49 protein-coding genes, 1 tRNA gene and 1 pseudogene are annotated in these 54,478 nt (G+C 31.1%); 27 read left to right on the forward strand and 24 right to left on the reverse strand.

The annotated features are described in order from the left end of the window. Positions 1-54: 54 nt before the first annotated feature. From ACVEGE_RS19330 to ACVEGE_RS19375, 10 genes are all read right to left on the reverse strand, one after another. Positions 55-222 (reverse strand): hypothetical protein, encoded by a 168-nt coding sequence (locus ACVEGE_RS19330; protein ID WP_458008604.1) that lies wholly within the window; start codon positions 220-222, stop codon positions 55-57. Beyond that, on the reverse strand, positions 213-1,106 hold the full coding sequence (locus ACVEGE_RS19335; RefSeq protein ID WP_192501064.1) for an IS1595 family transposase: 894 nt from the start codon (positions 1,104-1,106) through the stop codon (positions 213-215). Before ACVEGE_RS19335 ends, ACVEGE_RS19330 begins: the two co-directional genes overlap by 10 nt. A gap of 460 nt (positions 1,107-1,566) precedes the next feature. Beyond that, entirely contained in the window at positions 1,567-4,581 is a 3,015-nt protein-coding gene (locus ACVEGE_RS19340) for a glycoside hydrolase family 3 N-terminal domain-containing protein (protein ID WP_192501712.1), read from the reverse strand. A gap of 20 nt (positions 4,582-4,601) precedes the next feature. Next, on the reverse strand, positions 4,602-5,084 hold the full coding sequence (locus ACVEGE_RS19345) for an ABC transporter ATPase (protein ID WP_173856035.1): 483 nt from the start codon (positions 5,082-5,084) through the stop codon (positions 4,602-4,604). 29 nt (positions 5,085-5,113) lie between these two features. Continuing rightward, positions 5,114-5,722 carry a hypothetical protein gene (locus ACVEGE_RS19350; protein ID WP_192501711.1) on the reverse strand — a complete coding sequence of 203 codons (609 nt, stop codon included), beginning with the start codon at positions 5,720-5,722 and terminating at the stop codon, positions 5,114-5,116. Positions 5,723-5,724: 2 nt separating this feature from the next. Continuing rightward, complete coding sequence (locus ACVEGE_RS19355; protein WP_173853510.1) at positions 5,725-6,516, reverse strand: (Fe-S)-binding protein; 792 nt, start codon at positions 6,514-6,516, stop codon at positions 5,725-5,727. A 70-nt stretch (positions 6,517-6,586) separates the two neighbouring features. Next, on the reverse strand, positions 6,587-7,924 hold the full coding sequence (locus ACVEGE_RS19360) for a (Fe-S)-binding protein (protein ID WP_192501710.1): 1,338 nt from the start codon (positions 7,922-7,924) through the stop codon (positions 6,587-6,589). Between the two features lie 15 nt (positions 7,925-7,939). Beyond that, on the reverse strand, positions 7,940-8,896 hold the full coding sequence (locus tag ACVEGE_RS19365) for an MlaD family protein (RefSeq protein WP_173853512.1): 957 nt from the start codon (positions 8,894-8,896) through the stop codon (positions 7,940-7,942). A gap of 48 nt (positions 8,897-8,944) precedes the next feature. After that, positions 8,945-10,105: an N-acetylmuramoyl-L-alanine amidase family protein gene (locus ACVEGE_RS19370; RefSeq protein ID WP_225738174.1), complete on the reverse strand. Its 1,161-nt coding sequence runs from the start codon at positions 10,103-10,105 to the stop codon at positions 8,945-8,947. 76 nt (positions 10,106-10,181) lie between these two features. Then, positions 10,182-11,237 carry an N-acetylmuramoyl-L-alanine amidase family protein gene (locus tag ACVEGE_RS19375; protein WP_192501709.1) on the reverse strand — a complete coding sequence of 352 codons (1,056 nt, stop codon included), beginning with the start codon at positions 11,235-11,237 and terminating at the stop codon, positions 10,182-10,184. A 79-nt stretch (positions 11,238-11,316) separates the two neighbouring features. On the opposite strand from ACVEGE_RS19375, the gene ACVEGE_RS19380 reads away from it, so the two are divergent. Continuing rightward, the gene (locus ACVEGE_RS19380) at positions 11,317-14,064 is read left to right on the forward strand and encodes a putative LPS assembly protein LptD (RefSeq protein ID WP_192501708.1); all 2,748 of its coding nucleotides are present in this window, start codon (positions 11,317-11,319) and stop codon (positions 14,062-14,064) included. Between the two features lie 81 nt (positions 14,065-14,145). Continuing rightward, complete coding sequence (locus tag ACVEGE_RS19385) at positions 14,146-14,526, forward strand: RidA family protein (RefSeq protein ID WP_192501707.1); 381 nt, start codon at positions 14,146-14,148, stop codon at positions 14,524-14,526. On the opposite strand, the gene ACVEGE_RS19390 is transcribed toward ACVEGE_RS19385, so the two are convergent. From ACVEGE_RS19390 to ACVEGE_RS19410, 5 genes are all read right to left on the reverse strand, one after another. Further along, positions 14,507-14,881 (reverse strand): methylglyoxal synthase, encoded by a 375-nt coding sequence (locus tag ACVEGE_RS19390; protein WP_173853537.1) that lies wholly within the window; start codon positions 14,879-14,881, stop codon positions 14,507-14,509. The two genes, ACVEGE_RS19385 and ACVEGE_RS19390, sit on opposite strands and share 20 nt — an antisense overlap. An 8-nt stretch (positions 14,882-14,889) precedes the next feature. After that, positions 14,890-15,741 carry an N-acetylglucosamine kinase gene (locus tag ACVEGE_RS19395; protein ID WP_173853516.1) on the reverse strand — a complete coding sequence of 284 codons (852 nt, stop codon included), beginning with the start codon at positions 15,739-15,741 and terminating at the stop codon, positions 14,890-14,892. A gap of 134 nt (positions 15,742-15,875) precedes the next feature. Beyond that, positions 15,876-16,880 carry a type I glyceraldehyde-3-phosphate dehydrogenase gene (gap, locus tag ACVEGE_RS19400; protein ID WP_192501706.1) on the reverse strand — a complete coding sequence of 335 codons (1,005 nt, stop codon included), beginning with the start codon at positions 16,878-16,880 and terminating at the stop codon, positions 15,876-15,878. Between the two features lie 80 nt (positions 16,881-16,960). Further along, positions 16,961-17,947, reverse strand: a complete 987-nt coding sequence (gene pfkA / locus ACVEGE_RS19405; RefSeq protein ID WP_173853518.1) for a 6-phosphofructokinase — start codon at positions 17,945-17,947, stop codon at positions 16,961-16,963. A 362-nt stretch (positions 17,948-18,309) separates the two neighbouring features. Next, entirely contained in the window at positions 18,310-22,743 is a 4,434-nt protein-coding gene (locus ACVEGE_RS19410; protein ID WP_192501705.1) for a translocation/assembly module TamB domain-containing protein, read from the reverse strand. A 204-nt stretch (positions 22,744-22,947) separates the two neighbouring features. Here ACVEGE_RS19410 and tsaD point away from each other — a divergent pair, with 204 nt between their 5' ends. The 8 genes from tsaD to ACVEGE_RS19450 all read left to right on the forward strand — a co-directional run bounded on the left by tsaD (position 22,948) and on the right by ACVEGE_RS19450 (position 29,902). Beyond that, positions 22,948-23,970, forward strand: coding sequence for a tRNA (adenosine(37)-N6)-threonylcarbamoyltransferase complex transferase subunit TsaD (gene tsaD / locus ACVEGE_RS19415; protein ID WP_173856030.1), 1,023 nt, complete (start codon positions 22,948-22,950; stop codon positions 23,968-23,970). A 7-nt stretch (positions 23,971-23,977) separates the two neighbouring features. Next, entirely contained in the window at positions 23,978-24,685 is a 708-nt protein-coding gene (locus ACVEGE_RS19420; RefSeq protein WP_192501704.1) for a 16S rRNA (uracil(1498)-N(3))-methyltransferase, read from the forward strand. A 27-nt stretch (positions 24,686-24,712) separates the two neighbouring features. Continuing rightward, positions 24,713-25,351 (forward strand): DUF4159 domain-containing protein, encoded by a 639-nt coding sequence (locus tag ACVEGE_RS19425; protein WP_192501703.1) that lies wholly within the window; start codon positions 24,713-24,715, stop codon positions 25,349-25,351. 4 nt (positions 25,352-25,355) lie between these two features. Beyond that, positions 25,356-25,859: a TrmH family RNA methyltransferase gene (locus ACVEGE_RS19430; RefSeq protein WP_192501702.1), complete on the forward strand. Its 504-nt coding sequence runs from the start codon at positions 25,356-25,358 to the stop codon at positions 25,857-25,859. A gap of 161 nt (positions 25,860-26,020) precedes the next feature. Continuing rightward, the gene (locus tag ACVEGE_RS19435; protein WP_192501701.1) at positions 26,021-26,974 is read left to right on the forward strand and encodes a zinc metalloprotease; all 954 of its coding nucleotides are present in this window, start codon (positions 26,021-26,023) and stop codon (positions 26,972-26,974) included. 81 nt (positions 26,975-27,055) lie between these two features. Further along, on the forward strand, positions 27,056-28,147 hold the full coding sequence (locus tag ACVEGE_RS19440) for an AI-2E family transporter (protein WP_192501700.1): 1,092 nt from the start codon (positions 27,056-27,058) through the stop codon (positions 28,145-28,147). Positions 28,148-28,149: 2 nt separating this feature from the next. Beyond that, positions 28,150-29,331 carry a class I SAM-dependent methyltransferase gene (locus tag ACVEGE_RS19445; protein WP_192501699.1) on the forward strand — a complete coding sequence of 394 codons (1,182 nt, stop codon included), beginning with the start codon at positions 28,150-28,152 and terminating at the stop codon, positions 29,329-29,331. A 4-nt stretch (positions 29,332-29,335) separates the two neighbouring features. Beyond that, the gene (locus ACVEGE_RS19450; RefSeq protein WP_173853527.1) at positions 29,336-29,902 is read left to right on the forward strand and encodes a hypothetical protein; all 567 of its coding nucleotides are present in this window, start codon (positions 29,336-29,338) and stop codon (positions 29,900-29,902) included. A gap of 4 nt (positions 29,903-29,906) precedes the next feature. Here ACVEGE_RS19450 and ACVEGE_RS19455 read toward each other — a convergent pair whose 3' ends face one another. Both ACVEGE_RS19455 and ACVEGE_RS19460 read right to left on the reverse strand, forming a co-directional pair. Beyond that, on the reverse strand, positions 29,907-30,557 hold the full coding sequence (locus tag ACVEGE_RS19455) for a M15 family metallopeptidase (RefSeq protein ID WP_192501698.1): 651 nt from the start codon (positions 30,555-30,557) through the stop codon (positions 29,907-29,909). 19 nt (positions 30,558-30,576) lie between these two features. Then, a complete protein-coding gene (locus ACVEGE_RS19460; RefSeq protein WP_192501697.1) occupies positions 30,577-31,131 on the reverse strand; it encodes a nitroreductase family protein in 555 nt (184 codons plus the stop codon). A 348-nt stretch (positions 31,132-31,479) separates the two neighbouring features. On the opposite strand from ACVEGE_RS19460, the gene ACVEGE_RS19465 reads away from it, so the two are divergent. The 14 genes from ACVEGE_RS19465 (at position 31,480) to ACVEGE_RS19530 (ending at position 48,320) form a co-directional block, all read left to right on the forward strand. Further along, the gene (locus ACVEGE_RS19465) at positions 31,480-32,712 is read left to right on the forward strand and encodes a phage integrase SAM-like domain-containing protein (protein WP_192501696.1); all 1,233 of its coding nucleotides are present in this window, start codon (positions 31,480-31,482) and stop codon (positions 32,710-32,712) included. Positions 32,713-32,764: 52 nt separating this feature from the next. After that, the gene (locus ACVEGE_RS19470; protein WP_192501695.1) at positions 32,765-33,979 is read left to right on the forward strand and encodes a hypothetical protein; all 1,215 of its coding nucleotides are present in this window, start codon (positions 32,765-32,767) and stop codon (positions 33,977-33,979) included. Positions 33,980-34,079: 100 nt separating this feature from the next. Continuing rightward, the gene (locus tag ACVEGE_RS19475) at positions 34,080-34,367 is read left to right on the forward strand and encodes a helix-turn-helix domain-containing protein (protein ID WP_192501694.1); all 288 of its coding nucleotides are present in this window, start codon (positions 34,080-34,082) and stop codon (positions 34,365-34,367) included. Between the two features lie 3 nt (positions 34,368-34,370). After that, the gene (locus tag ACVEGE_RS19480; protein WP_192501693.1) at positions 34,371-34,655 is read left to right on the forward strand and encodes a helix-turn-helix domain-containing protein; all 285 of its coding nucleotides are present in this window, start codon (positions 34,371-34,373) and stop codon (positions 34,653-34,655) included. Positions 34,656-34,675: 20 nt separating this feature from the next. Further along, positions 34,676-36,928, forward strand: coding sequence for a DUF3987 domain-containing protein (locus ACVEGE_RS19485; RefSeq protein WP_192501692.1), 2,253 nt, complete (start codon positions 34,676-34,678; stop codon positions 36,926-36,928). A 108-nt stretch (positions 36,929-37,036) separates the two neighbouring features. Continuing rightward, positions 37,037-39,931 carry an SNF2-related protein gene (locus ACVEGE_RS19490; protein ID WP_192501691.1) on the forward strand — a complete coding sequence of 965 codons (2,895 nt, stop codon included), beginning with the start codon at positions 37,037-37,039 and terminating at the stop codon, positions 39,929-39,931. Between the two features lie 31 nt (positions 39,932-39,962). Next, complete coding sequence (locus tag ACVEGE_RS19495) at positions 39,963-41,609, forward strand: site-specific DNA-methyltransferase (protein WP_192501690.1); 1,647 nt, start codon at positions 39,963-39,965, stop codon at positions 41,607-41,609. Next, the gene (locus ACVEGE_RS19500) at positions 41,610-44,291 is read left to right on the forward strand and encodes a DEAD/DEAH box helicase (RefSeq protein WP_192501689.1); all 2,682 of its coding nucleotides are present in this window, start codon (positions 41,610-41,612) and stop codon (positions 44,289-44,291) included. It begins immediately after the preceding gene. 6 nt (positions 44,292-44,297) lie between these two features. Next, positions 44,298-44,825 carry a hypothetical protein gene (locus ACVEGE_RS19505; protein ID WP_192501688.1) on the forward strand — a complete coding sequence of 176 codons (528 nt, stop codon included), beginning with the start codon at positions 44,298-44,300 and terminating at the stop codon, positions 44,823-44,825. Between the two features lie 19 nt (positions 44,826-44,844). After that, entirely contained in the window at positions 44,845-45,081 is a 237-nt protein-coding gene (locus ACVEGE_RS19510) for a hypothetical protein (RefSeq protein WP_192501687.1), read from the forward strand. Position 45,082: 1 nt separating this feature from the next. Then, the gene (locus ACVEGE_RS19515; RefSeq protein ID WP_192501686.1) at positions 45,083-45,499 is read left to right on the forward strand and encodes a protein-export chaperone SecB; all 417 of its coding nucleotides are present in this window, start codon (positions 45,083-45,085) and stop codon (positions 45,497-45,499) included. A gap of 99 nt (positions 45,500-45,598) precedes the next feature. Then, positions 45,599-46,522 (forward strand): hypothetical protein, encoded by a 924-nt coding sequence (locus ACVEGE_RS19520; RefSeq protein WP_192501685.1) that lies wholly within the window; start codon positions 45,599-45,601, stop codon positions 46,520-46,522. Continuing rightward, a complete protein-coding gene (locus tag ACVEGE_RS19525) occupies positions 46,509-46,793 on the forward strand; it encodes a hypothetical protein (protein WP_192501684.1) in 285 nt (94 codons plus the stop codon). Before ACVEGE_RS19520 ends, ACVEGE_RS19525 begins: the two co-directional genes overlap by 14 nt. Positions 46,794-47,897: 1,104 nt before the next feature. After that, positions 47,898-48,320: a DUF6943 family protein gene (locus ACVEGE_RS19530; RefSeq protein WP_192501683.1), complete on the forward strand. Its 423-nt coding sequence runs from the start codon at positions 47,898-47,900 to the stop codon at positions 48,318-48,320. 161 nt (positions 48,321-48,481) lie between these two features. Here the strand turns inward: ACVEGE_RS19530 and ACVEGE_RS19535 are convergent, their stop codons facing one another. Next, the gene (locus tag ACVEGE_RS19535) at positions 48,482-49,261 is read right to left on the reverse strand and encodes a hypothetical protein (RefSeq protein WP_192501682.1); all 780 of its coding nucleotides are present in this window, start codon (positions 49,259-49,261) and stop codon (positions 48,482-48,484) included. A 110-nt stretch (positions 49,262-49,371) separates the two neighbouring features. Between ACVEGE_RS19535 and ACVEGE_RS19540 the strand changes: the two genes are divergently transcribed. Continuing rightward, a complete protein-coding gene (locus ACVEGE_RS19540; protein ID WP_192501681.1) occupies positions 49,372-49,839 on the forward strand; it encodes a thermonuclease family protein in 468 nt (155 codons plus the stop codon). 84 nt (positions 49,840-49,923) lie between these two features. Here ACVEGE_RS19540 and ACVEGE_RS19545 read toward each other — a convergent pair. Beyond that, positions 49,924-50,008 (reverse strand) — tRNA-Ser (locus ACVEGE_RS19545). A 288-nt stretch (positions 50,009-50,296) separates the two neighbouring features. Here ACVEGE_RS19545 and ACVEGE_RS19550 point away from each other — a divergent pair. Together ACVEGE_RS19550 and ACVEGE_RS19555 are read left to right on the forward strand one after the other, a co-directional pair. Next, entirely contained in the window at positions 50,297-50,659 is a 363-nt protein-coding gene (locus ACVEGE_RS19550; protein ID WP_225738173.1) for an ISAon1 family transposase N-terminal region protein, read from the forward strand. A 326-nt stretch (positions 50,660-50,985) separates the two neighbouring features. Continuing rightward, on the forward strand, positions 50,986-51,630 hold the full coding sequence (locus ACVEGE_RS19555) for an ISAon1 family transposase (RefSeq protein ID WP_458008655.1): 645 nt from the start codon (positions 50,986-50,988) through the stop codon (positions 51,628-51,630). Positions 51,631-51,759: 129 nt separating this feature from the next. Here the strand turns inward: ACVEGE_RS19555 and ACVEGE_RS19560 are convergent. The 5 genes and pseudogenes from ACVEGE_RS19560 to ACVEGE_RS19580 form a co-directional block, all read right to left on the reverse strand. Then, a pseudogene (locus ACVEGE_RS19560) lies at positions 51,760-52,710 on the reverse strand (IS256 family transposase); the annotation flags it as partial. A 36-nt stretch (positions 52,711-52,746) separates the two neighbouring features. Next, positions 52,747-53,379: an ISAon1 family transposase gene (locus tag ACVEGE_RS19565; protein WP_458008605.1), complete on the reverse strand. Its 633-nt coding sequence runs from the start codon at positions 53,377-53,379 to the stop codon at positions 52,747-52,749. 12 nt (positions 53,380-53,391) lie between these two features. Further along, the gene (locus tag ACVEGE_RS19570) at positions 53,392-53,667 is read right to left on the reverse strand and encodes a hypothetical protein (protein ID WP_458008606.1); all 276 of its coding nucleotides are present in this window, start codon (positions 53,665-53,667) and stop codon (positions 53,392-53,394) included. A 52-nt stretch (positions 53,668-53,719) separates the two neighbouring features. Beyond that, positions 53,720-54,073, reverse strand: a complete 354-nt coding sequence (locus ACVEGE_RS19575; RefSeq protein WP_173854557.1) for an ISAon1 family transposase N-terminal region protein — start codon at positions 54,071-54,073, stop codon at positions 53,720-53,722. A gap of 33 nt (positions 54,074-54,106) precedes the next feature. Then, positions 54,107-54,361 carry a transposase gene (locus ACVEGE_RS19580; protein ID WP_458008607.1) on the reverse strand — a complete coding sequence of 85 codons (255 nt, stop codon included), beginning with the start codon at positions 54,359-54,361 and terminating at the stop codon, positions 54,107-54,109. Between the last annotated feature and the right edge of the window lie 117 nt (positions 54,362-54,478).

Genomic DNA, 54,478 nt, shown 5'->3' on the forward strand with positions numbered 1-54,478 from the left:
ATGGAATTATTTATACTGTTTTAAAAAGATAAAAAATTATCACAACATTTAAAATTACCTTTCAGGTAGTGCTGGTACGGTTTTATTATCAACATTTAAATTTACAGAAATATACATTTCTGAAATCAGATATTTAGTGTCTGATTGATTTATTTTGGCATGGACGGCAATGGTTTTACTTTCAACAGAAAAAGATTTATTGAGGTCAGTAGTTACGAACATATAATTTTAGATTGATATATTTTTTCTGACTCGACCATTCTTACTATCAAATTGTTGAATATTGTGTCTTTGCTTTGAGAACGGTTAATTCGATAACAAAATTCATCAAGATACCTGTTTATATTAAAGTCACTTACCGATGAATATGTTGTTCTAATCCATGATTTTACTTGATGAATCATTGTGTGCAATGCCATAAAATTCATCCCTTTGTTGCTTTCTATTTGTGTGATATTATAATCTCCAAATAAAGGACGATAACCTTTCCATTTATCTGTGGTTATTTTTGCATTTTTATTAATGTGCTTTTCAAATATTGTCTCTAATTCTTTGGCTGAATAATTATCAATTTTCAAGGCATACATTCTTTTAATTTTTCCTTCATCTGTTAGTTCCACTGCTGTTACAACCTTTTTTTTCTTGCTATCATAACTCCTGCCTACTTTACCTTTTTCCTTTCCTCCAATAACGAATTCATCAACATGAACAGTTCCGTCCATTGGATGATTCTCACTAGATTTCATCGCTTCTCTAATTTTGTGCATAAATAAACGTGCTGTTTTTTCTGTAACTCCATAGCGAACTCCCATGTAACTGGCAGATAAACTTTTAGTGGTGGTTGACATCTCAAAACATATAAAAAAGGCTTTGCGTAAACCAAACTTAACCTTATGAAATAAAGTGTTTGCCGCCGCGGTTTCTGTATGGCTGCAGATATTACAAGTTCTGGAAAAATCTTTGCGGATTTGACTCTTTGTATGCTTACATTTTAAACAAATAAATCCTCGTTCCCATTTATAATTTGCTAAATATTCTTTGCAGTGTTCATCTGTTTTAAACCGTTCAGCGAACTCTAAAAGGTTTTGCCCTGTAAATAAATCCATGTTTCCCTTGTTTTATTGATCTCTAAGATATGAAATTATCTACTTACCTCAAAATATTTATTAGATTGATTTGTCTATTCAAAATCTACTTCTTGCTCCAATGAAATCGTTCCTAAATCTTTTCCATGAACGTTTGAGACTAAATGTATCTGACTGCGATAATACTTCAAAAAGCAAAATTACAATAGCTGCATAAGCAATTTTGTAATTTACTGTAACTTGCTTCTAAATTATAATATTAACATAGGGTAATAAAACCTGAGACCAAATTGGCAAGGGATAAACAACCTAGAAACATTAGAAATATAGGTTTATTTCCTTTTATCTATACTAATAACTACATCAAAATATTTATTATCCTGATAGTTTTTTTTTACAAGAAATTCTCCAGCAAATGAAAAACGAATATCTTATTAAAATATGCACAACGCAAACAAGAGACAATAACAATAGTAGTTAGTTAATACTGGATAGCCTCATAAATAATCTCTTGAATATCTTCTCTAATGTTTTCTCTAGAAAGTTTGTTTGGACCAGCATCAGGGTACGTTCTATTTGATAAAAACACATAAACAATTTCTGTTTCAGGATCGGCCCATGCCATTGTTCCCGTAAATCCAGTATGACCAAAACTAGTCATAGAGGCGCATCCACAAGTTGGACCGCTAGCTCCTAATTGTGGTTTATCAAATCCTACACCGCGTCTATTACCTTCGGCACAAAAATAGCAGGTATTAAAATCATCAAATGTTTTTTCAGAGAAATACTGACGCCCGCCGTAATTTCCTTTTTGTAGAAACAACTGCATCATTTTAGCAACGTCCATACTATTAGAGAATATTCCAGCATGGCCTCCTACTCCACCTTCCATGGCTGCTCCCATATCATGTACATAACCTTGTAATAATTGGTGGCGGTAATAAGTATCTATTTCAGTAGGCGCAATTCCATTTTTACTCTTTCTCTGTAACGGATTATACATCGTATAATTTGCACCAAGCGGTTTAAAAAAATTAGTTCTACTTAAAGAATCCAGCGATTCTCCAGTTAACTTTTCAAGGTATTCTTTTAAAATAATAAAAGTAAAATCACTATAACGGTATTTCTTTACAGGCATCAGCTTACTATCAGCAATTATTTTCATAATTGTATCGTGGTAATCATTTCGTAAAAAAAGATCATCCGCAACTTTAGTCGTGAAATTTTCTTCAGTTGTTTTTCGATAATACGCACTCAATGGATTTCCTTTACTATCAATTGTAGCTTTGTAAAACGGAACCCATGCTTTTAATCTTGCATAATGCGATAATAAATCTTTAAAAGGAATATCCTGCTTATCTGTACTTTTAAAAATAGGCAACATCTCGCCTAAAGTAGTTTCCATATTAATTTGCTTTTTATCGTACGCTAACATTGCATTTGGCAACGTAGATAAGATCTTAGTTAGAGAAGCAACATCATACATCGTAGTATCAGCAACCATTGGAGAAACTCCATAAGTAAAATTTCCAAACGCCTTTTGATAAATAACTTTCCCTTTTCTAGCAACTAAAATTTGCATCCCAGGGGTCATTTTTCCATCAATTGCTTTTTTTGCTACAGCTTCAATTTTATCAAGGATTTTTGGATTCATTCCCACATTCCCTGGAGCCGTAAAGCCTAAAATATTCAATTTGGTTGTAGCCAAACCATCGTTGGTTTTGAAATCCTCATTAATAGAAACAGGCAATTTTCCTTTGGCAGCAATAGCCCCAAAAACAAGTTCTGCAGTAACTTCTTGTGCAATAGTACTATTTTGATAAGAAACTACAAGTCCTTCAATTCCGCTAAAATCTTTTACATCTAATAACGCATAAGGATTTGCAAAAACCGCAACTATCGTTTTATTATTTTTAGCAATAAAATCTAATTTAGCGAGTTGATTGCCATCAAAGCGATAACTCTTCCATGGAGAATCTAATTTATGATACCCTACAATAACTGTAGTATATTGATTTAGTTTTGATTGTAAACTATCTAAATTGCTATCAGAAACCTCAGTTACTTCAGCATATTTTTTAAGTGTATTAACAAAACTAGTATTAGAAGCATCTCCTATTTTCACATAGGCAATTTTTTGCTTTTCTAAATTCTGAATTGGTAAAATACCTTCTTGGTTTTTTAAAACTGTTAGTGCATTTTCATACAATTCATATTGTAAAGCATCATTTTTAGCATCATTTAAATCAGCAACTAAATTATTAGTTTCAATAGGTTTAAATTTATTCAGACCAGCGAAATACTTGTACTTCAAAATTTTCTTCACAGAGTATTCTAATCTTTTTTCGGTAAATAAATTCTCTTCATAGGCTTTCGCCAAAGTTTGAATTCCTAACGGCACATCTTCTGGAAACAACAAAATATCATTTCCTGCGAGAAAAGCATCTAAGTCAATTTCGCCTGGTTTTTTATAATTGCTAGCAGCTTTCATATTCAAAGCATCTGTAAAAATTAACCCTTTAAAACCCAGCTCTTTTTTTAGAATATTAGTCACTACATTGTACGAAATCGAAGATGGATAATTAGATCTCGATTCTAAACTAGGTACATTTAAATGCGCCACCATTACAGAAGAAAGTCCGTGTTTGAACATTTCTCTATACGGATAAAACTCTACATCTTCCAGACGTTCTTTAGAGAAATTTACTGTAGGTAAGCCTTTATGAGAATCAGTTTCAGTGTCGCCATGACCTGGAAAATGTTTTCCTGTTGCGAAAATATTTTGATTTTGCAACCCTTTCATTAATGCAACAGCACGTTTTGCAACATTGTATTTATCTTCACCAAAAGAGCGAAAACCAATAATAGGATTCTTTGGGTTTGTATTAATATCTAAAACAGGACCAAAGTTAAATTGCAATCCCAAACGTTTGCTTTGTGCGCCCATCTGGTTTCCTAATTTTTCAATAAGTTTCATATCTTGAATAGCTCCCAAAGTCATATTCCAAGGATACGTATAAGTAGAATCCAGACGCATACTCAATCCCCACTCTGCATCATTACCTATAAACAAAGGGATTTTTGATTTGGATTGGTAGTTATTAGTTAAATTAGCTTGACGTACCGGACCTCCTTGAAAGAAAATTAACCCTCCTATTTTCTGGTTAGCAATTAAACTCTCTATGGCATAATTGTGTGGTGTTCCTTTATTAGAATATGCAGCAACCATAAAAAGTTGACCTAATTTTTCGTCAAAAGTCATGTTGTTGTAAACACTGTCAACCCAAATTTTTCTGTCTGAAAATAAATTGATAGGTTCTTGAATGGTAACATCATCAAGGGAATTATCGATAACAAAATCTTCCACAACAGGAGCAATTGTAGTAGGTGTGTGAATTAATTTAACAATAGCCTTATCTTTTTTCTGGGTAGCACAACTTGCTACAAAAAAAAATAAGACATACAGAAATAGAATTCTAATGTCTTTATTTTTCATTAAGTAAATTTTATAATATTTTAAAAAAAGCGACTGTGCCAGCTATCCATAGCAGGAACTTCCCAAGATTCGTTAAATTCTTGTACGTTATTGATTAAATTATTAAAAACAATTGTATTAGCTGTTACCGCTTTGTCTTTAACCATTTTTTTAAAATCAATTAGTGGCTTGTGTGCAATATGGTCGCCCAGTTTAAAGGTAACGTTCATTTTATCTAATAAATCAACGTTATATTTCTTTTCAAGGCTTTGAATAAATTCTACCGAAGAATCAATTGAACATCCCGTAGCTGCTTGAACATCTTGATTTACTGCTAAAATGATGAAGCGGTTGTATTTAAGTTGGTAAGATGATTCTAAACTTGTACCATGCGCTGCCCAATCTCCTAAAAATAGTTTCAAGTCTGATTCAATCTCTGAAAATTCAGCATCAGAAAACTTTCTATTCGATTGGTAAATCCAAATTCTGGACTCTTCCGGTAAATCTTCAAAAGGTACGTACATGTTGTATTATTTTTATAAGGAGTAGAAAATTATTTTTTTTCTAATCCTGTTATAATTTTAAAATATCTAAATTCTTTACTCTTTGGATCATAAAGTTCTATCTCAGTATAGCTCACTTTTACAAAATCCTTTTTCTTAAGCTCATTATTTGTAATTATAGCAGCACTTTCAAAATAATCTAACAAAATGAAATTATAATTTCTACCGTTATTATCTTTTATAAATAGCGAAATGAATTGTTCTGTTTTTATTTCGGTTACTTCACCTTCAATAAAAGAATCTGCTGTTTCTTCTTCAATAACTTCTTGTTCTTCGATTGTTTTTTCACCTAATTTCATAAGTGTTTCTGGGCAAGCTACTAGCATTTTAATAGCTACATTTTCTCCTAACTTACGCATCCCAGCTGTATCATCAAAACTTACTTTATCTTCAGCTTTAAATTCTGAAATATGATTAGTATAACTTTTAATAATACATAATCCTACTTGAGCTTGCAATTCTGCTTTACTCAATTTAGAATAATCTAATTTTTTAGCGGCTAAACATTCACAGCTTTCATTGCCTATTACTTGCAAAACATCTTGAGAATAAGAGATAGCATTCACAAATATAATAACTAAAAGGAAAAATCTCTTCATTGTTACAAATCTTGAGCATTAGCAATAAGTTCTGCAATATCCATTACTTTTACATCTCCCTCTTTTTCTTTATTTTTCACACCATCAGTCATCATTGTATTACAAAAAGGACAACCTGCTGCAATAATATCTGGTTTAACTTCAAGAGCATCTTCAGTTCTTAAAACATTTACTTCCTTGTCTCCTGGCTCAGCATCTTTAAACATTTGAGCACCACCAGCTCCACAACAAAGTCCGTTAGCTTTAGAACGTTTCATTTCAACTAATTCAACATCCAATTTCTCAATTAATTCTCTTGGAGCTTCGTATATTTTATTAGCACGACCTAAATAACACGGATCATGAAAAGTAATTCTCTTTCCTTTAAATTGACCACCTTCAATAGTTAATCGACCATCATCTAAAAGTGATTTTAAAAATTCAGTATGGTGAACTACTTCGTATTGGCCACCTAATTCAGGATATTCATTTTTTAATGTATTGAAACAATGTGGACAAGCAGTAACTATTTTTTTAGCCTCGTAAGCGTTCAAAACTTCAATGTTCATCATGGCTTGCATTTGGAATAAAAACTCATTACCCGCTCTTTTTGCTGGATCACCAGTACAACTTTCTTCAGTACCTAATACTGCAAAAGGAACGTTAGCACGGTTTAAAATTCGAACAAAAGCTTTAGTGATTTTTTTTGCTCTATCATCAAAACTTCCTGCACAACCTACCCAAAATAAAACCTCTGGTTGTTTTCCTTGAGCTAGCATTTCTGCCATTGTTGGTACTATTAAATTTTCTGACATTTGATAATTATTTTTTGGTTATTCAACTAACCAGTTATTGTAAAATTTGATAAAAAATTGAACTCTGAAATTAATTTTCGTCTTTCCAGTTCAAACGGTCTTGTTGGTTGTATTGCCATGGTGCTCCATTATTTTCGATATTGGTCATCATAGCATTTAATGGCATTGGCGCAGCACTTTGCTCCATTACAAGGTAACGACGCATGTCCATGATAATAGACAACGGACTAATATTTACAGGACATTCCTCTACACAAGCATTACATGATGTACATGCCCACAGCTCTTCAGGAGTTATATAATCGTTTAGTAAAGTCTTATTATCTGGAATAAAAATTCCTTTATTAGCATCAATATTTTTACCTACTTCTTCTAATCTATCACGAGTGTCCATCATAATCTTACGCGGAGAAAGTTTTTTTCCGGTTTGATTAGCAGGACATGACGATGTACAACGACCACATTCTGTACAAGTGTAAGCGTTTAATAATTGTACCCAATTTAAATCTTGAACATCACTAGCTCCAAACTTTGCAGGAACTTCTCCTTCAGCTGGTGCTGGCGCTGCTGCAAAAGGATCAGCATTAGGATCCATCATCATTTTCACCTCTTTAGTAACTGCTTCAAGGTTATCAAATTGTCCTAAAGGATTCAAATCAGCAAAATAAGTATTAGGGAAAGCTAATAAAATATGTAAGTGTTTAGAAAAATACAAATAATTCATGAAAACAAAAATCCCAATAATATGCAACCACCAGAAAGTTTCTGTTAAAAGCATAACCGTTTCATTTGACATTCCGTTGAATATAGGCTCAAGAAATTGACTTATAGGAAACGATCCTGCTTGTATAAAATGAGAAAAACCACCTGGAACGTTTTGTAAATGCAAATCAGATGCGTTCATTAATAAAAATAAAGACATCAAAACAACCTCAAAATATAAAATATAATTAGCATCGTTTTTAGGATACCCTTTCATTTCAGGATTCATAAAACGTTTCAACTTAATTACGTTTCTTCTAATCCAGAAAACGGTAACTGCAACTAATACTAAAAAAGCCAATATTTCAAATGTAGCAATCAAAACATTATATGTCGTACCTAAAAAGGCAAATATTCTATGTGTACCAAATAAACCATCAATGATGATTTCTAGTAATTCGATATTAATAATTACAAAACCTAAATAAACAACAATGTGTAATATTCCTGCAATAGGACGTTTAACCATTTTTGACTGCCCTAGAGCAATCATAGCCATGTTTTTCCAACGTTCGCTAGGGTTATCTTTTCGATCAATGTCGATTCCAAGGTTTACGTTTCTGTATATTTTTCTAATATTGTTAAAAAAATATCCAAATCCAATAACCAATAAAATGGCAAATAATATATTATCTAAATAGCTCATAAATGGGGGTTTGTTTTATTTAATTGAATCGTTAACAGTTGCTCCTTTATACGGTTTGTTCTTTTTTCCAAAAAGAGAAACGTTAATGTAACGTGTAGGATAAAGGCGTACATCTTGTAATAGGAGTTCTAATTCTTTAGTAGATTTTGATAAATTATTATAGAGACCATCGTCTTTAAGTAATTTTCCCATTGTACCTTGACCTGATTCTAAATTTTTCATAATTCCATCAACTTTCGCTAAAGTGTTATTCAAGTTTTGAACTGTTTTACCCAAATCAGCTTTATTAAGAGAGTCTGATATACTAGAAAAGTCTTTACTTATTTTATCAAAATTAGATACAACACCTTTAATTTGTGATTTATTATCATCTAATATACCATTCAAACTCATAGAAGCTCTATGAAATTGTGACATAGTCAGACTTAAATCAGCTAAAGTTTTTCTTAAATCTTCTTGTGCTTTTTTATCTAAAATATTATTTACACCAGTAATCAATTGATCGGCATTAGCCATAACTTTTTCTAACTTTACTTGAATAGGGGCAAGTTTTTCACCTAAAGAATCAGTCAGTCCTTGTTTAACATCACCTAATAAATAGCTACCATCTTTAGCAGGATTTTTATCGGTTAAATTTGGGTTAATCGCAATTTGCTTACCATTTATAAGACCAGGCTCATATATAGTTGCTGTACTAGATTGCGAAATAGGAAAATCAGATTTAATTTGCATTTCAACAATTATCTTTCCTGTATTTTGATCAATACTAATAGCATTTACCTTACCAATTATTAAACCGTTTAAAGTAACTGGTGCAGATGGCCCTAACCCTTCAACAGATTCATATTGAACATATAATTTTTTATAGCTTGAAAAAAGGTCACGACCTTTTAAAAAACTATATCCCCAAATAAATAATAGTATTGACGAAATTACTAGTATTGCCGTCTTGATTTCTCTTGTTAGTTTCAAAATTTAAAGTATTTTCAACAAATTTAATATAAAATATTCAACTTGTTATTATTTAATTGCTTCTTGAATGCTGATTTTTTTTCCGTTTTTAAAAGCGATTAAAAAAGCTGAAGAATAGCCTTTTGCTTTTGCTTGACTTAACAACACCTTAGATTGGTTATAATCAGAAGTTTCGCCGTACATATACTTGTAAACATTTCCAGATTTCTCCATAGAAATAGTATTTAAGCCTTTAAAATTTTTAGATTCTAATGCAACTTTTTTACTACTTGCTGATAGTTGCACTTTAAAAATTACATTCGTATCGCTCGTTTTAGTTGTTGTGTTTTTGGTCTCAGCTGGAGCACTACTTTTTGCAGGAGTTGTTTCTGGCGTTTTTTCAATCACTTTAGTTTCTGGTCTGGCCTCGTATGTTTCTACGGTTCCGTTACCATAATATTCATTTTTATAACTTATAATTGCATCAGTGATTGCTTTTGCAATTTCATTTTGTCCTTCTTCTGAATCTAAAGTATTTCCCTCAGTATTATTAGAAATAAATCCTGTTTCAATTAAAATACGCGTCATGTATGCTTTATGTAAAACCATAAAAGGGGCTTGTTTAACTCCACCACCACGTATTTTTTTTCCTAATTTTTCAAATTCATTTTCAACTTTACTCGCTAATGAAATACTATTTCCTAAGTATTCTTCTTGCATTAACGTCATACCAATCATAGTTTCTGGCGAATTAGGATCAAAGCCTTCGTATTTTCTTTTATAATCTTTTTCTAATGTTATAACCGAGTTCTCTTTTTTTGCTGCTTCTAAATTTGAAGCAATTTTATTCATACCCATTACATAAGTTTCTGTACCATCGGCAGAAGTGTTTCTACTAGCATTACAATGTATGGATACAAATATGTTTGCATTAGCTCTATTAGCGATATTAGCTCTTTCAACCAAATCGATAAATACATCTGTTTTCCTGGTATACGTAACATCTACTTTAGAGTTTGCTTCTAATAGTTTACCCACTTTTAACACTATTGCTAATGCAATATTTTTTTCGACATGACCATTATAGGTAGCTCCAAAATCATGCGCACCATGTCCTGCATCAAGAGTAACCTTAAAGTTATTAATTTGACCAAAACAAAGGTTGCTTATAAAAAAAGTGAGGAATAATAATCTTTTTAAAGTATTACTATTAGTATGTATCAATTTCAAAATCTATTTTATTTATTTTGTACAAATTTAATTATTCTTCTCAATAACTTCAAAACTATTGAGTAAGAGTTTTATTTTAATTTGAGGTGACAATAAACGCGTCAGAAAAACCAACCATCTTTGCTTCTGCCTGCAGTAATTTAGCTTCATCAAGACTTCCTGTTTCTCCATACATATAGCGGTATATTTCATTCTCATAAGTATTTGTTATCTTACTTAAGCCTTTAAAGTTACTTGTATTCATTGGAATGTTCTTAGAGCTTGCTAAAAGTTGTACCTTATAAGTAGTTGTATTAGCTGTTGTAGTCACACTTACTGTTTCAGTATTATTTTGCATCGGAGTACTGTTTGCGTAAGCAGAACCATAATATTTTTTCTTGTAAGCTACAATTGCATTTGCTATTTGCAAAGCCATCTGGTCTTGTCCTGACTCAGAGTTTAAATACTCTCCTTCTTCTTTATTGGATAAAAAACCAAGTTCTATTAAAACACTTGGCATATAAACAGCATCAAGAACCCACAATGGTTGCTGTTTTATACCTCTAGAATTCCTATTTAAATTATTTGTGAAATTATCTTGTATCTCTGTAGCAAGAATTATACTGTTATTTAAATTCTCTTCTTGCATTATGGTCAAGCCAATTAAAGATTCGGGTTTATTAGGATCAAAACCTTGGTATTTCTCTTTAAAATTATCTTCTAAAAAAATAACCGAGTTTTCGCTTTTAGCTACTTCAAGATTTAAATCTGTTCGAGACAATCCCATAACAAAAGTTTCAGTGCCGTAAGGCTGGAAATTTTTAACCGAATTACAATGGATTGAAACAAAAAGATTGGCATTTGCTTTATTGGCAATTTTTGGTCGATTCGCCAATTCTATAAAAACATCACTAGTTCGCGTGTAAATAACTTTAAAATCAGGCAACTTTTCTAGAAAAGCACCTACCTTCAACGTCGTTTTTAGAGCAATATCTTTTTCAGTATAGCCGTGATATGAGTTTCCAGGGTCCTTCCCACCATGTCCGGCATCAAGTATTATTGTGAAATTTTGATCATTTTGAGAGAACAACGCATTTATATTGAATAATACAATGAATGTCATCAAAAAAAAACTATAATAATTGATTTTCATATGTTAAAGTTAATTTTACTGGAACGTTAGTACTTAATTTTTTTATTTGATTATTTTTGACAAAAAATAATCTGTAAGTTTGACACTTCAAAAAACAGGCCATAATTTTACAAAAATAGCATTTATACCTTTGCAGACAAACTTATTTAATATCGTTTTAGTATCATTTTTCCTAACTTTAGGATGCAATAATCTATACGCTCAAGAAATTCAGAAAAAATCAACCGTTATTCCTGCTAAAACACCAGTAGAAAAACCATTAATAGTACCGATAAATGATTCAAAAACTATTCTTGAACCAAAGAAAGTAACAGATACTATTGTAAAAAAAGATACCATTAAAGCAACAAAAGATTTCTTAGATGGTAAAGTAAAATACAAGGCAGATAAATATGCCCGTATTGATCAAAAGAAAAAAACAATCACCTTATACGATAAAGCGGAACTTTATTACCAAGATGTCGAATTAAAATCAGGTATCATTGTTTTAGATTATGATAAAAATGAGGTTTATGCAGGACGTTTAAAAGATTCTACAGGTAAATACACACAATACCCAAGCTTTAAACAAGGAGCAAATGAAGTACAGCCAGATTCTATTAGATTTAACTTTAAATCTAAAAAGGCCTTAATATGGAATTCTAGATCAGATCAAGGAGATTTTAGAATAAAAGCTGCTATAACTAAAAAAGAAAATGATTCGGTTTACTTTTTAAAAGGAGCGCGCTTTACTACTTCAAAAAATATCGAAAATCCAGAGTACTATTTTCAAACCAATAAAGTAAAATTTATTCCTGGAAAAAAAGTTATTACTGGTTTAACCAATATGGTAATTGCTGATGTACCTACACCTATCGCACTTCCATTTGCTTATTTCCCTATGAGCAAAGAAACTAGTGTTTCAGGAATTATTCTGCCTAGTTATAATGATTCAAATACAAGAGGATTTTCATTGCAAAATGGAGGTTATTATTTTGCTTTAAGCGATAATTATGATCTTACTGCTCTAGGAGATTACTATACTAACGGAAGTTATGGACTACGCCTTGAGTCGTCTTATGCAAAAATATATCGCTATAGAGGAAATGTGAATTTCAGGTATGAAAATCTAATTACCAGCGAAAGAGGATATCCTGATTATGCAAAACAAAAAATCTATAATTTACAATGGTCACACTCTAGAGATTCAAAAGCCAATCCAAATTCTAGTTTCTCAGCCTCTGTGAATCTTGGAAGTAGTAAATATTTCCAGCAATCTATAAATCAAGCTAACGTAGGGTCCAACCTAAACAATACTTTGAGTTCTTCTGTTTCTTATTCAAAAACTTTTACAACAGTGCCGCAAGTTAGGATGTCCCTATCAGCAACTCACTCACAAAACACACAAACAGAAGTTATTAATATGACTTTACCAACCCTACAATTAAGTGTAGACCGTATCTATCCTTTTGTTGGGAAAGATGGTGTTAAAAAAGGTTTTTTCAAAAACATCAACTTACAATATAACTTAAACGGAAAAAACAGTATCACTACTACAGATTCGCTATTCTTTAAACCTCAAATGTTTAGAGATGCTAAAATAGGGATGCAACACAGTATTCCGTTGAGTACTAACTTTAAACTTTTTAAATATTTTAGTGCTACCACTAGCGTAAATTATGAAGAGGTTTGGTATGCTAAAACTATTAGCCGAAGTTATGATGTTGATCAAAGTGCGGTAGTAGATAAAGACGTAAATGGATTTGATGCATACCGTACGTACAACTTTTCTTCAAGTCTTGGAACAACGGTATATGGTACGTTTAATTTTGGTGATAACAAGAGAATAAAATCTATTAGACACGTTATGCGCCCATCAGTTTCTTATAGCTATACGCCAAGTTTCGAAAAATACTACGACACTTACGCTTCTGATGCTAGTGGAACAATCAACAAACAGTATACGCGTTTTGAAAACGGAATATATGGTTCGCCTGGTTTAACAAATTCTAATATTGTAGGATTTGATTTAAGCAATACATTTGAAGCCAAAGTAACTGATAGCGACAGTACAAAAGTAGAACCCAAGAAAGTGATGCTATTAAATAACTTAAACTTCTCTACAAGTTACAACGCTGATGCTGACGGTGAAACAACTTTAGCATGGGCACCTGTACGAATCAGCGGTGGTACACAACTTTTTAAAGACAAAATGAACGTGAATTTTGGAACGACATTAGACCCTTACGCAATTGATAATTCAGGTAATCGCATCAACACATTCAATATCAATAACGGAGGTAGTTTGTTTAGAATGACAAGTGCAAACATGACTTTAAACTATTCTATTTCTAGCAAAGAAAAAGATAAAAACAAAGACAAAAAGAACGACCAAACAGAAAGAAATGGTGGTCGAGAAGATGATTTATTTGGAAGAAATACTGTTCAAAATAACAGTTCTGTTAGTCAATTTGACGATGATGATGATGGTGAAGACAAAATATCAGAGTTTTTTAGATCTAAATTACCTTGGGACATGACGTTTGCCTACTCCTTAACCTATAGCAATAGTAACCGACAAAGAGAAATCACTGGAAACTCTATTATGATATCTGCAAATGCCGACTTAACTCCTAAATGGAAAGCAGGAATCTCTACTGGTTATGATTTTGTTCAAAAAGGAGTTACCTACACACAATTACGTTTTGAAAGAGATTTATTAAGCTGGAGAATGGATTTTAACTGGACACCTTTTGGAACTAACGCTAACTGGGGGTTCTTCATCGGAATCAAATCTGGTGTTTTAAGTGATATTAAATGGGATAAAAGAAGTAGTTCTACGCGTTAAAAGAAATTTTAGATTCATTAATTTTAACTGCTTAGTATAATTCGAAATAAAAGTTATTACAAGCTAAATAAAAAATACATTATGAAAAAAATAATCTTTACAGACAAAGCACCTGCTCCAATAGGACCTTACAACCAAGCAGTTTTAAAAGGAAACACGCTGTATACTTCAGGACAAATTGCTATAAATCCTGCAACAGGAGCATTAGAAACAAGCTCTATTGAAGTAGAAACAGAACAAGTAATGCAAAACATGAAAGCAGTATTAGACGCTGCAGGAATGACATTTGAAGATGTTGTAAAAACAACAATATTCATTATGGATATGAATGATTTTGCTAAAATAAATACCGTTTATGCGACTTATTTTAACGAAAAAACCGCTCCAGCACGTGAAACGGTTCAAGTGGCTTGTTTACCAAAGAATGTAAATGTTGAAATTTCTATGATTGCAATCCTATAGCTTTCAATAATAACTGAGCAGTTGCTTCGTTTGTGGCGATAGGCACATTGTGAACATCACATACACGAAGCAACATGTTTATGTCTACTTCATGAGCATGACTTGCTAAAGGGTCTTTAAAAAACAATACCATTTTAGTCTTACCCTCAGCAACTCTAGCTGCAATTTGAGCATCACCTCCTAGAGGTCCAGAAAGCATTTTCTTTACTTTAAATCCAGCATTTTCTGCCTTACTTCCAGTGGTACCCGTAGCTATTAATTTAATTTTTTCATGTTGTAATATCGCCGTGTTTTTGTTTAAAAACTGAACCATATCTGCTTTTTTACCGTCGTGTGCTATAATAGCAATTTCCATAGCTTTCATTATTTATTTGCAACGTGATAAGCAATCAAACCATCAATTGGTCTTCTTAAAACGTTTCCTAATTGTAATTCATATTTATCAAATGTTTGTTGTAATTCGTCTTTTAAATAAAAAGCGATTGACCCTACAAAATGTACAGGAACCTCTTTACAATTATCAAACTGCTTGATGTAATTTTTAACAAAAGACTTCATCCCTTTAAAAATAATTTTTTTACAGAATTCATGGTCTTTATGCTGAATTAAAAATTTAGCAAAAGTTGCTAAATAAGCATTAGGATTAGCTTCTTTATATAATTTACTTTTGATAAAATCAGGCTCAACATTGTATTCTTTTTCAAATTCAACAGCAAGCTCTTTTGGCATTTTATTAAAGTAATATTTTCGAATTAATTCTTTTCCAAGAACGTTTCCGCTACAATCATCCATAACAATATAGCCTAATGATTGTACTTTTTGATGCAATTCTTTACCGTCAAAATAACTACAGTTTGACCCTGTTCCTAAAATAGAGACAATCGCTTCTTCTCCTTTTGGAGTCGTTGCATAAACTGCAGCATAAGTATCCTCTTCAACAGAGATTATGGCATTTGTAAAATATTCTTGAAAAGCTTTGCGAAGCGTTACTTTCATTTTTTCAGTACCACAACCTGCACCATAGAAAAATAAATGAGTTGCATTTTTTTTATTCTGTAAAATATCAAAACGATCATTTAAACGTTCTACAATTTGATCACTATTTAGAATTTCAGGATTTAATCCTAAAGTTTGAGTTGTAAACAATATTTTTCCTTGATCATCTATTGCAATCCAATCCGCTTTAGTAGAACCACTATCAACTATTAATTTCATTTCTATCGGTTTAAGTTTTGGTTATCATTGTACCAATTCACTTTTAAAAGTAAGCTATTATTTTGTACAATTTAAAAATAAAAAAGAAAATCCCGCCAAAAAATAATTTGGCGGGATTTTTAAAATATATGTAATTATTTCAATGAAGAAATATGTACCGCTAAGTCAATTAATTTACTTGAATAACCATATTCGTTATCATACCAAGAAATGATTTTGAAGAAAGTAGAATTTAATCCAATTCCAGCATTAGCATCAATGATTGATGTTCTTGAATCACCAACAAAATCTTGAGATACAACAAGGTCTTCAGTAAATCCTAAGATACCTTTCATTGTAGTTTCAGAAGCTTTTTTCAAAACTGCCATTATTTCCTCATAAGAAGTTTCTTTAGCAACTTTAACTGTTAAATCCACTGCAGAAACATCTGTTGTAGGAACACGGAAAGCCATACCAGTAAGTTTTCCATTTAATTCTGGAATTACTTTTCCAACTGCTTTTGCAGCACCTGTAGATGATGGTATGATGTTACATGAAGCAGCACGTCCACCTCTCCAGTCTTTTTTAGACGGTCCATCAGTAGTCATTTGAGTTGAAGTTGTAGCATGAACTGTAGTCATTAACGCTTCAACAATACCAAAATTATCATTGATAACTTTAGCTAAAGGCGCTAAACAGTTAGTAGTACAAGATGCGTTAGAAACTACTAAATCAGAAGCTTTTGCTTCTTCATGGTTCACTCCCATTACAAACATTGGCGCATCAGAAGAAGGTGCAGAAATAATTACTTTTTTTGCTCCACCAGCAACGTGTGCGTTTGCAGTATCTTTAGTTGTAAAGAAACCAGTACATTCAGCAACAACATCTACTCCTACTGCATCCCATTTTAATTTAGCTGGCTCTCTTTCTGCTGTAACTCGAATGTTTTTTCCGTTTACAAAAAGTTGTCCCTCTTTTACTTCTACAGTACCATTAAATCTACCGTGAACTGAATCGTATTTCAATAAGTAAGCTAAGTGGTCTACATCTAATAAGTCATTAATTGCAACTACCTCAATATTGTCTTTATTGAAAGATTCTCTAAATACAATTCTTCCAATTCTTCCAAAACCGTTTATTCCTAATTTTACTTTTGACATTTTTTTTAATTTTTGTTATTTCTAGTTCTTGTTTAACTTTTTTAAAAGTCTAGCATTTTCATTCTAAACTTCAATATCTTTTAGGTTGACATGATCTCTGACACACGTAATAACTCTCTATCAATCTCTGATTTACCTTTGATTGCTTGTTCAAGTGGTGTAAGATTTACTTTGTCATTTTGCAGCCCAACCATGTAGTTTGATTTCCCATCAATTAACGACTCAACCGCTTTTACACCTAGTCTACTCGCTAATACTCTATCAAAACATGATGGAGAACCACCACGTTGCATGTGTCCAAGTACAGATACTCTAACATCATATTCAGGTAAATTAGCTTCAACGTAATCTTTTAATTCAAATACGTTTTTACCAATTTTGTCTCCTTCAGCAATTACTACAATACTTGATGATTTACCCGAAGCTTTACTTTTTTGTAAAGATTCTAATAAACGCTCTAAACCTAAATTTTCTTCTGGAATAAGAATCTCCTCTGCTCCAGCACCAATACCTGCATTTAAGGCAATGTGACCTGCATCTCTTCCCATAACTTCTACAAAAAACAATCGGTTATGTGAACTCGCCGTATCTCTAATTTTATCAATTACATCTACAACTGTATTTAGTGCGGTATCATATCCTAAAGTATGACTGGTCCCAAAAATATCATTATCAATTGTTCCTGGAATTCCCATTACTGGAAAATTAAATTCTGTATTGAATAACAGTCCTCCCGTAAAAGTTCCGTCTCCTCCAATAACTACTAAAGCATCAATTCCTGCTTTTATAAGATTAGCATGCGCTTTTTTTCTTCCTTCTGGAGTTTTAAATTCAAGCGAACGAGCAGATTTTAGTACTGTTCCTCCTTTATTTACGATATTATTAACCGTTCGAGGTCCCATTTCTTTGAAGTCTCCTTCAATCATTCCTTGATAACCTCTATAAATCCCTATACACTCAATGTTGTGGTAAGCACAAGTTCGAACAACTGCTCGAATGGCAGCATTCATCCCTGGAGAATCTCCTCCTGATGTTAACACTCCTACTTTTTTTATTGTTTTTGGCATTATAATAGTATTTAAGCGTAAATTTAACAAACATAAAGCACTTAAAACATGATGTAATTAATTAATTCATGAACTATTATAAATTCAAACGTTTTCGTTAATAAGTTTTCGAAAAACCAAAAAAAAGACGGTATTTTTTAACATTAATTAAAATATTGAATTATTCATTAACAATTAATTATAAATAAGCAATTATACCTAATTTTCGACACAAATAACAATTAGTCATTTAAGCTGTCATTAAATTATATTTATCGAAAGCAAATCCATCATGCTTAACCCAAAAAAAAGCCAAACTAATTCATATATAGAATTAGCTTAGCTTTTTATATCTAATAATTTAAAGAAAAAAATAGTTGTTATTAATATTCCTCTGGGATTACTGCTTCTTTATTTTTTTCAGTTTGCGGTTTCTTAGGCTCTTTTGGTTTCTCAAAATTGATGTATTCTGGAGATATAGTCGAATCTTGAAATTCATTTTCATATTTAGGAGCTGTTCCTATTTTGTATTTTTTAGAAAATTTATTCATCAACTCTTTAAAAGTATCAAAATCTACCTCATAAGAAATACCTGCACCTTGTGTATAACCAATTCCTTCTCCTATATAATTAATATCATTTTCTCTATTGAAAAGGCGTAAATTTAAAGTTCCGTCTTCATTAACACGGTATTGCAATTCTAAATCTCCCACCACAGCAGACTCATTTACACCTCCTATAGGCACCCCTATTTTACCATTAATTGTAATTCTTTCATTAACTTTTGAAGTAATTGTCGCAATCACACGACCATCTGTTTCTTTTCCAAGTCTTTTATCTGCAGGAGTATAATTTAACCCTACTTTGAACTTCTCACTGTCTGATTGTATAATTCCTCCTAACAATCCTGAAGCGGTTTCAAACAAACTTCCTGAAAAATCAGACTGGCTAACTCCTTCTGGACTTAAAAATCCCCCCGAAGAAAGTAAGTACAACGCTTGTGTTTGTCTCACATCTTTATCATTCAATTTATATTGAATCTCTGATTTTAGAACATTACTAACGGTAGGGAACTCAATATTAAAGTCGGGTTCCGGACTTGCTAAATCCCCACGTATACCTATAACCACTTCTACAGGAACTTTTCTATTAAAAGAGGAGTTATCTAATAAAACTGCTGGATTCGCATTCGTTTTATAAACAGCTTCTAGATTAAGTTGTGCACGCATAGGGTTACCTTCCCAAGAAATTGACCCACCTTTTTTTACATCAAACTTTTTATCTATGAACCCACCATATTTAAAATTATAAGAACCTTCATAAGGCTGGAAATCTCCCCACATATTAAATTTACCTAGCGTATTTATTTTAAATAATAATGTTCCGTATCCTTTTCCTTTCATTCCGTGACCAGAATTTCTATCTAAAATAACTTCTACCTCGGCTTCTGGTGTGATATCTAAATCAAACTCTAATTCTAATCCACCATATTTTTTTGTATTCTCGACAATACCCAACTTAATATTGCGTTTTTCTTTTGGAGTCAAAAAGTGTATAAAGGCATTATCACTAACGCTCTCTGCGTCATTAATAGGTATTTTTACTACCGTCCCTTTTTCTGATTTTGCTGCAACTTTAATAAACAAGCTATTGACAGGACCTTTTATAGATGCCGTACCATCGATAAATGCAGTACCATAATAAGCAGCGTCATCTTTATCTTTTGTATCTAATACGACTAACCTATTAGTATTGATTCCTAAATCCAGTTTCCAATCACCAAAATTATTATGCTCAACACTTCCGTTCAAATACCCTTTTGTATCATACTTAGTATCCGTTAAAGTATTATTTCTAAATAAAAATTTCTCATCGACTAAATCTACAATCGATCGATCGCTAAGTTGATAGTCAATGTTTAAATACGGAATTGTAAGACCTGCATTATCCACAAACAATCGTCCATTAATTTTTGGTTTTTTTAAATTGCCTCCAATAGTAGCATTTCCCGTCACAAGACCCCTAATATTAGAAAGCACATCACCTCCTAAAGAGCTAAGAATACCTAAATTAAATTTAGCCAATGCAACTTTTAAATCCAGCTGTGTTTCCTTACCTACAATTTCAAAATTACCGTTAGCACTTAGGGACTCTAAATTTTCATTCCTTATAAACGAATTTATAGTAAACTTTTGTAAATTTTTATCTCCTTCAATATTAAAATTTAAATCTCCTAAATCAGTTTTATTAATATTTAAATGGTCAATAATTAACGAGGCTGTGGGCTTATAAACATCATTATTTTGTTTAAAATTAATTTCACCATTTATATTCCCATTAAAAACAAACTTACTGCTTGCTGGAGTAATCTTAAATAAATCGACATCTTTAAAACTAAGATTTAAGTCTTTATTTATATTGTCTTTTATCGTTCCTTTTAAAGAAATTGCTTGCTCTTCATGTGACAAAATAATATCGTCAATATTGAAGTTTTTAAATGATTTGTCAAAAACGATTTGGTTATTAGGTGCATCTTCTTCATTCAAATACCATAAATAATCCTTGAATTTCATTTCAGACTTACTAATTCCTACCACGTTATTATTGTCTTTATTTATAGTATGGTATAAATTCAGATTGAAATAATCTTCCCCTTTTGAACCTCCTTTAAATTCTGACCTGAAAAACAAAGTATCCTTCATGGTAACATTGATCAAACTAAAGTCTCTAATTTTATAATATTCAGTCTTTATACTATCTAGTTCAACATACGCATTGTATAGCGGATTTTTATTATCAATAGCAACTCTTATATTATCAAAAGTGTTTTTTGCAACTAGAATTTGAGGCGAATTAAAATTAAGCTTAAACTCTTGGATATCTGACTTAATATTCCCTTTTACTACCGTATTAGTCGCAATTGACATTTCAGGATAAAATATCTCAATAATTTTATTGTAAATAGTGAAGTTAAATTTCAAGAACTGTCCTTTATTGACTTTGTTTGGTTTAAAATTTGTGTACAAACTACCCAATGAGTTTTTGACCAAATTACCCAATTGGCTAAACTGAAATTTTCCTATAATTTCTCCTTCAACAATATCTGGGGAGTTAACCGTAATAGTACGTATTCTATCCTTATCAAAACTTGAGAAGACATTAAAATCATTAAAAACATAGGTGTCTTTAGAATTTTGATAGGATGTTTTTTTGATATAAACGTTTCCTTGGAGGTTTTCAATAGTATTCCCAGTTACTTGAACAACAACATCTCCTTTAAAAATTGCCGTAGTATCTTGAACTAGTTTTAATTTGAATAAATCCGAATTTTCAACATTAATATGAAAGTCATATTTGTTTTCTTTATTTCGAAGATCTAATAAACCATCAAAATTCATGCTTAAATTAGGATCATTTACAGATATTTGCCCTTTATAATTAGGAGCTTTAAAATTTCCGTTGACAACTACATTAGTATAAGTATATTTTCTAAAATCTATTTTTGTGATATCCCCTTTTAAAGCAGTATTTAAATACTTCTCAGTAAAACCCACTCCATCAACATCAATATTCATACTGATTAAGCCTAAATCTTCACGATTAAGCAAGGTTCCTAAATCAAAATCATTCAAAACAACATTACCTACATAAGATGCCTTATCTATAAAATCAATTTGCTTCATACTAAAAACCGACTGAACATTACCTAGATCAGAATCCAGTGTAAAATCAGCATTCAAGAAAGTCTTACTCACTTGTGCGTTTCCTATAATAGTAAAATAACCTAATTTTTTTAATTCATCAGGAAGTCTTTTTCCTAACACATTAGGAAGTATAGTAGCCAGATTATCATAACTACTACTTACTTTTTTAAAATCACCATTCATATAAAATGGTTGGTTTGCTTTTCCAAAAAGGTTTTTAAAATTAATTCTACCTTCAATTTTAGTGTTTTTAGAATCAACTAATTTTAAATTATTTACATCTAAATTATTTAAAGGGCCTTTTATCCTTCCTGTTACATCAAAAAACTGATTCTTACCAAGTTCATTATAAAAATGCCTAATGTCATTTGTAGCTAAATGAGCTGACTTTAATTTCACATCAAATTTTACCTTATCATTGAAATTAGCAAAATCAGCTATTTTATAACTTAAAACCACATCCCCTTCTAGAGTAGATTCTTTAGTAACTAACTTAAGAGTTTCTAACTTTATATTTTTCTTGGTATAACTAAAGTCAGCACTTAAATCACTAACATACAATCCGCGGTGATCAAGAAAAGACATCTTATTGATTTTAGTATTTACAGCAGGACCATAAATTAAAAAATCACTTAATTTGATATTCAATTTTGTAAAATCAACATCTTTAGGAATAGCTCTATTTTCATCAGTTAATAAAAAATGACCATCAGTGATTGTAGCACTATTTGTTTTTAGTAAAAATTTTCTAGTTGAAGGTTTACCGGAATCGAAAGCGTTTAAGAAACGATCAAAATTGGTATCCTTTTCATTTTTGTACGTTTTTAAATTAAAAACCAACCCTTCTAAGCGTATATCTCCAAAAATTAAATCCCCTTCTAGTATTTTTTTACCTTCTAAAATATTCGTGTTTAAGATCTTTGTAAAAATCAATGTATCATTATGATCATCTCTAATCATTACATTCTTAAATTTCACACCGCCAAAAACTGAAACTCTCACGCCGTCAATAGCGATTTTAGTACCAAAATCATCATTGATACTTTTAGTAAAATACTGTGCTATTTTTGTTTGTACATAAGGCACAGACAATGCTATCGCTGCTAATAGCAATAGAATAATTATCCCAAGAAAAAGGCGAAAAATTATTTTAATAAATTTTTTGATACTAGTATATTGTTTTATTTTTTCTAAAATTTGATTTTGCCCAAGAAATGGCGGTGCCTTTGATAAAAATTCTTTAATTTTGGCTGCGCCGTAAAAATAAATAAATTAAAATTCGGTTCGTCAAATATAATCCAAAATTCGTGCCTTTTTATGCAAAATTCCAAGGTTTTTATTCTTGCCATCGAAAGTTCTTGTGATGACACTGCCGCAGCAGTCTTAGAAAATGACAAAGTACTGTCGAATGTTGTTGCTAATCAGCTAATTCACACTCAATATGGAGGTGTAGTTCCTGAGTTAGCATCACGTGCGCACCAACAAAATATTGTACCTGTAATTGATGCCGCATTAAAAAAAGCAAACATTACAAAAGATCAGCTCTCAGCTATAGCTTTTACTCAAGGTCCAGGATTAATGGGATCGTTATTAGTAGGAAGCTCGTTTGCTAAATCATTGGCTTTAGCATTAAATATTCCGTTGATTTCTGTCAACCACATGCATGCGCATATTTTAGCACATTTTATTGACGAAGAAGGCTTTGACAAACCCACTTTTCCTTTTTTAGCACTTACCATAAGTGGTGGTCACACACAAATTGTCAAAGTAGAAGACTTTTTTACTATGACAATAATAGGCGAGACTACTGATGATGCGGTAGGAGAAGCTTTTGATAAAAGCGCTAAAATATTAGGACTTCCCTACCCTGGAGGACCTCTAGTAGATAAAAATGCACAATCAGGTAATCCTAAAGCATATAAATTTACTAAACCAAAAGTGCCTGGATTAGATTTTAGTTTTTCAGGACTTAAAACAGCTATTTTATATTTTATCCAAAAGCAAAAAATAGAAAATCCTGATTTTGTTACAGAAAACATTAATGATATTTGTGCCTCAATTCAATACACTATTATTGAAATATTGATGGATAAATTAAAACTTGCCGTTAAAGAAACAGGAATTACGCAAATCGCTATTGGTGGTGGTGTATCTGCAAATTCAGGAATTCGAAAAACTTTGCAAGAAGCAGAAGGAAAATACGGATGGAAAACATTTGTACCCAAATTTGAATACACCACAGATAATGCTGCAATGATTGGGATTGTAGGTTATCAAAAGTACTTATCACAAAAATTTGAAACTGCCGCAGTAGTCTCAAAAGCACGCATACAATTTTAAAAAAAACATGCAATTATTTTACAACCAAAATATCAACAATACAACAACTGAATTTGTTTTTGACAAAGAAGAAAGCAAGCATATTATAAAAGTATTACGAAAACAAGATGGAGACATTCTACATGTTTCTAACGGTTTAGGGGAGCTTTTTGAATGCCAAATCACCTTAGCTTCTGATAATAAATGTACCGTAGAGGTACTTTCTTTCGAAAAGAAACCAGCTCCAAAATTTCATTTGCACTTAGCTGTAGCTCCCACTAAAATGAACGACCGTTTTGAATGGTTTTTAGAAAAAGCCACCGAAATAGGAATTCAAGAAATAACACCTATCATTTGTGATAGATCCGAAAGAAAAATAATCAATAAAGACCGCTTTGATAAGATTATTTTAACTGCTTTTAAACAAGCTAACGAAACGTATCTTCCTAAATTAAATGATGCTATTACACTCAAAGAATTCTTGAAGCAAGAACAAAAAGGCCAACTTTTAATTGCTCATTGTGAAGAAACTGATAAAAAAACGCTAAAATCAGTTCTTAAACCTAATGAGGATATTACTATATTGATAGGGCCAGAAGGTGATTTTTCTAATAAAGAAATAGATTTAGCTATAGCTAATAATTTCAAAGCAGTATCACTTGGAAATACTCGCTTACGTACAGAAACTGCTGCTATCGTTGCTTGTCACAGCGTTATTTATGCTAATGAAATTTAAAAAAATTTTTAAATAATAACCTACCGTATGAAAAAACTGTGTTTTATATTTTTATTTATTACTATCACTTCCTTTTCACAAGAGATCGCTTTAGTAAAATATGCAGGTGGTGGAGATTGGTATGCTAATCCTACTTCTTTGCCTAACTTAATAAAATATTGCAATGCAACTATTCATACTACCCTTAATTCTAAACCCGCAACGGTAGAGCCATCAAGTCCAAATTTATTTTCTTACCCATTTTTACACATGACTGGTCACGGAAATGTGATTTTTAGTCCAAATGATGTTACCAACTTGAAAAAATATTTACAATCTGGAGGCTTTTTACACATTGACGACAACTATGGATTAAACCAATACATCAGAAAAGAAATAAAAAAAATATTCCCAAATGATGACCTAGTTGAAATTCCATCAAGTCACGCTATTTTTCAAAAACCGTTTGTATTTGCAAATGGATTGCCTAAAATTCACGAACATGATGGTAAACGCCCACAAGCTTTTGGTATTTTTATCAAAAATAGATTAGTACTTCTATATACTTATGAATGCGATTTAGGAGATGGTTGGGAAGATCCTGAAGTAAACAATGACCCAATAGAAGTACGTGAAAAAGCATTAAAAATGGGTGCTAATATAATAAACTACATCTTTAACAATTAAGCTTGTGCAGTTAAATCACGACGAAAATCAGTTTGAAAGAAAAACTTTTCCAATAATTATAGTTTGCGATAATATCTATTTCCAGCAAAACATAGGCTCCTTATTTCGAATTAGTGAAGCCTTTGGTGTAGAAAAAATTATATTTTTAGGAAAAGAAGTTCCTTTAACACCTCGAAAAATCAATAAAACATCTAGAAGTACTCATTTACATGTACCACATTTGACCATCGAAGATCCAAATGAACTTATTAATTATTTAAGGAAAAATGACTATGAAACCGTTGCTTTAGAAATTACAACTACTAGCAAACCCCTTAAAAAATTAACCGTACCTACTACAAAAAAAACAGCCTTAATCATTGGTAGTGAGATTAATGGCGTATCCAAAACTCTTTTGTCTATTTCAAATCAAATAGTTCATATACCAATGTTTGGAACTAACAGCAGCATGAATGTAGTTCAAGCAACAAGTATTTTTCTGTACGAATTTACATCTTCTAAATGTTAATTTTATTTTATTAAATTGTTAACAATACCAATACCACAAGGCATTCTTCATTTATTCATATAACAGCTTACTTTATAGAATTTTTTTTATTAATAATTTAGTTATAAAATTGTTGAATGATTTCCCCAAATCATATTTTATTAACTTAACCTATAATTATTATGAAAAAAGTTGCTTTATCAGTAATGGCAGTTTTAATGCTATTCTCTTGTCAAAATGACAACAACTCAGAGTTAGAAACTCAAGAATCAGCTGCTATTACACAGCGAAAATGTGCAACACAAGATGTATTAGAAGCACAATTGAAAGAAGATCCAACCTTAGCGTTAAGGATGAATCAAATTGAAGATTTTACTAAAAAAGCGATGCTAACAGGCCGAATAGTAAATGGAAAGATTGAAATTCCAGTAATAGTAAACGTTCTTTATAGAACTTCGTCCGAAAATATTTCAGACGCCCAAATTCAATCCCAAATTGATGTTTTAAATGATGATTACAATGCTTCAAATGATGATTTCAGTCAAGTTCCTTCCATATTTTCAGGAATTAAGGCAAATGTTGGAATTACATTCGTTTTAGAAGCTATTAACCGAAAATCAACAACCAAAACTTCTTGGGGTACAAATGACAAAATGAAAAAAACATCACAAGGAGGAATTGCACCTACATCACCTACAACAAAATTGAATATGTGGGTATGCACCATTGGAGGAGGAATACTGGGTTACGCACAATTTCCTGGCGGTTCATCATCAACAGATGGTGTTGCTATTGATGCTAAATATTTTGGCGTTTCTGGAACAGCAAATTACCCATACAACTTAGGTAGAACTGCTACTCATGAAGTGGGACACTGGATGAACTTACGCCACATTTGGGGTGATGCTAATTGTGGTAGTGATTTAGTTAGTGATACACCTACGCATAACGATGCAAATTATGGCGTACCTACTTATCCTCATTATAGTACTTGCACAGGAACTCCTGTAGAGATGACAATGAATTATATGGATTATACAGATGACAGAGGTATGTTTATGTTCTCAAACGGACAAAAAAGTAGAATGGCAGCCATCTTTGTTTCTGGCGGGGCTAGATCAGGTTTTGGAAGCTAATATTTATTATAATATATAAGTTGAAATCTCGCTACTTGTTAGCGAGATTTTTTTATATTTATATCCTGAAAAAATAAATTAATGATCACACCAAAAATTATATCAAAAGGAATTTTAAGAGCACTTGCTTCCATTGTATTAGTAACTTTACTTTTATATTTCTTCTACCAGATCCAAGCTGTTTTAATATACTTAATTGTAGCATTAATACTAACATTGATTGGATACCCAATATTAGATTTTTTCATGAAACGTTTAAAATTTAATAACACATTTGCCACTATAGCAACTGTATTTATATTTGTTGTAACCATCAGTGGTTTTATAATGATGTTTATACCGCTTATTTTAAATCAAGGAGCTAATTTATCATTACTTAATACAGCCGAAATTGAAAAAAGCACCATACAATTAGTGAACCAAATCACCGTTTTTTTAGAAAATCATCACATTGATTCTTCACAAATGTTAAAAGAAGTGGACCTTAGTTCTAAACTAAATTTTGATCTTATTCCTAATTTTTTAAATGCCCTATTAGGCACTCTTAGCAGCTTCGGGATGGGATTAGCCTCTGTACTTTTTATAACTTTTTTTCTATTAAAAGATAGACGATCATTCTTAATTACTGCCCGAAAATTAATTCCGGATAATCATGAAGACCAAGTTTTAAACTCTATTGAAAAAATCAATAAATTATTATCTCGTTATTTTATTGGTCTAGTTATTCAGCTGTTTATTGTATTTATATTATATCTAATTATATTACTTATTTTTGGAATTCCTAACGCTATAGTTATTGCATTTCTATGTGCTGTTTTAAATGTAATCCCTTATATAGGTCCCTTAATAGCTTCAATATTAGCAGCTATTTTAACGATGTTGGCCAATTTAGGAACTGATTTCCAATCAGAAATTTTACCCACCACTATTTATGTATTAATTGGTTTCTGGATAGTACAAATCATCGATAATAACTTATCTCAACCTATAATATTTTCTAAAAGTGTTAGCTCACACCCTTTAGAAATATTTTTAGTAATATTAATTGCAGGTTTCTTATTTGGTGTTCTTGGAATGATCATTGCAGTTCCTCTTTTTACAATATTAAAAGTAGTAGCCAAAGAGTTTTTTCCTGAAAACAAGGCGATTCAGTTACTAACAAAAAACATATAATTTTGGATTTGAAGTTATTAAATAAAGATATACAAGAATTTATCTGTAAAAACTTAAGTACATCTATCTCTAAATTAGCGTTACAAAAAAATCCCTTTCCTGAAGTGGAATGGATTACTATTTTAAAACAAATTGAAGCCAAAGCTAAAGCTAAAGAAAAACTTCCTAGTTGGTTTTCAACCGAAGAAATCTTGTACCCAACAAAAATATCTATTGAACAAACCTCTTCCGAAAAAACGGCATTATATAAAAGCACCATCGTTTCAGGAGAAAGTTTAATCGATTTAACAGGTGGTTTTGGAGTAGATGATTTCTATTTTTCGAAAAAAATAAGAGCTGTAACACATTGTGAAATTAATGAGGACTTATCTACAATTGTACAACATAATTTCAAAAAATTAGAAGCAAATAACATTACTTGCTATACAGGAGACAGTACTGAAATACTTATATCATTAGGGGCTAAATGGGATTGGATCTATATTGATCCCTCAAGGCGTAATGAAGTCAAAGGTAAAGTTTTTATGCTCAAAGATTGCTTACCTAACGTTCCTGAAAATCTAAATAGTTATTTTGAAAATTCAGATGCTATCTTAATTAAAACTGCTCCATTATTAGATTTATCTGCAGGTCTATCTGAATTAAAAAATGTAAAAAAAATACATATTGTAGCTTTAGAAAATGAAGTCAAAGAATTACTTTGGGAACTTCATAAAAATTACTCAGGTTCTGTTACCATCCACACAGCAAATATTCTTAAAAATAAAACTGATGAGTTCAAATTTGTAATTAACGAACAAAATTCTTTACCCGACTATAGTTTGCCACAAGAATATCTTTATGAACCCAACAGCGCAATAATGAAATCAGGAGGTTTTGATGAAGTTGGTATATTTTATAAAATAAATAAGCTACACAAACATTCTCATCTGTATACATCTAAAAACTTGATAGAAAGTTTCCCCGGTCGCATTTTTAAAATACAAAACATGTTTAATTATAATAAGTTCGAAATGAACAGCTTTATGAAAAACAATAAATCAAATATCACAATTAGAAATTTTCAAGAAACGGTAGAAAATATTAGAAAAAAATGGAAAATTAAAGAAGGTGGGAGTGACTATTCTTTTTTCACTACAGATGAGGATAATAATAAAATTGTATTAATTTGCAACAAAATATAAAAAAATGAAACAAGTCTTTTTAATTGTAATTTTCTTCATTACAAACTCTTTATTAGCACAAAAACCATGTGAATACAGCGAAAATATATCTGATTCATTAGGAACCTACAAAGTCACAAAAGACTATATGATTTCTGAAAGTCATTTTGCAGGTAATTCTAGTTATATATTTTTCTCACTAGCCTCTACTGATGGAATGCCTACCTTAAATCTACAAATGATTCAAAAAAGTAAAAGCTTTATGAAAGCAAATTGTTTTGATAAAAATTCGAAAGTATACCTTCAGCTTCAAAATGGAAAAATAGTAACATTGCTACATCTTGATCAAGAAAATTGTGGCTCTTTAATTCGTGACGACAAAGATTTTGACAACCGTATAATATCAGGTAAGTTTATGTTCATAAAAGGTTCATTCGAAGATTTAAAATCATCTCCAATGTCATTAATGCGAATAAAATTCTTAACTGATATTTCTGATTATGTAATACAAAAAGAATTCACATCAGAATTAAATAATATAATCTATAAACCTGAAAATTATTTTATTGACAATTTAAGCTGTGTAGAATAAATAGTTAATCACAGTCCCATTTGGCATTAGAAACAGGATCTTTTAATGCCATTTTTAAATTATAATGCCACCATTCTGAATCAAAAGAAATAAACCCATTTGCAATCATTACTTTTTTCAGTAACTTTCTATTCGCAAGAATCTCTTTCGGTAATTTCAAATAATTGTGACTAGCTTCAACACCAAAGAAATCAAAATCAGTTCCCATATTTAAAGGTTTTCCTTCTAAATAAACCAGACTAATATCTACCGCTCCGCCCCTATTATGTATAGAACCTTTTTTAGGATCCGCAACATACTTAGGATTAGAGACAATCATCCACATCTTCTTTTGAATATCTAAAGGCCTATAACAATCAAATAATTTAATTCGATATCCCTTTTTAATAAACTCTTTATTTGCTTTAACTAAAGCATTTACTGTTTTTAACCTAATCAAACATTCAGCGCAATCATAAACTTTAGCCTTTAAAAAATTATCTTCAGTAGCATATTTCATATCATATATAAAATCAGTACTGTAATCTTTTAAATTTACAAATGTCGTATCACTCAAAATAATGTTTTGATTAGCTGTAATCTTTACCTGAGCGTTAGAGATACTGCATATAGCTAAAAAAACAAAAGCCAATAAATAAGAATCTTTTGAAATCATAAGTATTACTTTTTTAATATTATAACCAAACTATTTTTTCATCAATAGCACCAAGTGTTTTTTCTGTTGAAGGAGTATGAAAATATCCCATATAAAAGAACCCTAAACAAACTTCACCCTTAGCCAAGTCAAAAAACTCGTGCATATATTTAATAAGCGGTGGTGAACTCCAGTAAGAACCTATTTCTAATTCTGTAGCCATCAACCACATATTTTGAACAGCCATAGCAACAGCAGCAATTTCTTCCCACTCAGGTACAGATTCTTTCTGGTCTCGTTGCATACAAATAGCAATAACAGCGGCTGCTTTCTTAGGATTTTCCTTTATCTTATTATATTTAAACTCAGAAAAAGTTGGACCTATATCTTTAAACTTATTCGCTAAAAACAAACCTAATTCCTCCCTAGTCTCACCTGTGATAACTTTAAAACGCCAAGGGGCAGTTAATTTATGATTAGGAGCATAATTAGCACTCTCAAGAATTTTAAGTATTAATTCCTTGGAAATATCTTTATCAATATATTGATCAGGCATTATAGAACGCCTTGTTTTAATTGCCTCTTCTACATTCATCTAATTGTACATTAGTCATTAATAATCAAATCAAAGATACCAAATCTAATAAAACTAACATAAGTAGCTTTAGTTAAATCTAGAATTAAATAAAATAAAAAACCCTAATAACTATTTATAAGTTATTAGGGTTTAATTCCGCGGAGAAAGAGGGACTACAATAATCCAAATCAGTAAAAACAAGGATTATCCAATTATGTACACAAACTCAATAAATTCAATACTTAACAAAGTATTTTTTAATAATTGATATTGGATAAGTTTGGATTTAATAGTATAATATTGGACTATTGTGGACTAAATGTGGGCTAGATTTTGTATCTTTATGTAATATAAAAAGGGAAAAATATGGCATCAATTTACCTACTTCTTCAAAGTAAAAAAAGTCCAGCAGTTATTTATATTCGTTTGCGTGATGGCAGAAATACGGATATAAAAGCAAAAACAAATTATCACATTGATCCTAAAGATTGGGATGATGCTGAACAACGACCAACCAAAAGAGCAGTTAAAGACATTGATGTTGCTAACCTGGACACAGACTTAGTAACATTAAAAAATGACCTTTTAAAACAGTACAATAAAAGTAAGGGAATAAAACTGATTGATGCGCAATGGTTGAAAGATTTTATTAATCCACCACAAGAAGAAATAAAACATCCAGATAAATTAGTAGATTATATTGATACTTTTATTGAGTTTAAAAAAGCCGACGTAAAAAGCAGCACAATTACAAAATGCAATGTAATTAAACATTTATTAATGAGGTATCAAGAGCATACAAGATCAACTATATTTATTCGTGATGTTGGTGCTAAGTTCAAAATGGACTTTGAAAAATATTGCATTCAAGTTGGTTATGCTCCAAACACAACAGCTCGTAATATTCGTTTTATAAAAACATTCTGCCGTCACGCAAAAGCGAATGGAGTAGAAACACATTATCAATTAGATAGTATTAAAGCCAAATATCATAAAGTCGAAAATATTTATTTAGATGAAAATGAGATTGCATCAATTGAAAAAATAAAAGTTTCAGAATTAACAGATGGTTTGGAAAATGCTCGTGATTGGTTATTGATAAGTTGTTATTGTGGCCAAAGGGTTTCTGATTTTTTACGTTTTGAAAAATCTATGATTAGACATGAAAAAAATAAAGCAGGAGATCTGAAACCGTTGATTGAGTTTACACAGGTCAAAACAGATAAAATAATGACAATACCATTACATTCAAAAATCATTGAGATTCTAAAAAAATATGATGGTAATTTCCCTCGAAAAATATCCGACCAGAAATACAATGAACACATCAAAAAAGTTTGTGAAAAAGCAAAAATAGAACAGCCAATTCACGGGGTTTTATTTGACCATAAAATTAAAGCCAAAGTAGAAAAAGACTACCCAAAATGGAAATTAGTTTCTTCGCACATTGGGAGACGCTCTTTTGCTTCTAATAATTACGGGAAGATTCCAACTTCATTTTTAATGTACATCACTGGACACACTACTGAAGCTATGTTTTTGACTTACATAGGCAAAAGCAATAAAGATATTGCAATGGAATTAACTAATTACTTCTAAAATTCGAAGCTTTTTTTTTACTTTCACACTTTTAAAACGAATTTGCAAACTGATGGTTGAGTTAAGCAGCAAAGAAAAGGAGGTTTTAGACTTCCTTTTAGAATTTATAGAAATGGGTATTTTTAGTATTGAGCAGCATGAGAGAGACTTGGGCAGACTCGATTATTCTTTATGTTCTGATGATAGCGAAAAGCAGCTTATTACAGAAAAAAAAATAGCAAAACTAAAAAAACGATTAAGTAAATGCAATCCAATTATTGCAGGTTATATAAACGCATTAACTACTTCTGATCCCTTAAATTCAAGCCATGAGGAAAAGCTATTAATGATAAGTAAAAACTTTTTATTAACAGAATACAGTGAATTATTCGAAATGTTAGTAAGTGAAGATATTAGTACAATTCAGGGATATCAATTTGAAAGTATTATCAAGAGTTTAGGTTTCAAATACAAACCTTTAAAAGAATTTATTCAAGCGGTATGTGATGTAAATAGTTTTTATCTGTACAAATCATTTCTTGAAATATCACAAAATGATAATTTATCCTATGAAAAGGTAAAAGATAAATTAAACAATGCTTTTTTTAGATTGGAAGCATTTATGAACGGGACCGTTAACCAATATGTTCACTTTGATTTTAATACCACGTTTACCGAGCTATTTTATTGTACTAGAAAACTAGAAAATGTCTCTTATGCTAATTATAATCTTATCGGAGAATATTGGGGATTAACGGAACAAATAAGAGTTGATTATGATAAATCGACTTTTGATAATCATAAAGCCTATGAAAATAAAGCGTTTTGCAATGATTGTAATGTTATTTCCTCAATTGCATGGGATAGAATAAGTGAGTTTAATTCATTTGCAACTCCAGATGAAATTGAAGAACAAAACAGGAAAAAATCAATTTCGGATGTGATAAAGGCTTCTGATAAAGTGGAAGCAGTTAAAGAAGAAATTAAAAATTTAATAGTAGAAACACCTAAAGAAGAATCGAACTTATATCCTCGAATTTTTACTTCTGATAAAGCATTTGACAAATTCAAAAATCTAGTAGAAGCATTCGGTAATGGTGATGAAAAATTAGCCGATTACAGTTTTGTTTTTCACCGCATGAGAAAAGATAAATTAATTTATGATGATTACCAGCAAACGCAATTTGTTTATTTTCTATTAGAATTTAATATAAATATCAGCAGAATAAAACCTAAAACCCAATTAGGAAAATCAGATTTAAGAGAAAGTATATACAATAGAGTATAAATACTTTTAAGAAACCGTGTCATAAAACACACGACTTCATTCAATCTACAACACGACTTCATTTGCAATTTTGACTTGTTAAACTTTAAAACAACAAGTCATGCAAACCAATTCAGTATTATTAGAAAGCCTAACAGTTGAACAACTTCAACAAATTATAGGTACGTCCGTTAGAAACGGTATTCAAGAATTTCAAAAAGAAATCCAATCCAAAAATGATGATGAAGCACTTCTCACCAGAGAGGAAACATGTCAATTCCTTAAAATTGATAGCAGCACATTATGGGCTTGGACAAATAAAGGAAAAGTCAAAGCCTACGGAATAGGCGCACGACGTTACTACAAGAAAAGTGAATTATTAGCTGGCTTATCCTTATTAAAAAAATAAGCTATGGAGGACTTTTCAATTACTCAAAAAGAAGCCGAAAGGATTTATGTAAAAATTGCATCCTTAGAGGTAAGCATCAAGAAACAGCAACAATACATTAACTCTGAAGACCTTTTCTTCGACAATGTAGAGTTTATGCAGCTGATGAATATTAGTGTCCGTACAGCTCAAAAATGGAGAGACGGTAAAATAATCGGATTCTCTCAGGTAGGTTCAAAAATCTATTATCGATTATCCGACATTCAAAAACTATTGAATGAGAATTATAATCCAAAGAGAGAATCTTAATCCTAAACTATAGCAAGCTGATGGTATCAAAATATAAAAACTTCGGAACAAGATTAGAGGATGTTTCAATCTTCACTATTTTTCAAGATATAAAATCCAATAAATACGAAAGCGAAATAAATGCAATTCGTTTTGCAATGCATTCTGAAAAGCTAGAAATGGCAGACAAGCTAAAAAGCGAATTACTAGCGTTTACTGCTTCTGGAACTTTTGGAAAACAAAGGAAAAAAGAATTCATTAATTCCTATTCTCAAATAGTAAATCTTGATTTTGACCATATTCCAGTGGAAGATTTAAGTAGTTTAATAACTAAAATAAACGGCTGTGAACTCACATTAGCATCGTTTGTTAGTCCAAGAGGGGAAGGTTTAAAAATATTCATCAAAATCAATTCTAATGCAGAAAAGCACACAATTGCATACAGTCAAGTGGCTAATTATTACCAAAACCTTACAGGTTTTGATTTTGACCCAAAATGTAAAGACATTTCCAGATTATGTTTTGTTTCCCATGATCCAAATCTTTTTATAAATGAAAATGCAACTATTTTTGAAGTTCAAGAAGAAAGCAAAAGTGAAGAAAAAGTAAAAACAAAGCCAAAACCGATTCAAGTTACACAATCCCTTTCAACAGATGAAAAATTAGATAATTGTTTGAAGTTCACAGAACAAAAAGAACAATATCACAACGGTAATCGTAATAATTTCATCTATCTATTGGCAAGTAATGCGAACAGGAATGGAATTTATCAGGAGGACACTTTAGATTATTGTATTACCAATTTTGATTTATCCGAAAGCGAAATTAAAACAACAGTTCAATCTGTCTATAAGAATCAAATTGCAGACTTTGCAAAGTTTGCAAACTATGCAATGTTGAAAACTACAGAAACTGCAATTGCAGAAGAAGATGAAAATAAAATAAGCAACGAAGTGGAGGAGGAAGATGTATTAAGATCAACACCTTTAATCCCGCAATCGGTTTATGATAATTTACCGCCTATATTGTTTGAAAGTTGTAATGTATTTTCAGACCTGCGTGAGCGCGATACTTTTTTAACCGGTGCAATGGCTATCCTTTCAGGATGCTTACCTAATGTTTCAGGTGTTTACAGTGGTAATGTAGTTTACCCTAGTTTGTTTTCTTTTATTTTAGCTCCTGCAGCTTCTGGAAAAGGAGCTTTAAAATTTGCAAAAGCATTAGCCGACAAATACCATGATAAAATGGTTGCTGAATCGAAAGAAGCTTTTAAAATATACGAAGAAAACTTAGCAGCTTTCAAAATGCTGAAAAGCAAAAGTAAATTAGAGGAAGGACAAGGAATGCCTGTAGCACCCCAATTTAAAGTGGTGTATATTCCTGGCAACACCAGTAATGCTAAGGTAATTCAACATTTAGATTGCAATGAAGGAAAAGGAATTATTTGCGAAACCGAAGCAGATACACTAGGACAAACATTTAAAAACGAATGGGGTTCTTATTCTGATATGCTTCGCAAATCATTTCATCACGAGAAAATTTCAGTAAGTCGCAAAACTGATGGAGAGTTTGTCGAAGTAAATGAACCGCAACTTTCAGTCGCTTTATCAGGAACTCCAAAACAAATTTTCAATATCATATCCTCTGCAGAGGATGGTTTGTTTAGTCGGTTTATATTTTATGTTTTCAAAACAGATGCTGTTTGGATGGACGTGTCTCCAAAAGGTAATCCTGTAAACCTTACAGACTATTTTAAAACAAAATCAACTGAAGTCCTGAAAATGGTAGAATTTTTCGAACGGGATAGTATGATATTGCAGTTAACAGAAGGACAATGGGAGAAACTTAATAATTCCTTTAGTACTTTCTTGCATCAAGTAAATACTTTTGTTAGTGATGATGCGCTAAGCGTGGTAAAACGTCTAGGTATTATTTTATATCGTTTTTGTATGCTTTTTACAGCTATCAGAAAATTTAAAGCAAATGATTATCATACAGAAATCTATTGTACTGATATTGATTTTGAAACTGCCTTAACACTCGTAACAACCTATTTGGAACACAGTGTGATCATGTTCAATAATTTACCTAAACAAGGAGAACAAGGACCGTTCAAATCAGGCGAAAAGAAAAAACAGTTTTTCGATGCTTTGCCTTTGGAGTTTAAACGCAAAGAAGCTATTGAAATTGGTAAGACTTATAAATTAGCTGAAAGAACAATTGATAATTTGCTAAAGGACTGTACTGGAACACTTTTAACTAAAACTGATTATGGAGTGTACAAGAAATCGTAAATGAAATTGTAAGGAATTCAAAAGTTGTTTTATATTTACGCAATGAAGTACTTTTGCTGTTTTAGAAGTGAATTGTAACTGATTAGTAATAATTGATCTATCCTTTAAATGAATTTTACAGATTATCACGCAAAATTTTTCGCATTCGACCTTACGCGCCAACTACCTTCAAACAGTATAGGAAAGTTTGTTTCATCATTACAAGATGCACAAGTTGATTTAAATCCACATCAAGTTGATGCAGCTTTGTTTGCGTTTCAGTCTCCTTTATCAAAAGGTGCAATTCTTGCAGACGAGGTTGGCTTAGGTAAAACAATTGAAGCAGGAATTATTTTATCGCAACAATGGGCGGAAAGAAAACGAAAACTTCTAATTATTGCTCCTTCCAATTTAAGGAAACAGTGGAATCAAGAACTTATCGATAAGTTTTTCTTACCATCTATTATATTAGAAACAAAGTCGTTTAACTATGAAGTAAAATCAGGAAACTTAAATCCTTTTAATCAGAGCGAAAATATACTAATATGTTCATACCAATTTGCAAAATCAAAGGCACATTATATAGAGCAAACAAAATGGGATTTAGTTATTATTGATGAAGCACATAGACTACGAAATGTTTATAAACCTTCAAATAAAACGGCAAATGCTATCAAGGAAGCATTGATGCCATATAAAAAAGTTTTATTAACAGCAACACCTTTACAAAATTCAATTTTAGAATTGTACGGTTTAGTTTCTATTATCGACGATTATGTTTTTGGAGATTTAAAAAGTTTTAAAGCTCAATATTCCAGAATAGTAGATGAAGAAAATTATGCTGAATTACGAAATAGAATTAAACCTGTTTGCCATAGAACTTTAAGAAAACAGGTTCTAGAATACATAAATTACACTAACAGAATACCAATTTGCGAAAAATTTAAGCCTACAGAGGAAGAGCATAAACTGTATATTTTAGTTTCAGAATATCTACAAAGAGAAAAGTTATATGCTTTACCAAATAGCCAACGTCAGTTAATGACTTTAATTTTACGTAAATTATTAGCTTCTTCATCTTATGCAATATATGGTACATTAAATTCACTCGTAGTTAAATTAGAAAATCTGCTTTCTAAACACGAAATAAATGATTTATTATTAGAACTAGATGAAGATTTCGAAACTGCTGATGAATTAGAAGAAGAGTGGCAAGAAGAGGAAATTCTTGTAGAAGAAATTGTATATTCAGAGCAAGATATTGAAAATATAAAAGACGAATTAAAGGACTTAAAAGAGTATAGATTATTAGCACAACATATTCGTAAAAATTCAAAGGCAGAACATTTATTTACGGCTTTAGAAAAAGGATTTACTGAATTAGAAAGACTTGGTGCTAATAAAAAGGCTTTAATTTTTACCGAAAGTAGGAGAACACAAGATTTTTTATACAATATTTTAGAAGCTCGAGGATACAAAGACAAAGTTGTTTTGTTTAACGGTACTAATACCGATGAGAAATCTAAAAGAATTTATAAAGAGTGGCTAATAAAACACAAAGGAACAGATAAAGTTACAGGTTCTCCAACAGCTGATAAACGTTCTGCATTAGTAGAATATTTCAAGAATGATGCAACTATAATGATTGCTACAGAAGCAGCTGCTGAAGGAATTAATCTTCAGTTTTGTTCTTTAATTGTAAATTTTGATATGCCTTGGAATCCACAACGAATTGAACAAAGAATAGGTCGTTGTCATCGTTATGGTCAAAAACATGATGTAGTTGTAGTTAATTTTTTAAATGTAAAAAATGAAGCAGATGTAAGAGTTTATGAACTACTAGATCAGAAATTTCAATTATTTAATGGAGTTTTCGGAGCAAGTGACGAAGTTTTAGGAAGCATTGGTACAGGTGTAGACTTTGAAAAACGTATTGCTCAAATATATAATAATTGTAGAAAACCAGAAGAAATTCAAGAAGCTTTCGACCAATTGCAAAATGATTTAAAACCACAAATATCAGAAAGACTAGAAGAAGTAAAATCTACTTTAATGGAAAATTTTGATGAGGAAGTTAGAGAAAAGCTTCGCTCTAGTATGCTTGAAACTAAAGAATCACTATCTAGGTTTGAAGATAAATTATGGAAAACAACGCAATATTTTTTAGCTGAAAAAGCTCATTTTCAAAATGATTATTCTTTTAAATTACTAGAAAATCCTTTTCCTAATGAAAATATTCATGCGGGTCCATATATGATTTTAAAAGCTAACGAACATGGTCGAAAATCAGAAATTGAAATACCAGATGATACCAATGTATATCGTGTTGGTCATAAGTTAGCACAAAGAATTTTACAAGGTTGTAAAGAATTAGATACTCCAATAAAAGAAGTCATTTTTGATTATACTAATTCTAATACAAAGATTGTCTATTTAGAACAATTTATTGGTACATCGGGTTGGATGAAAATTCAATTAATACAAGTAAATTCATTTGAGTTGGAAGAATATTTCTTGATAAGTTGCTTTACTGATGATGGAATTATAATAGATGATGAAATGGCTGGCAGGTTTTTTTCTTTAAATGCTTGTTCAAAGGATGAATTTTCAAGTAATCAAGTAATTGAGCAAACTTTTAAAGAATCACTGTTCTCATTAAAACAAGAAATTTTAAATGAAAATGCATTAAGAAACCATAACTTTTTTGATGTAGAAATGGATAAATTAGACCAATGGGCAGACGATATGAAAATAAGTCTTGAAAAAGAAATTAAAGACATTGATGCCGAAATAAAACTTAAAAAAGCAGAAGCTAAAAAAACACTAAATCTAGAATTAAAAGTAAAAGCACAAAGAGAAATTAAAGAACTAGAAAGTAAACGAAGCGAAAAAAGAAGAAGACTCTTTCAGGCTCAAGATGATATCGATATTCGTAAAGAAGATTTATTAACTGATATAGAACAACGATTAAACCAAAAAATAATAGAAAAAGACATATTCAGTATACGTTGGAAATTAATATAATTTAGCTGTACATAATACCATATCATAAAAAATGGCAAATAAAAATTTACAAAAACTAGAACTTACTTGGATTGGCAAAGGGGAAGAGCCTAAGTTAGAACCTAGAATACTAATAGAAAACCCCGAATACAGCTATGGTGACAAAAATGCTGAAAATATTCTGATTCATGGTGACAATCTATTGGCATTAAAAGCATTAGAGCAAAATTATGCAGGAAAAGTAAAATGTATTTACATTGACCCTCCATACAATACTGGTCAAGCATTTGAATATTATGATGATGGTATTGAGCATTCATTATGGTTAAATTTAATGTCACAAAGATTAAAAATATTATATAAGTTACTGTCTAAAGATGGAGTGTTATTTATCAATCTAGATGAAATCGAACATGCGTATTGTAAAATTGTTTGTGATGAAATTTTTGGTAGACAAAATTATATAGGTGATTTAATTTGGCAAAAAAGAAAAGGAGGAGGTAATGATTCCAGATACTTTGCAATTGATCATGATTACATACTAGTATACGCTAAGTTTAAGGATAAAGTGATACATAAAGAAAAATGGAAAGTATCACAAACTGAGGAATATCTAAAAAGATATAAAGAAGTTGATGAAAATGGTAAAAGGTTTTATTGGGACACACTTGCAAGAGATGGTCTTCAAAACCCTATAAGGATAGAAATAAAATGTCCAGATGATTCTATTTTAAAAATCAATTCACAAAAATCAATTGATACTATTAACGAAGGTTTAGTAAAAGGGAATATAAGATTAATTAAAAGTAAAAATGGTTGGACATTACATCACAGAGTGTATATGCCTTTAGGTCAAGTTTTAAGATCCATTCTATCAGAAGTGGGTACAAATAAAAACGCTGGTGATGAAATTAAAGCCCTTTTCGGTAGTGCTAAATCTTTTGATTATCCAAAACCCGAAGGATTAATAAATAAAATACTCGAGTTGACAACTAATCCAGGTGATTTAGTACTCGATTCGTTTTTAGGTTCGGGTACCACCGCAGCTGTCGCCCACAAGATGGGACGAAAATACATAGGTATAGAGCTGGGTAATCATGCTATTACACATTGTTACCCCCGATTAAAGCAAGTAGTGGATGGCGAACAAGGCGGTATCTCAAAATCAGTTAATTGGCAGGGTGGTTCAGGTTTTAAATTTTATAATCTAGCTCCAAGTTTGTTAAAAAAAGATAAGTTCAATAATTGGGTTATTTCAGAAGAATACAATCCTGATATGTTAGCAGCAGCTATGGCAAAACAAGAGGGGTTTAAATACCAACCACACGAATCGATTTTTTGGAAGCAAGGTAATTCCACAGAGCAAGATTTTATTTTTACAACAACACAGTTTTTAACAGTACAGCAAGTTGAAGCAATTGCCGAGGGTATGCAACCTGAGGAAAGTTTATTAATTTGTTGTAAAGCATTTCAAACAGAGTGTCAAAATAAATTTAAAAATATCACCATAAAAAAAATCCCATTGTTGTTGTTAGAGCGTTGTGAGTTTGGTAAAGACGATTACAGTTTAAATATTGTTAATGTACCATTTGAACAAGAAGATTACGAAGATATCGACGATTTACTTGAAGATGATAATAATGAGGATGAAAGTAATTTAGAGGATACTAATAATAACGCAAAAACATTATTCGACTAAATGAATACAACTATATTAAATGCAATTAAACAGCGTTTGTCGTTAAGATTGCCATTACAAGAAGCACTAGACATCACAGCTACGATAGCTGACCATATACCATTAAAAAAATCAAAACGTGTTACTAGTTTAGAAAACGATTTAGAAGCTATTAAAGCACTATATCCAGCATGTATAGATTTTCAAAGAGATTTCCCATCAGTTACTCATAATATTGCTACAGGTGTTGGTAAGACAAGATTAATGGGGGCTATTATTACTTATTTGCATTTAGCAAAGGGTATGAAGAATTTTTTTATACTAGCACCTAACCTTACCATTTACGAAAAATTAATAAAAGATTTTGGTGATCCTTCATATTCAAAATATGTATTTAATGGTATTGCAGAATTTGTACATAATAGACCGGTAATCATTACAGGAGATAACTATGCACAACAAGGTGGTTTGTTTAGCGAATCAGATATTCGAATCAATATTTTTAATATATCTAAATTCAATTCAGATAATAAAGGAACAAAAAAAGGTGGTGTGGCTTTAGCTCCAAAAATGAAAAGACTTTCAGAATATTTAGGAGAATCCTATTGGAAATATTTATCAAATTTAGATGATTTAGTTATTCTTATGGACGAAGCACATCGTTATCATGCAGATTCCTCTAAAAATGCTATAAATGAATTAAATCCTGTATTGGGTATAGAATTAACAGCTACACCATTTGATGAAAAAGGAAAAATCTTTAAAAATGTAGTTTATGAATACACATTAGCAAAAGCATTATCAGATGGTTTATATGTCAAAAATCCAACAATTGCAAAAAGGAAAAATTTTAAAAAAGGCGATTTAACAGAATCAGAAATAGAGTTAATAAAATTAGAAGATGCTATTTCTATTCATCAACAAACAAAAACAGATTTAGAGTTATATGCTTTAAACTATAATGAAAAATTAGTAAAGCCATTTATTTTAGTGGTTTGTAAAGATATCAATCACGCAAAAGATATATCTGAGTTAGTTAGTTCAGCTCAATTTTATAATGGCGTATATTTGGGTAAAGTACTTCAAATTGATAGTTCCACTAAAAAGGACGAAGAGATAGAGCAACTATTTGTTTCTTTAGAAAACCCTGACAACGAAATTGAAATAGTGATTCATGTAAATATGTTAAAAGAAGGTTGGGATGTATCAAACCTTTATACTATTGTACCGTTGCGTGCAGCTAATGCAGCTGTATTAATTGAACAAACAATAGGTAGAGGACTTCGATTGCCTTTTGGTGGTAAAAGAACAGGACAACCTAATATTGATAAATTAACGGTTATAGCTCATGATAATTTTGATACAGTAATAGCAGAAGCTCAAAATCCTGATTCTATTTTAAATAAAATGTCATTTATTGAATTTGATGAATCGGATATAAAAGAAAAAAGCATTGCAACAGTTTCTCAAAGTAAAGCAGAAGTAGAAATACATAAAGAACAAGAAGTTGTAAATACAATTAGTAACAAAACGGATAAACAAAAAGCTCAAAATTCGTTAGATGCAAAAAAAGCTATTTTATCGGTTATAGATAAGTTTAATAAACATAATGATGTAAAAAGTACGAAAGACTTAGTAAAAGAAAATGTTAAGTATGATGTGCTAATTGAAGTTGAGAAAAAACTAAGAGAAGAGTCAAACGATTTATTTATTGAACAAAAAGTTGAAGAAGCAAAAGAAAATTATAATAAGATAATTACTGGGTTTTCTAATAACATTATTGAAATTCCTAGAATGGACTTAGTGCAAGGTGATGTTCATGCCTACTTTGAGGACTTTGATTTAGATACTTCTTTCTTTTCATTTAAAGCATTAGAAGAAGAAATAATTAGAGTTAGTTTAATTAGCAAAGAAGTTGAAACGTTAAGAGCTATTTCAAGTGGTTCTTATAATAATCCAATTGAATCGATAATTAGTGAACTTTTAAATTTCTCGGAGATTGATTACGATGATAATGCTGATTTGTTACATAAATTAGCACAACAAGCTTATGATAAGATTGTAGAAACAAATGATTCCGATAAAGAAGTAACAAAGGCTGTTTTTCAATTTAAAAAAACAATTGCTGAAAGGATTTATATTCAGATGAAAAGGCATTTTAAATTAATTTTTAAAGATTATGAAAAACCAAATGTACTTGCTTTTACTAAAATTTTACAACACAATTTTTCTGCACTAGCAAATAATGGTTTTAGAGATTATAGAGATGTAATTAGTCCTGTAAGCCTTGTTCCTAAATATGTTTACAGAGGCTTTGAAAAAGCTTGCCATTTTGAATATAAATTTGACTCAAACACAGAGAAAGATTTAGCCTATATAGTTGAAAATGATAAAAATGTATTAAAATGGTTAAGACCAGCATCTAATCAATTTCATATTTATTGGGATAATAATAAAAGAAGATATGAACCTGATTTTGTAGTAGAAACTTTAGATGCTATCTATATGGTAGAACCTAAGAGTAAAGACAAAATGCAGGATGCAGATGTGCAAGCAAAAAAAGATGCTGCTCTAACATATTGTAAATATGCTACTGAGTTTAATATCGAAAACAATGCAAAACCTTGGTGTTATTTATTAATTCCTCACGATGAAATTACAAAGACAACTTCTTTCCAATTTCTTATTAATAAATTTAACTAATACTTAATGATAGTCACAGGCTACTATACCTTAGAAAATAAAGACAACTTTGATGAAATTGAAGTTGATGGTCCTTTTGACTGTACTCATAAAGGTGCTTGGCTCGGTAAAGGCTCATACTTTTGGGACACTAATATCGATTGGGCACATGAATGGGGTGACATTGGGTATATTAGAAGAGGTAAAAAATACTGCATCACTGAAACAATTATTGATTTAAGCAAAAACTGTTTTGATTTATTTGGTTCTGTTAGCTCGCAACAAGCGCTAATAGAGTGCATTGATTTAATGATTGCTAGCGGTAAAATTAAAGATGCCAAAAGTGCAGTAATTCCAAATTTAATTCAATTTATGAAAAATAACGGCATATTCAGTTATTCATCCATTAGGGCAGCAGATATGCATAGAAATATTATGAGATTAAAGTTTAGAGGAGATAGAAATGAATACATGATAATTAATCAAAGAGTTCAAATTTGTGTGATTCAAAGAAAAGGAGTACTTTTGCACCCATTAAAAGTGATTTTCCCATAATTTTCACTATATTTATACTATGAAATCACAGTTAGCACAAAAATTAAAAGAAGTTTTAGACAATATGTCTCAGGAGCAATTCGATATTGAGTGGAATGCAATTTCATCGCTTAATATGGAAGGTCCTGCATTTGAAGAAGCTATAGAATACTTCTCTATTCCTGATTCCAATGCTTCATCATTTGTATTAGCTCAAGAAAATGAATTTAACCAACCTTTTGTAGCTGGTGAAAATAATTACGCTTTAGCATCTTAACATGGAAACACAAAAAGCTTCAATCCAGTTTCTTAAATTCTTTGTAAAGGAAAGTTACATTTCTTTTAATGAAATAGGAGAATATAAAATTAAAATAGATTTCGATGCAAATGCATCTGTAAAAAAATCAGTAAATAAATATCATTTAATTATTGAAACAGTTATTTCAGAAGCAGAAGGTAAATTAAATATTCGTGTAGTTTCTGAATCAATTTTTGATTATGATAATGACTTAAGTATTGAAGAATTGAAAGATGGATTATTTACTAAAAATGCGCCAGCAATAGTTTTCCCATATATAAGAGCTTATATAGCTTCATTAACAGCTATTTCAGGTGTTCCTACTCTAAATCTTCCTACACTTAATTTAACTAAATTAGGAGAACAGCTTTTAGATAAAATGACTATTGAAGAATAAATGTTAAAATTTTAATAAAAAGTAAAAATAGGTTTATTCTATTAGCAATATTCATTTTAACTCAAATGTTTTAAGGTTTTATTTATATTTTTACTTATTATGAATTTTGATTTAGAAAAAGGAATTAGCTTTAAGATTGAAGGTGAGCTCGGTAAGTATCAAACTTTGCCAATTGATGCTTTAATCAAGATAGCTGAAACTTTTCAAAACCTTGTTTTATCAATTGCAAAAAATGATTTATCCTCTGATAATTCAATTGACTACAATAATTTTAAGATAGAATTGACTGATTTTACAAAGAGTAGCTCTGTTCCGTCCTTTGTTTTTACCCCAAGAATACAGCATACAACTTCCGACTATAAAGAACAAAGAAATATAATCAGTAGTAAATTGGTTCAATTGTTTGAAATATCAGACAAAGGAGATTATACTAAAATTAAAGACTATTACCCTTCTAGTAATAGCAGTAATGATATTATTGAAAATCTATATAATTTTACAAACAGTTTTAAAGGTTCTCCAACAACTATTTTTAGCAAAGACAATCTTTCTTTGAATTTTAAAGTTAAAAAATTTAAATCTGAAGTTAAAAAAAGCTTGTTGACCACAGTTGTTAATTTGGTAGAAGATAAGGTAGAACATAGTGCTATAGCTAGACTTATAGTAACTACAAAGGGCAAAAAAACAAGTAATAGAATTCAAGAAATAATTAGTGGACAAAGGCATACTATTGCTTATTCACCAGAAATTATTAATGTTAGTGATAAGCAATATATATTAAAATTTCCCTTGCATTGTTCGTTTATTAAGGAAGATGATTTTTACGTTATTAAAAATGAACTTATTGATATTACAGCTACAGGACTTACAGTCGAAGAAGTAGAACTGGATTTCAATGAGGAATTTGATTTTTTATTTACAAGACTTAATGAAATGGATGATAATAAATTATCTAAAAGAATGCAAGATATAAAGCTAGCTATTAATCTATTTGTAAAAGAAAAAATTAATGGTATTAGATAAAAATAAAACTTTAAAGAACCTTAAAAATAAAGGTTTTAGTATTGCAAAATTTAAGAGTGTTGACCATCATTATCTTGAGTTTTATCATAACGATTTATTGATTTTACATACTAAAATTAGTCACGGAAGCAAAAAAGATTTAGATGGTTATCTTATAAAGAAAATGTCTGATCAGTGTAAATTATCAAAATCTGAATTTGCCGAATTAGTAAATTGCACTCTTTCTCAACAAAAATACATTGATATTTTATTAGAAAAAGGATATATATAGTTTTTGTATCGAAATACATTTAAAGTAAATCTAGTATTCAAAACAATATTTACGTTTCAAAAACACGAGCAATCAAGCGGTCTCTCTACGGTCGTTCCCTTTGTTCCGTTCGGCTGTTCCAGTCGGTCAACCATACATTTTCATAAGAACTTTATCGGTAAATAAGCTATCTATTTTTCAATTCAATAGTTTGGTTTCCCTCCGTTCCACAGGCACTTCACAGCACAATAAAAATAGCCGCTTGAAAATAAGCAGCTATTTTTTTGCGCTGTTTCGTTCCTCATCTTCACACGGTCTCTTCCTGCGTTCGGTCGGGCTACCATAACCATAATACCGCTTCATTTCGTTACGCTCCGCAGGCTACGCTTCACTACATTCCAGCCGTATTATGTTTATAGCCCTCCAGTTTTTCAGCGGTTGCTCCTTCGCACCGCCATCGGGGTTAGCACCGCTTACCTCATTTCAATTTTAAATAAGCAATTGTTTTATTACAACTTCTCTTCTCCATTCACATCCGATTCGGTCGCTTTGCCCTAAATCAAGGAACGCCTACGGCTGTCTTTTATTTTTTCCCCGCCGTTACACGCTCATATCCACTTCATTTCGCTACGTTCCTCCGCTCAATTCCCGTGTCTATGGTGGCTGTTCGATTGCCGCAACCCCGCCACTGCGCTCCTCATACACAAATAAAGTTCCTTGCCCCTTAAAAACGGGGCACCACTTTATTTGTTCCTTGCGGTGCTTGGGGGTGTTTGATTGCTGTTTCCATAAGAACATTCCCCAGAATAGGATTTCAACAACATTTAGTGCTTCCGATTGAAAAAAAATAAATAAAAAGATAGCAAAGGTAAGTTACGGTTTCAAAAAGTAAAGTTCAAGCCCTACGGGTTTTTGAAGAAATCTCCACCCTTACATTTTCATAACAATTACTTTTTCTGACGATACGCATACGATTCCACATCAACACTTGGGTAGTATTTCTTCAAAAAAACTTGACTTCTTTTGAAACCTCCACTTTAGAGACGGCTTTCTTTTTTTTCTTTTTTTCTTTTAAAAATGATATGGTGCGGAGCGTAGCGAAAGCATCATTTTAATCCAGAAGTTATGCCGAATCCAATCATTAAAACGCACAGAAAAGAGTCAGTTTGCCGAGATAATCAGATTTACATCTTGAGCAAAGGCTTGAATAGTGGAAAGCCTCAAAAGACAGCTTTTACAAATAGCTTTGTTGTCACTTTTTCAAGCAAAGAAGAAGCCGAAACAATTTACTGGCTTATTTATAGTTTATGGAAAGCTAATTTTTGGCATCAATACCTTTGTGGTTCCGTAATCCCATTTTTACGGATACATGAGTTCAAAAAGAACTTTATTCCGAAGCTCAACCAAATGTTATCTAATATGGAGCAACACCAAAAACAGATAAATGCTTTGCAAATTATTGAAATCCAAGAAAAGCAATTTCAAAAAAGCTTGATTTTAATCAATGAAATGAGAAAGACGATTTTAGCTCATTATTTTAAAAAGTAACACATTGTACCGACTAATACATAATTGCTCTTTATTCGCTCTTTATGTCATATATGATTGCACGCTATAGATAAACTGGTGAAAAACAAAAAGCCCTCTCGTTAGAAAGGGCTAAGATTGCAAGTTTGCAAAGTTTGCAGTCTTGCAAACTGATGGTATTGTTAGAAAATATCTTCTATTTTTAAAGCATTACCAGCATTGAATAAATAATAATTGTTTCCAACTTTCTGATAAAATTCAATTCCCATACTACCAATTACTGATACATCAGTATTTAATGTTGGCGCACCCGGTAATGTGGCGGTAACTTCAATTAAAGTAGTCGCAACATCTACAGCAGAATAATCAGAATAAGCGACATTTGACATTTGATTCAATACTGAATCAGAAGGCTCATAATTTCCTGTTACTACAGAAACTGCATTAATGATCCTAAAATGTGTAGCGCCTGATGGAATGTTTAAGTAATTAAGCGGATTAAATGAATCAATGCTTAAAGTGCTTTCAATTCTAGAAGCAGCTGGGGTAAAAGTATAAGGAGCATTAAAAATACCGTTAAATGAAATGTTACGATTAAAATCTAATCCTTTCAAATATTGGGGTTGTTGAGAAATAAGAATAGCTCGTTGACCTCTGGCTTCGGAACCATCTTCAATGTTTATTTTTTTCATAATGGCAGTTAATCGACCAGTCAATTGACTATCTGACATTTGCTTCATTAATGATGATAAACCAACACGAACTGATTTTCCAGCATTGGCACAAGCTCCAAATTCACTCATATTTTCACGAGTACGGATAAAGCCAGGTGCAGTTTTAATTTGTTCAGCTGTAGGACCTCCTTTTAGTCCAGCGAAGTAACCTTCATTTCCTTTTATTTTGAAATGTCTAACTTCTCCTAATGTTCCGACATATTTGATATGCCCTTTCTGTCTTGCCATTTTGTTACAATTTTAAATTATTAATTTATTTTGTTAAATTTACAATGTAAGCAGCTTTTAATCAATTGTTTAAATAATGCTATCTGATGCATTTAAACGCATTAATAATTATGGAAAGAAAAATTATTCTAAAAATCAAAAGGTTTGTAGATGGTGATGGACTAATTGCGGAAGAGTTCCATTCCAAAAAAGAGTTTGAAATACGATTATATGGTATTGATGCACCTGAAATGAATTATTGTAGCAAGATTAAAAAGGACGAAAAAAAATTAAATATTCCTGCAGCACTATTAATTAAACTGGGTTATAAGTCATTTGAGTTTTTTAAATCGAATATGCAAATAGGGGAGATTTGCACTTTAGTCCAAGAGGAAAACAATCTTTTTGACAAATACGGAAGAACACTTGGTTATTTAATTCTGAGCAGTGGTAATGTAATGAATGAAATAATGATCAGAGAAGGCTATGCAAAGCCGTATAGCAACGTATTTTGTAAAAAGCTTCCAATGTATAAGGAATGGAGTTTGAAGGCTAAAACAGACAAAAAAGGATTATTTGCTATTGTGGATAGCTTTTAATTCAGTTGTGGGCTAAATGTGGGCTAGAACTAAAAGCAAAAAACCCTAACTTACTGATTATCAGCTGTTAGGGTTTTTGTTTTGCGGAGAAAGAGGGATTCGAACCCCCGGACCTGTTACAGTCAACAGTTTTCAAGACTGCCGCATTCGACCGCTCTGCCATTTCTCCAATAAATCACAACCACTATCTGATTGCAGTTGCAAATTTAAACATTTATTCCATTTAAAAAACATAAATCTAAATTATTTTATATTTATTTTCTAAACAAACAATTAACATCCAGTATTAAAACTACTTAACATCATTATATATATTTATTCAATATAAAAAAACAATAATTACAAATTAACTTAATCAATACAAAATAATTATGGCGTGACCCAAAAAAGGCAATCAAGACGAAAAGTTGTGGGGAAATATTAAAAACCAGATATTTATGTTTCCAAATTCCAGCAAATGCAAGATTCCTACAGCGAGCTAATCAAGTTATTATTACCTGAAATCATTGTTGAATATTTTGAAATGACCTCTTATAAAAAGGAAGAAGAGATACTTCATCTTTATTTAAAGGAGATTAATTCGATTCCCAAAGAATACAGACCTTTTAAATTAAGTTCAAAAGGCTTCTTTGATGAGATAACCGTTCAAGATTTTCCTATTCATGGACATCAAGTATACCTGCATATTACTCGCAGACGATGGCTTAACGAAGACATAGGGAAGGTAGTTTTTAGTACCGATAGCTATCGGGAGGAATTTAGTAGCGGACGGAACTCGTGTAACACAGGAGTTTGCGTCTTTTTTAAAAGAGATCAATAGATTCCAGTCTAAATAATTGTAATGCTATCGCCTCCTTCTACGGGATTTCTGGAAGAAATTTACAATATTAATACAAAATTACTTAAGTGATTTTAAAGCTTGGAAACAAAAGTCGCACGCTAAACAATGGCTTATTTTTCCTAAAAATATTGGAAAACGTTTATCAATAGATGAAACATCTCTCTCCAATGGTGAACTCTATACCATTATAACTAACAAAGCTGTAAAAGGGAACAATAGTAGCCGTGATTGCTGGAACCAAAGCATAAACAGTAATTACTATATTAAAAAAATTACCATTAAAGCTTAGAAATTCAGTTACTGAAATAACACTCGATATGGCGGCTAATATGGGTCTTATTGCTAAGGAATGCTTTTCTAATGCAGTAAGGGTTACAGACCGATTCCATGTCCAAAAACTAGCGCTCGAAGCTTTACAAGAAATCAGGATTAAATATAGATGGCAAGTAATTGACATCGAGAATGATGCTATTGAAAAAGCTAAATCCACAAAAACTAAATTCGAACCCAAAATACTATCAAACGGTGATACCATTAAGCAACTATTAGCTAGAAGCCGCTATATCTTATACAAAAACAAATCAAAATGGACTGAAAACCAAACTGAAAGAGCGAGATTCTTATTCGAATTGTATCCTGATATTGAAAAAGCATACCAGCTATGTCAAGACTTACGAAATGTTTTTGAGAATACTACCGATAAAATTTATGGTCTAGGCAAATTAGCTCGATGGCATGAAAAAGTAGCTCAAGCTGAGTTTAAATCATTTAATACAATATCTAGATCAATACAGAATCATTATCAAACAATCTTAAACTATTTTGACAACAGAAGCACCAATGCTTCAGCGGAATCCTTCAATGCTAAAATAAAAGCTATTAGATCTCAATTTAGAGGAGTGAAAAACATAGAATTTTTCCTGTTTAGGTTAACGAAAATCTATGCCTAATTTTTACTACTCCACAGGTTTTAGTTATGATCCCTTAATAGGTAGTGTATTAAAAAGTGTATAAAAGTTATTATTATTATTATTATTATTTCAATAGAAAAAGAAGAAGTTTAGTGAAGCGTAGCGGAACTAGACTTCTTCTTTTTCTATTATTCTTTTTAATTCTTCAATCTCTCTAAAAACTGATACGGGATAAACATAGGATTTATATTCTTTTTCTATAGCCACTGATCCCATTAAAAAAAGTACCGATTCTGAGCTTGGCATTGCTCCTCTCATTTTCAATACCCGTTTGTAATCTCGATTTAAACGTTCTATCCAGTTGGTTGAATAAATCATTCTCTGAATCGAAATTGGATAATTTAAATAGGTGAAATATGCTATATTTCGCTGGTTTGAAAATGATTTTAAACTAGGATAACTTTTTTTATACTTTTCTACGAATTTACATAAATTTTCAAATGCTTCTACTACGGTAATGTTTTTTGTTTCTATTGCAAATATTTCAAGAAGTTCCTTGCCTATTTCTAAACGTTTTGTTCTAGGAAAAACTGCTAAAATATTACGTTTGAGATGCACTACACATAACTGATGCTGAGCATTAACAAAAGACCTTGCAATGGCATTTTCTATTGACGTTAAGCTGTCTGAGACAACTAGGCCAACACTCTGAACACCCCGTTCTTTTAATGATTCTAATTCTTGTTGCCACAACAAAGCTCCTTCTGTAGGATGATTTACAATACTAAGGACTTCTCTAGAACCATCTTCTTTAATGCCTAATATAGTATAATATCCCTCTTTGCTGACCGATTTTTCTCTTCGAGTATGAACAAAAGTTGCATCTATATAAAACACTAAATAGTGAGAATCTAATTTGCGCTTAAGCCAAATTGAAACTTCCTCGCGACTGTCTTTCATTAAATAACTGATCTGCTGCTTACTGTACTCTTTTCCGTAAATTTCTTCGTAAACATCACTAACTTGCTCGGTTGTTAAGCCTCGGCGATATAAACTAAAAATCAACATGCGATGTTCTTCATCTTCATTGCGAAGCACATTTAAAAGCACTGGATAAAATGTTCCATTTCTTGGATCAAGCTCAAAAGTTGGGGATTAAGCAAATAATTTAGTTAATCTAAATAGAAAGAAATCAACTTTTCTAACACCTCTGAACTGATTTCTAAAAGCTTTTATTTTAGCATTGAAAGATTCTGCAGAAGCATTAGTGCTTCTATTACCAAAATAATTCAAAATAGAATCATAGTTAATTTTAATGGTATTCATTATTGTATTAAAACTTTTTATTCCTAAGCGCTCAACATCGTTATACCAGTGTGCTAATTTTGTGATAGCTATTACTTTATCATTATTGTTATTGTAAATATTGCGTAATTTTTGACTTAAAAAGTAAACTGTTTTAATTTCTGGATATGCTTCAAATACTATTGTTGCCCTATCTTTTTGACTTTCGCTCCATTTGTTAGGACTTTTGTAGAGTAGAAACCTGCTCCTGGTGAGTAATTGCTTGGCAGTATCTCCGTTAGAGAATTCTTTAGAGACAAAAGGTGCATTGTTGAGTTTTGCTTGTAATATACTTTGGTTTTCTTGATCTAGCGCTTCCCATTTTAATCTAATGCGAACTTCTTGTACAGCTTCTAAAGCAAGTTTTTGAACATGGAAACGATCTGTTACTTGTGTTGCTTTTGGGAAAGATTTTTTAGCAATTAATTTCATGCTATTAGCCATGTCTAGAGTGATTTAAATGACCTGAGAACGTTTTTTAAAATCTATCCTTTGTAAATGATTAATAACTACTTCTGCTTTTGTTCCAGCAATAATGGCTACAATAGAACCTTTTTTACCTTTTCCTGTTTTATTGGTCACTACGGTATAAAGCTCTCCCATTGACAAGTTTACTTCGTCTATAGATAAATGACTACCCATGTTTTCAGGGAAAATTAGCCACTCATTTGCATGTTCTCGTTGTTCCCAATTGGAAAAATTGCTAAGATGTTTTTTATATTGTCGTTGCAATTTTTTACCATTAACACCAAAGAAAAAACCAATAGTATGACAATCGTTTGCTTTAGTATCTATTAATTTCTTTTAAAAAATCCGCAAACTCATGAGTCATGCGGGTTCCTTGTGCTACAATATTCCAATCTCGTTGTATGATTTCTTGAGTTTCTTTATCTGTCCAACGACGTCTTTTAATATGGAGATATACGAATTTCCCTCTAAGTGGAAAATCTTGAATTGTAATCTCATGTAAAAAACCTTTTGAGACTAGTTGTCGATTATTATACTCTTTGGGTGGAGCACTTTTTTCTTCAAAAAACAAATGCATTTTCTCTTGTTCAGTTTTGGTATTCACCAAATCAAAGTGTTCTACAATTAATTCTGGCAGTATAAGTTTTAATAGTTCTATATAATTTTCCAAGGGGTACTTTTTTGTCTGCTAATTTAATAAAAATCAAATCCCTCCCCAACTTTTAGGATTGATCCCATTTCTTGTTCTAGGTACTTTTAAAACCATTTCTTTACCAAATCCTCGTGCTTTCCTTGTACGATATCCATTTGCAGAATCTCCTGGATGCTCTAGTTGATGTAGATGTCGTTCACTTTTCATAAAAGCATCTAATGTCATTTGCATCAGTAAGTTTGTTCCATTTTCTGAATTTACTATATTCAACAATAATTCCGAAATTTGAGCGTGTGTAAGGTTCATAGTATGTAAGTTTATTTGTCATAATTTAAAATTACAACTTTTTTACTTTACACACTTTTTTAGTACAGTATCCATTAATACCAAAAACTTTCAGGAGAGCTCCCGCATAAATACATA

It is taken from the genome of Flavobacterium sp. PL002 (genome assembly GCF_054165825.1).

What these genes read in the sequence shown, in the direction of transcription:
- ACVEGE_RS19330 (WP_458008604.1), bottom strand. Translation starts at nt 222, where the DNA reads ATGTTCGTAACTACTGACCTCAATAAATCTTTTTCTGTTGAAAGTAAA.
- ACVEGE_RS19335 (WP_192501064.1), bottom strand. Translation starts at nt 1,106, where the DNA reads ATGGATTTATTTACAGGGCAAAACCTTTTAGAGTTCGCTGAACGGTTT.
- ACVEGE_RS19340 (WP_192501712.1), bottom strand. Translation starts at nt 4,581, where the DNA reads ATGAAAAATAAAGACATTAGAATTCTATTTCTGTATGTCTTATTTTTT.
- ACVEGE_RS19345 (WP_173856035.1), bottom strand. Translation starts at nt 5,084, where the DNA reads ATGTACGTACCTTTTGAAGATTTACCGGAAGAGTCCAGAATTTGGATT.
- ACVEGE_RS19350 (WP_192501711.1), bottom strand. Translation starts at nt 5,722, where the DNA reads ATGAAGAGATTTTTCCTTTTAGTTATTATATTTGTGAATGCTATCTCT.
- ACVEGE_RS19355 (WP_173853510.1), bottom strand. Translation starts at nt 6,516, where the DNA reads ATGTCAGAAAATTTAATAGTACCAACAATGGCAGAAATGCTAGCTCAA.
- ACVEGE_RS19360 (WP_192501710.1), bottom strand. Translation starts at nt 7,924, where the DNA reads ATGAGCTATTTAGATAATATATTATTTGCCATTTTATTGGTTATTGGA.
- ACVEGE_RS19375 (WP_192501709.1), bottom strand. Translation starts at nt 11,237, where the DNA reads ATGAAAATCAATTATTATAGTTTTTTTTTGATGACATTCATTGTATTA.
- ACVEGE_RS19385 (WP_192501707.1), top strand. Translation starts at nt 14,146, where the DNA reads ATGAAAAAAATAATCTTTACAGACAAAGCACCTGCTCCAATAGGACCT.
- ACVEGE_RS19390 (WP_173853537.1), bottom strand. Translation starts at nt 14,881, where the DNA reads ATGGAAATTGCTATTATAGCACACGACGGTAAAAAAGCAGATATGGTT.
- ACVEGE_RS19395 (WP_173853516.1), bottom strand. Translation starts at nt 15,741, where the DNA reads ATGAAATTAATAGTTGATAGTGGTTCTACTAAAGCGGATTGGATTGCA.
- gap (WP_192501706.1), bottom strand. Translation starts at nt 16,880, where the DNA reads ATGTCAAAAGTAAAATTAGGAATAAACGGTTTTGGAAGAATTGGAAGA.
- pfkA (WP_173853518.1), bottom strand. Translation starts at nt 17,947, where the DNA reads ATGCCAAAAACAATAAAAAAAGTAGGAGTGTTAACATCAGGAGGAGAT.
- tsaD (WP_173856030.1), top strand. Translation starts at nt 22,948, where the DNA reads ATGCAAAATTCCAAGGTTTTTATTCTTGCCATCGAAAGTTCTTGTGAT.
- ACVEGE_RS19420 (WP_192501704.1), top strand. Translation starts at nt 23,978, where the DNA reads ATGCAATTATTTTACAACCAAAATATCAACAATACAACAACTGAATTT.
- ACVEGE_RS19425 (WP_192501703.1), top strand. Translation starts at nt 24,713, where the DNA reads ATGAAAAAACTGTGTTTTATATTTTTATTTATTACTATCACTTCCTTT.
- ACVEGE_RS19435 (WP_192501701.1), top strand. Translation starts at nt 26,021, where the DNA reads ATGAAAAAAGTTGCTTTATCAGTAATGGCAGTTTTAATGCTATTCTCT.
- ACVEGE_RS19440 (WP_192501700.1), top strand. Translation starts at nt 27,056, where the DNA reads ATGATCACACCAAAAATTATATCAAAAGGAATTTTAAGAGCACTTGCT.
- ACVEGE_RS19450 (WP_173853527.1), top strand. Translation starts at nt 29,336, where the DNA reads ATGAAACAAGTCTTTTTAATTGTAATTTTCTTCATTACAAACTCTTTA.
- ACVEGE_RS19455 (WP_192501698.1), bottom strand. Translation starts at nt 30,557, where the DNA reads ATGATTTCAAAAGATTCTTATTTATTGGCTTTTGTTTTTTTAGCTATA.
- ACVEGE_RS19460 (WP_192501697.1), bottom strand. Translation starts at nt 31,131, where the DNA reads ATGAATGTAGAAGAGGCAATTAAAACAAGGCGTTCTATAATGCCTGAT.
- ACVEGE_RS19465 (WP_192501696.1), top strand. Translation starts at nt 31,480, where the DNA reads ATGGCATCAATTTACCTACTTCTTCAAAGTAAAAAAAGTCCAGCAGTT.
- ACVEGE_RS19470 (WP_192501695.1), top strand. Translation starts at nt 32,765, where the DNA reads ATGGTTGAGTTAAGCAGCAAAGAAAAGGAGGTTTTAGACTTCCTTTTA.
- ACVEGE_RS19475 (WP_192501694.1), top strand. Translation starts at nt 34,080, where the DNA reads ATGCAAACCAATTCAGTATTATTAGAAAGCCTAACAGTTGAACAACTT.
- ACVEGE_RS19480 (WP_192501693.1), top strand. Translation starts at nt 34,371, where the DNA reads ATGGAGGACTTTTCAATTACTCAAAAAGAAGCCGAAAGGATTTATGTA.
- ACVEGE_RS19485 (WP_192501692.1), top strand. Translation starts at nt 34,676, where the DNA reads ATGGTATCAAAATATAAAAACTTCGGAACAAGATTAGAGGATGTTTCA.
- ACVEGE_RS19490 (WP_192501691.1), top strand. Translation starts at nt 37,037, where the DNA reads ATGAATTTTACAGATTATCACGCAAAATTTTTCGCATTCGACCTTACG.
- ACVEGE_RS19495 (WP_192501690.1), top strand. Translation starts at nt 39,963, where the DNA reads ATGGCAAATAAAAATTTACAAAAACTAGAACTTACTTGGATTGGCAAA.
- ACVEGE_RS19500 (WP_192501689.1), top strand. Translation starts at nt 41,610, where the DNA reads ATGAATACAACTATATTAAATGCAATTAAACAGCGTTTGTCGTTAAGA.
- ACVEGE_RS19505 (WP_192501688.1), top strand. Translation starts at nt 44,298, where the DNA reads ATGATAGTCACAGGCTACTATACCTTAGAAAATAAAGACAACTTTGAT.
- ACVEGE_RS19510 (WP_192501687.1), top strand. Translation starts at nt 44,845, where the DNA reads ATGAAATCACAGTTAGCACAAAAATTAAAAGAAGTTTTAGACAATATG.
- ACVEGE_RS19515 (WP_192501686.1), top strand. Translation starts at nt 45,083, where the DNA reads ATGGAAACACAAAAAGCTTCAATCCAGTTTCTTAAATTCTTTGTAAAG.
- ACVEGE_RS19520 (WP_192501685.1), top strand. Translation starts at nt 45,599, where the DNA reads ATGAATTTTGATTTAGAAAAAGGAATTAGCTTTAAGATTGAAGGTGAG.
- ACVEGE_RS19525 (WP_192501684.1), top strand. Translation starts at nt 46,509, where the DNA reads ATGGTATTAGATAAAAATAAAACTTTAAAGAACCTTAAAAATAAAGGT.
- ACVEGE_RS19530 (WP_192501683.1), top strand. Translation starts at nt 47,898, where the DNA reads ATGCCGAATCCAATCATTAAAACGCACAGAAAAGAGTCAGTTTGCCGA.
- ACVEGE_RS19535 (WP_192501682.1), bottom strand. Translation starts at nt 49,261, where the DNA reads ATGGCAAGACAGAAAGGGCATATCAAATATGTCGGAACATTAGGAGAA.
- ACVEGE_RS19540 (WP_192501681.1), top strand. Translation starts at nt 49,372, where the DNA reads ATGGAAAGAAAAATTATTCTAAAAATCAAAAGGTTTGTAGATGGTGAT.
- ACVEGE_RS19550 (WP_225738173.1), top strand. Translation starts at nt 50,297, where the DNA reads ATGCAAGATTCCTACAGCGAGCTAATCAAGTTATTATTACCTGAAATC.
- ACVEGE_RS19565 (WP_458008605.1), bottom strand. Translation starts at nt 53,379, where the DNA reads ATGGCTAATAGCATGAAATTAATTGCTAAAAAATCTTTCCCAAAAGCA.
- ACVEGE_RS19580 (WP_458008607.1), bottom strand. Translation starts at nt 54,361, where the DNA reads ATGAACCTTACACACGCTCAAATTTCGGAATTATTGTTGAATATAGTA.